This is a genomic window from Akkermansia sp. 54_46 (assembly GCF_001917295.1).
In the GTDB taxonomy this organism is placed as follows: Bacteria; Verrucomicrobiota; Verrucomicrobiia; order Verrucomicrobiales; family Akkermansiaceae; genus Akkermansia; species Akkermansia muciniphila.
In genome coordinates this window covers 1-57,334 of record NZ_MNUD01000032.1, presented here as the reverse complement: position 1 = coordinate 57,334, position 57,334 = coordinate 1, and the positions used below count along the sequence as shown (strand labels likewise).

General features: G+C 57.7%; 48 protein-coding genes and 1 pseudogene (1 of these 49 cut by a window edge). 27 read left to right on the top strand and 22 right to left on the bottom strand.

Annotated features, from left to right (window positions below):
• From secY to ppk1, 6 genes are all read left to right on the top strand, one after another.
• On the top strand, positions 1–62 hold the end of the coding sequence (gene secY, locus BHW66_RS06655; protein ID WP_102732923.1) for a preprotein translocase subunit SecY. The gene continues 1,441 nt to the left of window position 1, outside the view; only the last 62 of its 1,503 coding nucleotides appear in the window; its start codon lies off the left edge, out of view; the stop codon is at positions 60–62.
• A 28-nt stretch (positions 63–90) separates the two neighbouring features.
• Entirely contained in the window at positions 91–741 is a 651-nt protein-coding gene (locus tag BHW66_RS06650) for a nucleoside monophosphate kinase (protein ID WP_286688973.1), read from the top strand.
• Positions 742–754: 13 nt separating this feature from the next.
• On the top strand, positions 755–1,552 hold the full coding sequence (gene map / locus BHW66_RS06645; protein ID WP_094137219.1) for a type I methionyl aminopeptidase: 798 nt from the start codon (positions 755–757) through the stop codon (positions 1,550–1,552).
• Between the two features lie 19 nt (positions 1,553–1,571).
• Positions 1,572–2,639 (top strand): acyltransferase, encoded by a 1,068-nt coding sequence (locus BHW66_RS06640; RefSeq protein ID WP_046434440.1) that lies wholly within the window; start codon positions 1,572–1,574, stop codon positions 2,637–2,639.
• 159 nt (positions 2,640–2,798) lie between these two features.
• Positions 2,799–4,361, top strand: coding sequence for an HD domain-containing protein (locus tag BHW66_RS06635; RefSeq protein ID WP_102739795.1), 1,563 nt, complete (start codon positions 2,799–2,801; stop codon positions 4,359–4,361).
• A gap of 35 nt (positions 4,362–4,396) precedes the next feature.
• Positions 4,397–6,484: a polyphosphate kinase 1 gene (gene ppk1, locus BHW66_RS06630; protein WP_102739796.1), complete on the top strand. Its 2,088-nt coding sequence runs from the start codon at positions 4,397–4,399 to the stop codon at positions 6,482–6,484.
• Positions 6,485–6,769: 285 nt separating this feature from the next.
• Here ppk1 and BHW66_RS06625 read toward each other — a convergent pair whose 3' ends face one another.
• The 6 genes and pseudogenes from BHW66_RS06625 to BHW66_RS06600 form a co-directional block, all read right to left on the bottom strand.
• Positions 6,770–7,684, bottom strand: a complete 915-nt coding sequence (locus tag BHW66_RS06625) for a glycosyltransferase family 8 protein (RefSeq protein ID WP_286688972.1) — start codon at positions 7,682–7,684, stop codon at positions 6,770–6,772.
• 209 nt (positions 7,685–7,893) lie between these two features.
• Positions 7,894–9,243, bottom strand: a complete 1,350-nt coding sequence (locus BHW66_RS06620; protein WP_253821769.1) for an SGNH/GDSL hydrolase family protein — start codon at positions 9,241–9,243, stop codon at positions 7,894–7,896.
• 14 nt (positions 9,244–9,257) lie between these two features.
• Positions 9,258–10,382, bottom strand: a complete 1,125-nt coding sequence (locus BHW66_RS06615; protein WP_286688971.1) for a glycosyltransferase — start codon at positions 10,380–10,382, stop codon at positions 9,258–9,260.
• 23 nt (positions 10,383–10,405) lie between these two features.
• Positions 10,406–11,278, bottom strand: coding sequence for an alpha-1,2-fucosyltransferase (locus BHW66_RS06610; RefSeq protein ID WP_286688970.1), 873 nt, complete (start codon positions 11,276–11,278; stop codon positions 10,406–10,408).
• Positions 11,279–11,321: 43 nt separating this feature from the next.
• Positions 11,322–12,341 (bottom strand): annotated as a pseudogene (locus tag BHW66_RS06605) (glycosyltransferase family A protein); the annotation flags it as partial.
• A 33-nt stretch (positions 12,342–12,374) separates the two neighbouring features.
• The gene (locus BHW66_RS06600) at positions 12,375–13,583 is read right to left on the bottom strand and encodes a glycosyltransferase (RefSeq protein WP_146021569.1); all 1,209 of its coding nucleotides are present in this window, start codon (positions 13,581–13,583) and stop codon (positions 12,375–12,377) included.
• Between the two features lie 397 nt (positions 13,584–13,980).
• Between BHW66_RS06600 and BHW66_RS06595 the strand changes: the two genes are divergently transcribed.
• The gene (locus tag BHW66_RS06595; RefSeq protein ID WP_286688969.1) at positions 13,981–15,153 is read left to right on the top strand and encodes a glycosyltransferase; all 1,173 of its coding nucleotides are present in this window, start codon (positions 13,981–13,983) and stop codon (positions 15,151–15,153) included.
• Here BHW66_RS06595 and BHW66_RS06590 read toward each other — a convergent pair.
• The 6 genes from BHW66_RS06590 to BHW66_RS06565 form a co-directional block, all read right to left on the bottom strand.
• Positions 15,138–15,701, bottom strand: coding sequence for a DJ-1 family glyoxalase III (locus BHW66_RS06590; RefSeq protein WP_094137230.1), 564 nt, complete (start codon positions 15,699–15,701; stop codon positions 15,138–15,140). The two genes, BHW66_RS06595 and BHW66_RS06590, sit on opposite strands and share 16 nt — an antisense overlap.
• Before the next feature lie 63 nt (positions 15,702–15,764).
• Complete coding sequence (locus BHW66_RS06585; RefSeq protein ID WP_286688968.1) at positions 15,765–16,805, bottom strand: biotin/lipoyl-containing protein; 1,041 nt, start codon at positions 16,803–16,805, stop codon at positions 15,765–15,767.
• Between the two features lie 84 nt (positions 16,806–16,889).
• Positions 16,890–18,038: an N-acetylglucosamine-6-phosphate deacetylase gene (nagA, locus tag BHW66_RS06580; protein WP_102758629.1), complete on the bottom strand. Its 1,149-nt coding sequence runs from the start codon at positions 18,036–18,038 to the stop codon at positions 16,890–16,892.
• 144 nt (positions 18,039–18,182) lie between these two features.
• Positions 18,183–18,776 (bottom strand): peptidylprolyl isomerase, encoded by a 594-nt coding sequence (locus BHW66_RS06575; protein ID WP_123051989.1) that lies wholly within the window; start codon positions 18,774–18,776, stop codon positions 18,183–18,185.
• Between the two features lie 156 nt (positions 18,777–18,932).
• Complete coding sequence (locus BHW66_RS06570; protein ID WP_215833241.1) at positions 18,933–20,276, bottom strand: MFS transporter; 1,344 nt, start codon at positions 20,274–20,276, stop codon at positions 18,933–18,935.
• A gap of 4 nt (positions 20,277–20,280) precedes the next feature.
• Positions 20,281–21,798 carry a carbon starvation CstA family protein gene (locus tag BHW66_RS06565; protein ID WP_233465525.1) on the bottom strand — a complete coding sequence of 506 codons (1,518 nt, stop codon included), beginning with the start codon at positions 21,796–21,798 and terminating at the stop codon, positions 20,281–20,283.
• Here BHW66_RS06565 and BHW66_RS06560 point away from each other — a divergent pair.
• The 3 genes from BHW66_RS06560 to BHW66_RS06550 all read left to right on the top strand — a co-directional run bounded on the left by BHW66_RS06560 (position 21,797) and on the right by BHW66_RS06550 (position 27,223).
• A complete protein-coding gene (locus BHW66_RS06560) occupies positions 21,797–21,925 on the top strand; it encodes a hypothetical protein (RefSeq protein WP_257228722.1) in 129 nt (42 codons plus the stop codon). The two genes, BHW66_RS06565 and BHW66_RS06560, sit on opposite strands and share 2 nt — an antisense overlap.
• Before the next feature lie 160 nt (positions 21,926–22,085).
• Positions 22,086–22,796, top strand: a complete 711-nt coding sequence (locus BHW66_RS06555) for a PEP-CTERM sorting domain-containing protein (protein ID WP_128153820.1) — start codon at positions 22,086–22,088, stop codon at positions 22,794–22,796.
• A 182-nt stretch (positions 22,797–22,978) separates the two neighbouring features.
• On the top strand, positions 22,979–27,223 hold the full coding sequence (locus tag BHW66_RS06550) for a sulfatase-like hydrolase/transferase (RefSeq protein WP_286688967.1): 4,245 nt from the start codon (positions 22,979–22,981) through the stop codon (positions 27,221–27,223).
• 193 nt (positions 27,224–27,416) lie between these two features.
• On the opposite strand, the gene rbfA is transcribed toward BHW66_RS06550, so the two are convergent.
• The 3 genes from rbfA to nusA all read right to left on the bottom strand — a co-directional run bounded on the left by rbfA (position 27,417) and on the right by nusA (position 31,325).
• Complete coding sequence (gene rbfA / locus BHW66_RS06545) at positions 27,417–27,794, bottom strand: 30S ribosome-binding factor RbfA (protein WP_012420002.1); 378 nt, start codon at positions 27,792–27,794, stop codon at positions 27,417–27,419.
• Between the two features lie 141 nt (positions 27,795–27,935).
• Positions 27,936–29,987 carry a translation initiation factor IF-2 gene (gene infB, locus BHW66_RS06540; protein WP_065528627.1) on the bottom strand — a complete coding sequence of 684 codons (2,052 nt, stop codon included), beginning with the start codon at positions 29,985–29,987 and terminating at the stop codon, positions 27,936–27,938.
• 42 nt (positions 29,988–30,029) lie between these two features.
• Positions 30,030–31,325, bottom strand: coding sequence for a transcription termination factor NusA (gene nusA, locus BHW66_RS06535; protein WP_012420004.1), 1,296 nt, complete (start codon positions 31,323–31,325; stop codon positions 30,030–30,032).
• Between the two features lie 254 nt (positions 31,326–31,579).
• Between nusA and BHW66_RS06530 the strand changes: the two genes are divergently transcribed.
• The gene (locus tag BHW66_RS06530) at positions 31,580–32,341 is read left to right on the top strand and encodes an exodeoxyribonuclease III (protein ID WP_012420005.1); all 762 of its coding nucleotides are present in this window, start codon (positions 31,580–31,582) and stop codon (positions 32,339–32,341) included.
• Positions 32,342–32,379: 38 nt separating this feature from the next.
• Entirely contained in the window at positions 32,380–33,000 is a 621-nt protein-coding gene (locus tag BHW66_RS06525) for a non-canonical purine NTP pyrophosphatase (RefSeq protein ID WP_206627329.1), read from the top strand.
• A gap of 33 nt (positions 33,001–33,033) precedes the next feature.
• Here the strand turns inward: BHW66_RS06525 and BHW66_RS06520 are convergent, their stop codons facing one another.
• Positions 33,034–33,609, bottom strand: coding sequence for a class I SAM-dependent methyltransferase (locus BHW66_RS06520; RefSeq protein WP_046437783.1), 576 nt, complete (start codon positions 33,607–33,609; stop codon positions 33,034–33,036).
• A 163-nt stretch (positions 33,610–33,772) separates the two neighbouring features.
• Between BHW66_RS06520 and BHW66_RS06515 the strand changes: the two genes are divergently transcribed.
• The 6 genes from BHW66_RS06515 (at position 33,773) to BHW66_RS06490 (ending at position 41,813) form a co-directional block, all read left to right on the top strand.
• Positions 33,773–34,687, top strand: a complete 915-nt coding sequence (locus BHW66_RS06515; RefSeq protein WP_046437782.1) for a DUF362 domain-containing protein — start codon at positions 33,773–33,775, stop codon at positions 34,685–34,687.
• Positions 34,688–34,764: 77 nt separating this feature from the next.
• Complete coding sequence (locus BHW66_RS06510) at positions 34,765–36,522, top strand: 4Fe-4S dicluster domain-containing protein (protein WP_179219148.1); 1,758 nt, start codon at positions 34,765–34,767, stop codon at positions 36,520–36,522.
• Between the two features lie 306 nt (positions 36,523–36,828).
• Positions 36,829–38,601, top strand: coding sequence for an ATP-binding cassette domain-containing protein (locus BHW66_RS06505; RefSeq protein ID WP_022196908.1), 1,773 nt, complete (start codon positions 36,829–36,831; stop codon positions 38,599–38,601).
• A 53-nt stretch (positions 38,602–38,654) separates the two neighbouring features.
• Positions 38,655–39,086, top strand: coding sequence for a hypothetical protein (locus BHW66_RS06500; RefSeq protein ID WP_022196909.1), 432 nt, complete (start codon positions 38,655–38,657; stop codon positions 39,084–39,086).
• A 17-nt stretch (positions 39,087–39,103) separates the two neighbouring features.
• Positions 39,104–40,990, top strand: coding sequence for a hypothetical protein (locus BHW66_RS06495; RefSeq protein ID WP_022196910.1), 1,887 nt, complete (start codon positions 39,104–39,106; stop codon positions 40,988–40,990).
• A gap of 88 nt (positions 40,991–41,078) precedes the next feature.
• A complete protein-coding gene (locus tag BHW66_RS06490) occupies positions 41,079–41,813 on the top strand; it encodes a L,D-transpeptidase family protein (protein WP_022196911.1) in 735 nt (244 codons plus the stop codon).
• Positions 41,814–42,019: 206 nt separating this feature from the next.
• Here the strand turns inward: BHW66_RS06490 and BHW66_RS06485 are convergent, their stop codons facing one another.
• The gene (locus BHW66_RS06485; RefSeq protein WP_094139450.1) at positions 42,020–42,685 is read right to left on the bottom strand and encodes a hypothetical protein; all 666 of its coding nucleotides are present in this window, start codon (positions 42,683–42,685) and stop codon (positions 42,020–42,022) included.
• Between the two features lie 401 nt (positions 42,686–43,086).
• On the opposite strand from BHW66_RS06485, the gene BHW66_RS06480 reads away from it, so the two are divergent.
• The 3 genes from BHW66_RS06480 to BHW66_RS06470 all read left to right on the top strand — a co-directional run bounded on the left by BHW66_RS06480 (position 43,087) and on the right by BHW66_RS06470 (position 48,158).
• Complete coding sequence (locus tag BHW66_RS06480; protein WP_179219146.1) at positions 43,087–44,463, top strand: sugar transferase; 1,377 nt, start codon at positions 43,087–43,089, stop codon at positions 44,461–44,463.
• A 197-nt stretch (positions 44,464–44,660) separates the two neighbouring features.
• Positions 44,661–45,860: a galactokinase gene (galK, locus tag BHW66_RS06475; protein ID WP_102734397.1), complete on the top strand. Its 1,200-nt coding sequence runs from the start codon at positions 44,661–44,663 to the stop codon at positions 45,858–45,860.
• 9 nt (positions 45,861–45,869) lie between these two features.
• On the top strand, positions 45,870–48,158 hold the full coding sequence (locus tag BHW66_RS06470; RefSeq protein WP_046437680.1) for a sodium/solute symporter: 2,289 nt from the start codon (positions 45,870–45,872) through the stop codon (positions 48,156–48,158).
• A 220-nt stretch (positions 48,159–48,378) separates the two neighbouring features.
• On the opposite strand, the gene BHW66_RS06465 is transcribed toward BHW66_RS06470, so the two are convergent.
• Both BHW66_RS06465 and fmt read right to left on the bottom strand, forming a co-directional pair.
• Positions 48,379–50,385 (bottom strand): UvrD-helicase domain-containing protein, encoded by a 2,007-nt coding sequence (locus BHW66_RS06465; RefSeq protein WP_022196918.1) that lies wholly within the window; start codon positions 50,383–50,385, stop codon positions 48,379–48,381.
• A complete protein-coding gene (gene fmt, locus BHW66_RS06460; protein WP_232051379.1) occupies positions 50,386–51,396 on the bottom strand; it encodes a methionyl-tRNA formyltransferase in 1,011 nt (336 codons plus the stop codon).
• A gap of 143 nt (positions 51,397–51,539) precedes the next feature.
• On the opposite strand from fmt, the gene BHW66_RS06455 reads away from it, so the two are divergent.
• From BHW66_RS06455 to dtd, 6 genes are all read left to right on the top strand, one after another.
• The gene (locus BHW66_RS06455; protein WP_179219145.1) at positions 51,540–52,667 is read left to right on the top strand and encodes a hypothetical protein; all 1,128 of its coding nucleotides are present in this window, start codon (positions 51,540–51,542) and stop codon (positions 52,665–52,667) included.
• A gap of 5 nt (positions 52,668–52,672) precedes the next feature.
• On the top strand, positions 52,673–53,401 hold the full coding sequence (locus tag BHW66_RS06450; RefSeq protein WP_046437677.1) for a type III pantothenate kinase: 729 nt from the start codon (positions 52,673–52,675) through the stop codon (positions 53,399–53,401).
• A 131-nt stretch (positions 53,402–53,532) separates the two neighbouring features.
• Entirely contained in the window at positions 53,533–53,775 is a 243-nt protein-coding gene (locus BHW66_RS06445; RefSeq protein ID WP_012420022.1) for an acyl carrier protein, read from the top strand.
• A gap of 68 nt (positions 53,776–53,843) precedes the next feature.
• The gene (locus BHW66_RS06440) at positions 53,844–54,413 is read left to right on the top strand and encodes a hypothetical protein (protein ID WP_046437675.1); all 570 of its coding nucleotides are present in this window, start codon (positions 53,844–53,846) and stop codon (positions 54,411–54,413) included.
• Positions 54,370–55,146 (top strand): LysM domain-containing protein, encoded by a 777-nt coding sequence (locus BHW66_RS06435; protein WP_180975816.1) that lies wholly within the window; start codon positions 54,370–54,372, stop codon positions 55,144–55,146. The genes BHW66_RS06440 and BHW66_RS06435 overlap by 44 nt, the downstream gene beginning before the upstream one ends.
• Entirely contained in the window at positions 55,143–55,595 is a 453-nt protein-coding gene (gene dtd, locus BHW66_RS06430; RefSeq protein ID WP_012420025.1) for a D-aminoacyl-tRNA deacylase, read from the top strand. Before BHW66_RS06435 ends, dtd begins: the two co-directional genes overlap by 4 nt.
• Positions 55,596–55,763: 168 nt before the next feature.
• On the opposite strand, the gene BHW66_RS06425 is transcribed toward dtd, so the two are convergent.
• The 3 genes from BHW66_RS06425 to BHW66_RS06415 all read right to left on the bottom strand — a co-directional run.
• Positions 55,764–56,003 carry a hypothetical protein gene (locus BHW66_RS06425; protein WP_046437671.1) on the bottom strand — a complete coding sequence of 80 codons (240 nt, stop codon included), beginning with the start codon at positions 56,001–56,003 and terminating at the stop codon, positions 55,764–55,766.
• Positions 56,004–56,605: 602 nt separating this feature from the next.
• Positions 56,606–56,914, bottom strand: a complete 309-nt coding sequence (locus tag BHW66_RS06420; RefSeq protein ID WP_215833630.1) for a hypothetical protein — start codon at positions 56,912–56,914, stop codon at positions 56,606–56,608.
• 122 nt (positions 56,915–57,036) lie between these two features.
• The coding region (locus tag BHW66_RS06415) for an RHS repeat-associated core domain-containing protein (protein ID WP_286688966.1) at positions 57,037–57,334 on the bottom strand (298 nt) is incomplete at its 5' end.

Below are 57,334 nucleotides of genomic sequence, written 5' to 3'. Positions count from 1 at the left end.
TGTGGATTGTTATCGCCCTGCTTGTGCTGGCCGGAGCCATCGCCTACAACGCCATGCAGTAAGCCCCCCTTTTTTACTGAAAGTAAAGATATGAAGGAACTCAAGCATTTCATTCTGGTTGGGGCTCCCGCATCCGGCAAAGGGACCCAGGGCCGGTTTCTGGCTGATACCTTCGGCCTTCACTCCCTGAGCACCGGCTCCCTGTTGCGGAGGGAAGTGGAATCCTGCACGGAACTGGGCCGGAAAGCCTTGAGCTATATGGACAGGGCCATGCTGGTTCCGGACGAAATTGTCAATGACATGGTGCGCGGCTGGTTGTCAGAGATGGACCATGGCGCGTGGTTGCTGGACGGCTATCCCCGCACGGTTGCGCAGGCGGAAACGCTGGACCATTTTCTGAACCAGCGGGGAACCTCTGTGGACGTGGTCGTCTGGATGGATGTGTCCAGGGAGCTCATTGAACAGCGCATCATGCGCCGCCGGGAATGTTCCACATGCGGTTACGTGGTGCAGACGCCGGAAGAGAAATGCTCCAAGTGCGGCGGGAAAATGGTTTCCCGCAAGGATGACAATATGGAAGCTTTCGCCCGCCGCTGGAAAGATTTTGAAGCCATGACGCTGCCCGTAGCCAGGTACTACGAGGCCCACGGCCTGGTCGTTAAAATGACGGTGTCCGAAGAACGGGAACCTGCCGAGGTTTCCCGGGATCTGGCCCGCAAGCTGGAAGAGTACCGGCAATAGAAAGAATAATCCCATGGCAGAACGAATCCATATCAAGTCTCCCGGCGAGGTAGCCAAGATGCAGAAGGCCGGGGCTGTAACGGCGGAAATCTTGATGGAGATCGGGGCCGAAGTCCAGGTGGGACGCACTACGCGGGAAATAGATGATATCGCGCGTGAAATCTTTAAAAAGCACAAGGTAGGCAATTCCTTTTACCAATACCGCGGGTTTCCCGGCCAGCTCTGCATTTCCATCAATGAGGAAGTGGTGCACGGCAGCGCTGGTCCCCGCCGCATTCAGAACGGGGATATTGTGAGCCTGGACGTGGGCGCTGTTGTGGACGGCTGGCATGGAGACAACGCCATGACCGTTCCGGTGGGTATGGTGGATCCGGAAAAACTGCGGCTGCTGGCCGTGACGGAGGAATCCCTGTTCCGCGCCATTGAACTGGTAAGGCCGGGCGCTTTGCTGGCGGACGTCTGCGCGGCGGTGGAAGGTTTCGTGCGTCCCCGCGGTTTTACCGTGGTTCGGGATTTTGTGGGGCACGGCATAGGCCGCCACCTGCATGAAGAACCCCAGATTCCCAATTACCGCCCCCATTACAAGCTTCCGCGCCTGAAAAAGGGGATGGCCCTGGCTATTGAGCCGATGGTGAACGCGGGCAGGCCTTCCGTTAAAATTCTGGATGACGGCTGGACGGTCGTCACGGCGGACGGCAAGCCTTCCGCCCACTTTGAGCACACGGTTATCGTAACGGACGGCGCGCCCCTGATTGTGACGGACCGCCCCCGCATCGCGTTGCCGGAACAGCTCGGCATTGCTCCTTTGTAACTTCAGCCCCCTCCAGGGAATGACGCCGCCGGTATCTTCCGTTCCCGTGATTCTGGAGAAGACCGCCGCCCGCCGGATGGTGTGGGTGGATGTGGCCCGCGTGGTCGCCTGCATCCTGATTATTGCGAATCACATGGCCTTTTATTCGGCGGAGCTGTACCGGTGGATATGGGCGGAGTTCCTGGCGGCGCGAACGCCCTTTTTTCTGCTGGCGGCGGGCTACTTTGTGGGGAGAGGCTCGTTCGGCCCTCTGGATGGAGGAAGCCTTTTCCTCTGGAGGCGGAGCTGGTTTCTTCTCCGTCCGTATCTGGTGTGGGGGCTGGTTGCGGCCGTCCTGATCGGCTGGTCTCCCCTGCATGAATATTACGCGTCCTACCGGCCTATGTATGAATGGCTGGAAGGAGAGGAGGGCGCCGGGTTCTGGCCCGCTCTCGCGGCGTTCGGACGCTGCCTGGGCATTGCCGGGCATCCCGTGGACGCGCCTATGTGGTTCCTGCGCGATATTATTATTTATACTGCTGCGGCTCCCCTTCTTTACCGCTTGGGAGACTATCTGCTCTGGGCGGGCATGGTCATGCTGTCCCTGAACTATTTTGCGCTGGATCTGGCGGATCATGATTATCCCATCGCCAACAGCCTGGGATTTTTCCTGTTGGGAATGTATGTTTCCCGGTATTCCCTCCCGTTCCTGACGGAGGCCGTGCGCCGGTACGCTGTGCCCTTTCTGGCTGCCACGCTTGCGCTTACCTGGTGGCTGGCAGGCCACCGGGACCAGCACAACTCGATGCTCATCGCCCTGGGCATGCTGGGGCTGATGTCCCTGGCCATTCTGTTCACGGAATGGTTTCCGCGCACGGCCAGATGGGTGGCGGGGTTGGCTCCGGCGTGTTTTTTCATTTTCGGGACGCATTACATCGTCATCATCCTGTTGCGTGAAAGCGGCTGGATTACATGGAAGGGGGAAGCGTGGGACATGCTCTGGCTTTGTCTGGTTCCGGTCATTTTCGCCGTGCTGGCGGGGCTTTTTTTCTGCATGAAAAGATTTGCCCCGCGGCTGGTTCCCCTGCTGGGGGCCTATGGGAAATAGCCGTCTTGAAGAGCCGTTCCGCCGGGACGGGAAGGGAGCCGCGCTTATCTCTTGCCGTCAAAAGGCAAATCCCTTATTCTTTCCTTTGCTGGAAGGGGTGGAAGCGGCTTTTTTGTCACGTTGCCGTTCTTGCTCCACGGCCGGGAAACAATACATGGTATGGCAATGATTCAAGGCGAGCAGGTTCAGGATTCGGAATTATCAACTCAGGCGGTGATCTATCTGGGCCCGAGCTCCATGAGCCTGATGGTGGCTGAGGCTGTCCGGGACAGGATTCGCCTGCTGGATTTCCTTCAGCAGCCCGTCCCGATGGCGCGTGATATTTTCCGGTTCCACCGCATTTCCCGGCATACCATGGACCGCTGCGTGCAAATTATCGGCGACTATCTGGAAATTCTCAAGGAATACGGAGCCGGCAGCAAGCTTTCCGTCCGGTTCATGATTTCCAACATCATTTCCGAGGCGGATAATGTGGACGTGTTCGTGAACCGCATGCACGTGGCACACGGCCTGCGGGGGCGCCGCATTGACGACGGCAAGATGACGCGCCTCATCTACGTGAAGGTGCAGGAGGCTCTGGCCCAGTATCCGGGATTCAGCAAGAAAAAGGTGCTTGTGGTCCATACGGGGCCGGGCAATACCCGCGTGCTTCTGTTCCAGAAGGGGCGCATCGTGCGTTATTCCTGCTACAGGCTGGGAACGCACCGCACGGGGGAGGCCGTCGGGGAAATCGAGTACGGAGACGATGTGGCGGAGCTTTCCATTCTGCGGGAGCACATGCGCGGACAGGTGGACCAGATTTGCCTGGATTACGGGGGCGTGAAGGGCCTGGCGGGCCTGATCGTCATCGGCCAGGAAATGCAGCAGCTCCGGGACCGCCTTTCCCCTACGCCGGAAGGCAAGGTGGCGTGCTCCTCCCTGGCGGCGGAGGCGGAGCGGATGTCCCGCACCACTCTGGAACAGCGCATGAACGTTTACGGGGCGGATTTCGCCGGGGTGGATTCCCTGCTGCCCGCCGTCTTGATGACGGAAATGATTGCCCGCAGCCTGAACCTGGATGACGTCATTATTCCCGCGAGCGGTTATGACGAGGAGTTTTCAAGCAGCCTGATACGCGCGGAACAGCATCCGGGGGATCTGGAGGCGGAGGTTCTCCATTTCGCCGGGATTCTGGCGGACAGGTACAAGGCGGACAAAGGGCACCGCGAGCATGTGGCGCGCCTGTGCATGGAAATGTTTGACCAGCTTCAGGACCTGCACCGCCTTTCCGAGCATGACCGGCTGCTGCTGGAAGTGGCCTCCATCCTGCATGAGGTTGGGTCTTTCATCAACCAGCAGAACCACCAGCTCCATTCCCAGTATATCATTCTCAACAGTGAAATTTTCGGCCTTTCCCGGGATGATGTGGAAACGATCGCCCTGCTGGCCCGCTACCACCGGCATGAGGTTCCCGCCAATTCCGATCCCATGTACGGGGAGCTGGAGCTGAGGGACCGCATGCGCGTAGCCAAGATGGCCGCCATCCTGCGCGTGGCGGACGCCCTGGAACGCGGCCATGCCCAGCGCGTGAACGGCGTCCGGGCGCATATCCGCGGGCGCATGCTGGAGCTGGAGCTTCAGGGCGTGCGGGAAACCGCCGTGGAAGACTTGGCCCTGCGGCTGAAGGGCGACCTGTTTGCGGATATTTTCGGGTATGACGTCGTGCTGGCGCCCCAGCGGTAGGCTGATTTAAAAAACTTCCATTTTCCATTTTTCCCATGTCTGACGAATATATCAACAGAGAACTTTCCTGGCTGGAATTCAACCAGCGTGTGCTGGACCAGGCCGTAAGGACGGATCTTCCCCTTCTGGAACGCCTGAAGTTTCTGGCTATTACCGCCTCCAACCTGGATGAGTTTTTCATGGTGCGCGTGGGCGGCCTTCAGATGCTGCGGCATTCCGGTTCCCGCGTGAAGGACATTTCCGGGCTGACGCCCACCCGCCAGCTGAAAGCCATCCGCTCCCGCGTGGGCCGCATGATTGAGGACCAATACCGCCTGTTCCATGAGGAAATTCTTCCGTGGATGGAAATCAACGGGATCAACCCCCTGGCGATGGAGGATCTCAGCACTTCCCAGAAACTGACGCTGGAGCAGTATTTCAACAACCAGATATTCCCGCTTCTGACGCCGCTGGACATGGATGCTCCGGAGGCTCCCGCGCTGCCGTCCCTCAAGCTGCTGATGGGCGTGGAACTGCGCGACAATGAGACCGGGGAGGTGCGCTCCGCCGTGGTGGCCCTTCCGGACGGCCTGCCGCGGCGCGTTCCCGTCCCTTCCGCGGAGGCGGAACGCTACGTGATGCTGGAGGACCTGGTCCGTGAGTGCATCGGCACCGTTTTTCCCGGTGAAACCGTTCTTTCCGCAGCGGTGTTCCGCGTCACGCGCAATGGGGATATTGCCGTGCAGGAGGAAGACGCCCTGGACCTGGCGGATGAGATGGAGGAAGTGCTCGTAGCCCGGAAATTTTCCGAATGCGTGAGGCTGGAAGTAGAGTCCTCCGCGCCCGCTCCCCTGCATGACAAAATCATGCGGATCGTAGGCGCCGGGAAGGAAGAGACTTATGACCTCAAGGGGCCCCTGATGCTTTCCGATTTTATGGAAATGGCCTTTGCACCCGGCAATGACCAGTTGAAGGTGGAGCAGTGGTCCCCGCAGCCGTCCCCTTCCGTGGACCCGGCCGTCAGCATTTTTGAAAACATTGCCGGCGGGGACATTCTGCTCAACCATCCCTATGAAAGTTTTGAACCCGTCCTGCGCCTGGTGGAGGAAGCCGCGGAAGATCCGGACGTCATCGCCATCAAGCAGGTGCTGTACCGCACCGCCAGGAACTCCCGCATCGTGGCCGCCCTGAAAAAGGCGGCGGAGAGCGGCAAGCAGGTGACGGCGTTGGTGGAGCTGAAAGCCCGTTTTGACGAAGCCCGCAATCTGGAGAAGGCGGAAGAGCTTCAGCGTTCCGGCGTGCAGGTTGTTTACGGCGTCAAGGGGTTGAAGACCCATGCCAAGATTTGCCTGGTGGTGCGCCGGGAACAGGGCATGCTGCGGCGTTACTGCCATTTCGGCACGGGCAATTACAATGAGACCACCGCCAAGATTTACACGGATATTTCCTACCTTACGTGCGACGACCAGCTGGGAGCGGACGCTTCCCAGTTCTTCAATTCCGTGACGGGGCGCACCAAGCTCATGCGCTTCCGCAAGCTGTATCCCTCCCCGGTGTTGATGAAGGCGCGCCTTATTGAACTTATTGAGGGGGAGGCGGAACGCGCGCGGCAGGGGGAACCCGCCCGCATTTCCGCCAAGATGAACAGCCTTCAGGACGTGGAAATTATTGACGCCCTGTACAGGGCCGCGGACGCCGGGGTGGACATTGAACTGAACGTGCGCGGCATTTGCTGCCTGAAAACGGGCCCCCGGCCCAACGGCAAGGTAATCCGCGTGGTCAGTATTGTGGACAGGTATCTGGAGCACGCGCGCATTTTCTTTTTCCACCACGGCGGCAACCACCAGCTTTTCATCGCCAGCGCGGACTGGATGACCCGGAATCTGGATAAAAGGGTGGAGCTTATGGTGCCCGTCACCAACGGAAAGCTGGCGCGCCGCCTGAAATCCATTCTGGACGCCTGCTTCAGGGACAATGTCCAGGCCTGCAATATTCTGCCGGACGGCACTTCCGAACATGTCGTCCGGAAAAAAGGCCAGAAAGCCTTCCGTTTGCAGCAGTACCTGACCAAGGAGGCGCGCCGCCTGGCCAAGGACAAGGAACGGGAACGCCAGCAGATGCTGGAACCGCACACACCGCATTAAAGGCGCTCGTCATGGGCGTCTGAAGGTCAGCCGGGAACAGTCTCCGGAGTACGCCGGTTTTCCGGAGAGGGAGGAGGAAGCCGGTTACGGTTTTCTGCCGTCAAGAATGGACAGCAATTTTTTCAGCCACCTGATTTTGTCCCGGCGTTTCCGGAAAATATGGCCCCGGGAGAAGAACAGTTTCCATTGCTGGCCGCGGATATGGCGCCGGAGTAGCGGGGCCAGCCCCTGGGAAATCGCATCCAGTTCCTTCCGGAACGCGGGAAGTTTCTTTGCTTCCGGCCACTAGAAAAAGGAGTACAGGATCCAGTGGAACTGCCCCATGGTTCCGGGGGTGTCAGGGAGCCGCCATGGTTTTTCCGGGCCTACCATGTGCAGCAGTTTCCATGAACGCCCGCAGGATATGGACGGAACGTTTTCAAATTCGGTTCCGCGCAGGAGCCGTGTTTTTTCTTCATCCCAGGTCCAGGACAGGAATTGGAAGTTCCATTCCGGAGGCAGCGTCGTCATGTCTCCGTGCAGGGCGATATTTAAGATGTCCTGGTCCGGATAGGGGAAGGGTTCCGGGCGGTTCCGAAGCTGTTGGAGCAGCCGGTGTTCCAGGTTGCGGCGGCGCATCTGGTCCAGATCCAGCACCAGGACGCCGGAATTGCAGTAGGAAAGGGGGGAGGAAAGGTAGTTGCCCATATATTCCAGATGGGGATGCATCGTTCCTTTTTCAATGCTCCAGAGGGCCAGGCCGTCTCCGGCCGCCGCTACGGAAGCTCCCCGCAAATCGGAAAAATACAGTTCGGCTACGTCTCCGGCCAGCAGGACATCTGCGTCCAGATAAACGATCCTGCCGTACTGCGGGAACAGGCTGCCGGCCATCAGGCGGGCATACGCAAGGGGGGAGTAGCGGTCCTTGTTGCCGTTTTGAAAGAGATGGCGGAATTCTTCCGGAAGTTGCAGGAAAGAAAGGGAAACCTGCGGAAAGGGGGCGGCAACCTGGTTCAGCTCCTGTATTATTCGCGCGTCCATTCCGTCGTGAACGATGTGAATGTCATAAAAGCGTCCGGAACTGGCGTGAAGGCAAAGGGTGTGAATGGCTACGCCCAGGGGCAGGCCCCAGCCGCCGGTGGCGGAAAACATGACGGGGATGCGTGATTTCTCCGGGGATGCGGGAACGGGCGGGGTTGTCATGGAATCGGGGAATTTCATGGGAAGGGTCTTGAAGAAGGGGCTGCGGGAAGGAATAGGCCGGGGAGGGAAAGAGCATGGAGGCTCCGTTCAGGCCGGAAAAGGGATGTCTGTTATTTGAAGAAGGGGGCGTCTGAAGTCTTTAAATGCCGGGGCCGGGATTTTTGCGGGGGGTAACCGTTTTTCCCCGCATGGAAAATAATTTGGCGGTTTTCGTTCATTTGTCCGTTTCATGGTTCGGGGAGGCTTTTCGGGCATTCCTGTTCCTTTGGCGGTTCCTGCCGGGCGGAGAGAAGGGGCAGGAGCAGTCCGGCTGTTTTCCCTGCCTGGTACGCGCGGTCCGGAGGGGAGAAATGGAAGGGATCTATATATCTGCGCCCCTGCATGAAGTCATGGTGGTCTGAAAGAACCGCACCGGGCAGGGAAGATGCCGCCTCACGGACAATGGAATTAAAGGCGGTGATGATTTTCTCTTTTTCTTCATTCAGCGTGCCGTCCGGCCCATCCATGATGGACGTACTGGTTGCCAGGATGAGGAAACGGCAGCGCTTGCTGAGCTGGGAGACGAATGCCATGTAATTTTTGCGGAAGTCATCCACGGAAATGGCGGAGACCTTATTGGTGACGTGGGAACCGAAGGAAACAATGACGGCTTCGTATCCGGCGGAGGGAAAATATCCTGCAAGGGTGGGGAGATAGTCCGGATCTCCGGGAATCAGCGTGGAGGAGAACAAGTCAATGTCTTCCTGAAGTTCTGAGGCAAGGGGCCGCCACAAATGCCGCATGACGGAACCGCCAATGAGCAGTATGCGCGCCTGCCCTTTTTCTGAATGAATGGCCGTAATCCAGTCGGTTTCCTCACGGTAATGGGGAGGGGCCGCCAATGTCCTCCAGCGGGCAAGCATGCGTTCCTTCCGGCGTTTTCTTCTTTTCTCCAGCAGGCGGTGTATTTTCCCGGAACGCCTTCTCACCCACGTTTGGCCGAAAGGCAGCCGGTGGAGGACCTGTTTTCCCAGATTCCGGTAAGCTTCCGGGAAATCTTCTTCCCCGGAGTCGGGCAGGGGGCGGTATTGCAGCATATCGCCGCAAAAGTCAATGAATGGAAGGTTCAGCTTGCCTGCCAGCGTGCGAAGAAGGGCGTTCCAGGCTTCAAGGACGCCCGGTTCTTCCGCGTAGGGGTGCCGGGCGCTGCCGTAGTCGGAGGGCGGGGATGACAGGAGGATCAGGCGGCGCGTCTGTTTCCGCAGAAAGGCGAAAAGCCTGCAAAGCATATCTTCGGCGCTTTCCATGGGCCCGCCCCCTTCCGGGGGCTTTTCCATGAGCCTGCCGTTGGCCGGGGAAAGATGCAGGGGCGGCCACATGAAAAGAATGATGCTGTAGCGGGCGCCGGAAAGGCTGTGCTCCATTTGCCGCCACAGGCGGGGATGGTTGAGCGGGAAATTGAAGATGAGCGTGTCGGCGGCCAGTCGGGACGATTTCAGATGGCCATGGTTTTTTGCCAGAGCGGAACTGCCGATCACCAGCATTCTGTCATTGCCGGGCAGGAGGTGGTCGTGTTGCTGGTAGGAATAGATGAACACGGGAAAAACAGCAGTTACAGGGATGATCGGGGGAACTTCTTTGCAGAATAAAGAGTGTATCCGAGGATTTGGCACGTGTCTATTCCGTTTTTGGAAAACCTCAGCCGGAACATTTTCCTTCTGGCGGTCTTGAACTTCCAGAAGCATTGAAGGAGGCGCAGGTAAATCCACCGTCCGGCCAGGGCGGCCTCAAGATAAGCCCTCTGTTCCCTGGGCATCCCGCAAACGTGTTCGGAAGTGATGTCCGCCTCCCGCCAGAGTTCCGCCCAATGCCTGAGCCGCCCGGCCGGCATTTCATTGTCCGGAAAAAGCAGGGGGACAATATAATTCATGTAGGCCGTGCGGTTGCTGCCCAGAACCCCTTCCCGGAGTTTTTCCCTGGTGAGCATCTCGAATACGGCGTAATAACTTGCGGGCCGGGTTTCCGCTTTCCGGTTGCGAGAAGAAACGGATTGGGGACCGCCCAGCCCGTAGTGGTAGAGTTTTTCAGAGGTGAGGGCGACGCTGCGGCAGCGGGCGATGGCCCGGGAAACGTAAAGGGTGTCTTCTCCGCTGGTGAAGGAAGAAGGCAGGCGGACTTCCAGGGGGGCGGAACAGCCGGGGAGTATCCGCCTGAACAATTTGCTCCAGACGACGCCGGTGATCCTGTCTTCCAGAAAGAGCCTGAATATTTCTCCTTTCTCCGTAAAGACGCCGTCGCAGGCGGTGTTTTCAATATGAAGGAGTTTTTCCTCAGCCATTCCGCGCGATTCTCCGCTTTCAGCCGGAAGGAAGGGGGAATAGGAACATTGGACCATGTCCGCCCCGCTTTCTTCCGCGAGCCGGTAGAGCCGTTCGTACATGTCCGGCTCAACGTAGTCATCCGGATCCGCAAAACCCAGGTAAGGCGCCGCGGCTGCCCTGATTCCCGCGTTACGGGCTTCCGCCCTGCCGGAATTTTCCTGTGTAATCAGGCGGAAACGACTGTCTCCGGAAGCATATTTCCGGACGATGCCTCCGGACCCGTCGGTTGAACCGTCGTCCACGCAGATGATTTCCAGGTCGCGGAGGGTTTGTGCCGCCAGGCTGTCCAGACAGCGCGGCAGAAGGGACTCCATGTTGTAGATGGGGACGATGACGGAAATGAGGGGAGAGGGCATGGTCTGCTGTATAGGAAACGGGGTTATATCCGGAGCCATGAGCCGGGGATGAGTGCGTCATCCGTATGGTACCGGTCGCCTTCCTCCCTGTTGAACCAGATGCGCAGCGCGATGACGATTTTCTCCGCGTGTTCGTTGAGCCAGGCCGCCCACCAGGAGAAAGTGCTGTTGGCGATGATGTGGTGGCGGCAGTTTCGCATCAGTTCCAGATCGAAGTAGCCGGTGCCGCCGTCATTGATATCCACATGGACATGGGGCAGGGCGGGCCTCAGGTTTTGCCGGGCCCATTCTATGTCGTCCGAGAAGATGAAGTAACGCAGGGATTCCTGCGGAGCGCCTGCCGCCCGCAGCCTTCCTTCCATTTCAGCCATACTCCGGAGGTAGTATTCCAGAGGCGGCGGAGAAAGGTAGGGGTTGGAAAGGTAATCCGTTCTGCGGATGTGCAGGGAAATGGAGCAGCATGAACGGATATCTTCAAGAATGCGGGCGTTTTCCGGAGTCAGGGGAGTTTTCAGACGGAATTCCCTGCAAAGCTGTTCCCGGCAGTGGAGGAAGTATTGTTCCGTCTGAAAATATCCCTTGAAATAGGTATGGCGGCGGGGAGGAGCCGCGAGACCGGGATTGAACCCGTGCCGTTTTTCCTCCCGGAAATGAGGATATTTGGGAGCGGCGAACAGGGAACGCAGGCAGGCGGGAATACGGGACTTGCGGAAAGCCCAGGGGGGAGGGCCTCCTTCAATGGGAAGGGAAACCCGGAAGTGATGGAGTTCGCAGACCCTCTTATCATCATGTTCATATGATGAGGCTTCCAGTCTTGCTTTTCCCCCTTGCCGGGAGAGCGCGAAGAGGAAGGCGTATTGGAACAGCTGGTTTCCCAGCCCTCCGAAAAGACGCATGACTATTATTTTTCCTTTTGCCATGTTCAAGCAGGGGAAGGGGTTAAAACGTGATATTCCTGCGTATTTCCTCCAGCTGTTCGCGTACTTGCCGCAGCTGTGCCCTGCCATTCCTCCTCCATGAGGGGACAGGGCAGAAATGGAGGAGCTTCCGGCGGATTCCGGTGTTTTTGCCGGCCCTCCGGAGCCTTCTTCCGAAGTCTGAAAAGCCGGAGGATTGCAACAACAGGCGGAAAGGAAGATGCAGGGAGGCCCTCCGGCACTCGGCGGCCGTGCAATGGGCGGTCAGGAAGTCCCGGATGATGCTGTAAAGTATTTCCTGCTCCGGCGGGGAGAAAGGCATGCCAAGCAGCCTCAGTTCAAATGGTTCATGCTCAATAAAGCGGACGAGATGGCCGGCTTTTCTTTTCCAGAGATGGCGTTGTTCATAAAACTCTTCAATCAGGGAAAGCCACCGGGGGATCATGGGCAGGATGTCGGCGGTTCTTTTCCGTATCTGGTGGTGGTTGCCCTGTTCATGCTGGCGGTAATGGTAAACGGCCTCCGGACAGAAGGAAATTTTTTCTGTCAGCGCGAGCACGAAATGCGAGAAGAGGCCGTCTTCACAGGGGTGAATGCCTTCCGGGAATTCCAGATTGTTTTTCAAGGGGAACTCCCGGCGCAGAAATATGCCGCAGGTGGGCAGGGCGGGGATTTTATCCGGCGGAAACCTGTCGCAGAACAGCTTTCCCGCTACGGTCAAATCGCTTGCTCCGCGGTCCGAGGCGTCCAGAAGATGTTTGAGAAAGGCCGCGTCGATGAAATCGTCGCCGTCAACGAAACACAAATAGCGCCCGGAAGCGCGCCGCATGCCCAGATTTCGGGCGGAGGAAACGCCTCTGTTTTTCTGTTCAAAATAACGGATTCTTGAGTCCGCCTCTGAAAAACGCCGGGCGATTTCCCCCGACGAGTCGGAGGAACCGTCGTTAATGATGAGGCATTCCCACTCCGCAAGGGTTTGCCGGCGTATGCTGCTGATGCACTCTTCAAGATATCGTTCCTGGTTGTAAACGGGAACAATGACGGAAACCTGGGGGCTGTGGCGGGCAGGATTGGGTCATTGGCGGGACTGTTGAGGTTCGGAGGGGGAGCATGCGGCAAGAGCCCGCTTCAGGTTGGAGCGGGATTCCCTGTCAATATCCCTGCCCAATTGGAGAAGCGCCTGCTGCATTTCCGCGTATTCCTCCTCCGTTTGCCTGATGGCGCGGAGCATGGCGCCGCCAAGCGTTTCTTCCCCGTAAAGAAGTGCGTTCCGGTCATTGAAGCCGTAGAAGGAAGCGAATTTTTCATGGATGACCGGAATCTTCGCGAATCCGTAAATGAGCAGGGCGGAGCCGGTGATGCCGGTGGTAATGTAGCGGTCGTGCGCCGGATTGCCGGGATCAAGGAGAGGCAGGAAATAGTCCGCCCGCCTCATGGCCTCGTACATGGCGGGGAAGTCGAGTTTTCCGGCCACATGCAGGAAGGGGCGCAGGTGGCCGGGAATTTCTCCCAGTTCTCCTTCCCCTACGATGATGACGGAAAAGTCCCTGTGGCCTTCATGGTAGATGGTTTGCAGCGCTTCAATCAGGAGGTTGTGGTTTTTCCGCTGTGCGGAAAGGGAACCTACGGTAATGAATACGGGTTCGCGGTTCCGGGGCGCAGGCGGGATTTCCCCGAAAAAGTGCGGATTAACCATCATGCCCCTGGGAAAGGAGCCCAGCGTCAGCAACCGTCCCTGGCGGTCAAGTTCTTCTTCCCCGAACCGGGGGATATCCTTTAATTCATGTTCGACGGCCAGAAGATTGGCGAATTTGTCAAACCCCGTCATGTGAAGGAAACTTGCCCAACCCGGAATGTCATAAAAGGCGGATGTTGATACCAGGATGGCTTCGTACCGGGTGAGGACGCGCGCTTTGGCCAGGCGCTTCCATGAAGTGCACATGGCCGTGAAAATATGGATATCGCCTTCCTTGAAACAACACAGGGGCGATTGTCTGGCCAGGCTGTGATGCATCAGGACATCAACGCGGTATCCCATGTCGAGCAGGTGGCGGCAGAAACCGGGGATGACTTCCCCGTGGCAATAGTTGGGTTCCAGAATAAGGATGGTACGGCCGGCCACTGGATGCCTGCGCCATGCGCGCATGCTTCGGCGGGCGTCCCGGTCATAGTCGGACAGGAAATCGCGCAGGAAAGTGCGCCATTTTTTACGCAGGTTCCGAAACGGAATACACATGGTCAGCAATCGGAGCATGACTGTCTGCGTATGTGTCATTGGTTTCATGGTGAAAAATTGCAGGAAATATAATGAATATCGCCTGACGCGGATGATGAATGGCCCTTGTTACCGTTCCGGGCGGTTTTTCCCCCGCCGGGTAAAAAAGAATACGTTGTGTGACGAGGGCTGAATACTTAATAAATTCATACTGAAAAGCAATATCAAAAAAACTCCTTGGCGCATGATGCCGGAGTATTCCTGACGGTTTGAATTTTCCGCCGTATTGCAGCCGTACCACAGCCCTCCGTTTCCGTTATTCCCGGGAACTTCCTTCGGGAGGCAGCCTTTGCATTTCTTTCTGGAAACAGTTTCCCTCTTCCGGTTGTTCCGTTTTTCAACAGATGGCGTTGCTGTTTTTTCTTGATGTGAATTTTCAATCCGGATAAAAAAGGATGCTTCCGCCATGAGCGTATCCGTTTCCATCATTGTTCCCTGTTATAATGTTGCCGCCTATTTGGACCAATGTATGGAAAGCCTGGCCGGTCAGAGCATGGAAGATATCGAAATCATTTGCGTCAATGACGGTTCTTCCGACTGTACGGCGGAGATATTGCGCGAATGGCGGAACAGGGATCGCCGCGTCCGGATAATTGACCAGAAAAACAGCGGCGTTTCCGCAGCGAGGAACAGCGGCATGGCAGCGGCTGCGGGAACGTATATCGGCTTTGTGGATCCGGACGACATGGTGGAACGGAATATGTTCCAGCGCCTGGTTACTGCGGCCGCGGAGAAAGAAGCGGACGTAGCGGTGTGCGGATACCATGAATTTTGCGACTGCGGGGACATGGATATGCCTGAAAGAGGCTGGTCGCCGTCAGCCGGATTTTTCCCGGAGGAAAAAGCGGAACGGTTCCGGCGGGGGACGCCGTGGAGCCGGTGCGCGGGAACGGTGTGGAACAAGTTGATCCGCAGGAAGCTGCTGGAAGAAAACGGTGTGCGTTTCGTTCCCGGATTGCGCCAGGGGGAGGATTTGTATTTCTGTTTGATGCTGTTGACTGTTGCTCCGCGGCTCCTGATCCTTCCCGACCGTTTGTACCATTACCGGAGGGAACGCCCCGGTTCCGCCTCCTGCGGGCGGGATCCCCGCCTGGGGGATTTCCGCATGGATTTGATGGGCATGGAATCTCTGGCGCGTTTCTGGGGGGAGCGGGGGCTCCTTGATTCACCCGCCGCCTTCGGTCTGGTGGACTACTGCATGGAGTTGATGCGCAGGCATTTCATCATGAAAGAGGGAGCTTTTTTCAAAGCGTCTCCGGAAGACCGGGAAGTTCTGCTTTCCGGCTGGAAAAAGTGGCTGGAACTGGTGGGCGCGGAGAACGTCCTTCCCAGTCTGGACCGGTGGGACCGGGCTTTTTGCCGCCTTCTGCTGGATTGCCCCCTCCGGAGCAATTTTTTCTCTGCCCTGCATTCCCCGCCTGATGTCGTCCCGCAAGGGGCGCCGGGGGGCTTACTATACCCTGAAAAGGCACCTGATGAAGTGAAAAGGGGAAGATTCCCCCCCCTTTCCCTGCTGTTCCGGCGCCGCATGGGGTTGCGGAAAGGCGGAATCCTGCCGGCATCCTACAGGCCCGTGTAGCACATCTGCTCTTTGAGCTGGGCCACCTGGAGGTCTTCCCCCAGATATTCCCCGATGGAGTAGCCGAAGAGCATGGCGGCGCCGGGGCCGTTGGCGGTGAGCATGTTGCCGTCCAGCACCACATTTTCATCTTTCACAATATGGGCGCCGGCTTCGTTGAGTTCCCGGTAAACGTCCTGGGCCGGGTAGGCCGTGACGTTCCTGTCCTTCACCAGGCCCGCTTTGGCCAGCACGATGGGGGCGGCGCAGATGGCGGCCACCAGCTTGCCCGCTTCATGCATTTTTTTGACCAGATGGATAACTTCCGGCGTGTCGCGGAGTACCCAGGAGCCAGCGCCGCCGGGCAGGATTAAAGCGTCCAGCTTGTCGGCATGGAGTTTATCCAGCATGGTGTCCGTGCTGACGGTTACTTCATGGGTGCTGACCACCTTGTCGGACTGGACGCCGGCAAGCACTACGTCCATGTTCAGGCGCCGCAGGATGTCCAGCGGAGCCATGAGTTCGATTTCTTCAAATCCGGGGGCGGCAAGTATGGCGACTTTTTTCATGGTTGGTAAGACAGGGGGAGGAAGCGGAACGTTCAAGGAAAAGAGCAATATGTTCCGGTAGCCCTACAGGAGGAGAAGAACCGGGTTTTCCAGCAGGGTTTTGAATTCGGCGGCAATGTTGGAAGCCTTGCATTCCGGCAGAATGCCGGCGTTCACGTACAGGGTGACGGGCAGGATGAGTTTGGACACGGGACGCCCCGCTTCAATGCCCGTTTTCGGCGTAGTGCCTCCTATGCTGATGATGCTGTGGGGCATTTCCGGAAGCACGGCGCGCTGGGCTGCCACGTTCACGCCGCTGTCGCAAAGAAGGATGTTGGGCGCGACGCTGCCCGCGGGGAACGGACCTGCCGCGGGGGCGGCCAGGCGTTCCATGGCGATGTTGTAAATCGTCTTGCCGGAGGCGTTTTCAATGAAGACGTATTTTTCTCCCTTGTCCAGCACCATGAGCAGTTCCGCGGCGGCGTCTCCGGCCAGCCATTCCGGCTCGCTGGCGCATGCTTTCACCGCCGCGCGCACCACGTAGTCAAAGAGGCTGTAGCGGCCGCCGATGAGTTTTTCGCACTGGACGGCGATGGGCGTGCTGATGGCGGCCAGGTAAGCCATGTTCGCCTCCAGGGAATACAGGTAAAAGTTGTCTACGCGCGTGGCGTGGCGCGTGTCCCGGGGCGCCAGCGGGGTCTGCACCCGGCGGGCGGGGCCGCCCGCGGGGCGCAGGGCGGCCCGTACATCCGCGGCCATGATTTTGCCCCGGGGTCCGGTGCCGCGCAGCGTGGCGGGGTTCAGGCCGGCTTCCGCCGCCAGCCTGGCGGCCAGCGGGCTAAATGTCGCGGGCGGGCGCGGGAGGCCGCCGCAGGCGGCTGCGCCGAGTTCCGACTGAAGCAGCGCAATAGGCGCTCCCGCCGCGGCGGAACCTCCCTCCGGCACCAGGATTTCCGTCAGGGTGCCGTCCTCGCAGGCCTGGAGCTCCACATGGGCCTTGTCCGTCTCAATGTCGGCCAGATGGTCGCCGACTTCTACGAAGTCCCCTGTTTTTTTGATCCATCTCAGGACGGTGCCTTCGTGCATGGAGTCGGACAGGCGGGGCATTTCAATGGTAATAGCCATGGAGGTGAATGTTGAAATATGGTAAAAGGGAGGAAGGCACGCCGGAAGGGGCGGGATGTCTCCTTCCGGCGCGCGGAAACGCGGTTACGCGCTGTATTTTTCCACGCCGTCGATGAATACCTTGCAGGTATTGAAGTCATCGTCCAGCAGAACCATGTCCGCCGTGAAGCCGGGGGCGATTTTGCCCAGGCCTTCCAGGCCCAGGGACTGCGCCTGGTTCCAGGAGGTGGCTTTCACCAGGTCGCTGAGGGGTTTCCCGGTCAGGCGGTGCACGTTTTTCAGGCCGTGGGCGTATTTGAGGGTGCTGCCGGCCAGGGCGCCGGATTCCTGCAGACGGGCCACGCCGTCCTTCACGATGATGGGCAGGCCGCCCAGGTCTCCGGGGCCGTCCGGCATCCAGGAGCAGGCCAGGGAGTCCGTAATCATCAGCATCTGGTCGGAATCCTTGTTCTTGAACACGGTTTTGAGCATGTCCGCGCAGAGGTGGATGGTGTCGCAGATGATTTCAATCTTGATTTCCCTGTCCAGCAGGCCGGACCCCACCAGGCCGATTTCACGGTGGTGCAGGGGGGACATCTGGTTGCAGTAGTGGGTCAGGTGCGCCAGCCCCGCAGACTTCGCCCTGTTGAAATCCTCATGGGTGGCGGCGCTGTGCCCGGCGGAGCAGCGGATGCCGTTGGCCGTGGCTTTCTCAATGAATTCAATGGCTCCGGGCATTTCCGGCGCCAGGGAGACCAGCAGCACCCTGGCAATGGAGTTCAGGTTGGCCACTTCATCATAGTCCGGCTGGCGGACAAAGGCGGGGTTCTGCGCGCCGCAGCATTTGGGGTTGATGAACGGCCCTTCCAGGTGGACGCCGGGCGTTTTGGCGAATTCCTGGTTCTTCATGTATTCCGCCACGGAGGCGCATACGTCTTCCAGTACCTTGGGGGACAGGGTGAGGGTGGTCGGCAGCCAGGAAGTGACGCCTTCCTTCATTTTGCATTCCGCAATGGTGCGGAGGCTTTCCAGCTTGGCGTCGCAGGTGTCGCAGCCGCCGGCGCCGTGGCTGTGGATGTCAATGAAGCCGGGAAGGAGCATGCGGCCTTCCGCATCCACGACCTTGTCTGCGGCGGGAAGTTCGCTCCCGGCGGGATAGACGGCGGTAATGGTTTTGCCTTCCATTTCCACGGCAGCCCCGGGCATATCGATGCCGGGGGAGATGATGCGTGCGTTTTTAATGAGTGTCTTCATAAAAATGAATGGTTGTTGGATGGATGTTGATCGTCGTTTTTCTCCGTTCGTCCGCGTCTTCCCGCCTGGCCTCCGCTTCCTGCGGAAAACCGGGAATGGGCGGCGGTGTGCCGGAGATCGTTCATGACGCTGGCAGATTCCCGGTTATCTGGCGGCGTCCAGGGCTTTGTTCCACCGGGCTACGCGGGCGGCTTCCGCTTTCAGCACGGCGGCCGCGGCGTTCTTGTCCAGAATGCGGATGTCCTTGATTTTGTCTCCCCGGACAATGGAGTTGACGACATCCTGTCCTTTCAGCACCTTCCCGAAGACCGTATGGCGGCCGTCCAGATGGGGCGTGGCCACATGGGTGATGAAGAATTGGGAACCGTTGGTGCCGGGGCCAGCGTTCGCCATGGAAAGCACGCCGGGGCCGTCATGCCTGAGGTCCGGGGAAAACTCGTCTTCAAAACTGTAGCCGGGGCCTCCCATGCCCGTGCCGGTGGGATCGCCGCCCTGAATCATGAAATTCGGAATCACGCGGTGGAAGGTGATGCCCCTGTAGTACCCTCTGCTGGCGAGGTTCAGGAAGTTGGCTACGGTGACGGGCGCCTTGGAGGGGTAAAGGGCCAGTTCAATGTCCCCCTTGGTAGTGGAGAGGACGACATGGACGTCCTTGAGGCCGGCGGCGGATTCCGCGGAGGCGCTGAAGCACGCCAGGGCGCACAGGGAACACAGCAGAAGGGTGAGATATTTTTTCATGGCTTCTTGTTTCCCCCCTATCTTGCCCGAATAGAAGCAGGGTTGCAAGTAAATCGCGCGCCCTGACGGGAGAATGGCGCGGGGCGCGCCAATGCGGGAAGGTTTTTCTCTGAAGAAGGGATTTTTAAGGATGGGCGCCCGGTTGCCGGCCCAGGACTACCTTGAGCCGGAAGCCGCGCGGGAAAAACGGAAGACCGCCCACGCCATGAAGAGGCTGAGGATTCCCATGACGACGAATTGCCAGGAGGGGGGGATGACCAGCATCATGGCGTATTGGAACCCGACGGCCAGCAACCCGAGCGCGCAGTCCACCAGGTTGCCGGCGGCAATCATGTCCCCGCGTTTGTCATTGTCCGCCCGGTCCTGGAAAAAGGCATTCAGAGGCACCAGGAACAGGGCGGCGGAAATGCCCGCCGCCATCAGCAGGGCATTAAAGACCGGGGAAGCCATGGAGACTGCGGCCAGGGCCGCGCAGCTAGCCGCCATCAGCACGCCTCCCGCCACGGAAACATTCATCCGGATGTGGCGGCGGCAAATCACGGAGGCGAGAATGCCCCCCAGCACCGTTCCCCCGCTCATCCAGGCCATCAGCACGGCTCCCACGGAGCTGAAGTCATCCCCGCCACCGGAGATTTCCTTGGCCATCTGGATAGTCATCAGCATGACCGTGCCGCCGAAGAACCAGAAATAGCCGATGCCCATCTCGCTGACGCGCAGATTGCGGTTTTTCCACAGCTTGCCCAGCTGATGGAAGTGCTCGTAAAACAGGGACCAGGAGAAGGGGCGGTCCCCCCCGGGAGCGTACCGGGGCAGGCAGAAGCTGGAGGCCGCCACCGGAACGGCCAGGAGCAGGAACACCAGGCATGGGAAAGAGGCGGCATACCATCCGTCATTGATGCCGGAGGGTTTCAGCCATGCGTCAAACCATTGGAAGAAGCCCTCCCCCAGCCAGCGGTGCCAGATGGTATCCGTGGAAGGTTCCAGCAGGTAGCGGAACCAGATGAAGACGCCGATCTGGCCGATGAGCAGGCTGAGGATGGAAGCCATTTCCACAATGCCGCTGGCGAACCCCATGCGGGAGGTCCCCACGATGTCCTTGACGATTCCCTTTTTGGCCGGGCTGAAGACGGTGGCCTGCACGGCAAAGACGCAGAACCACAGGATGGCCCCGTTCAGATTGTGGACGCGCAGGCTCCAGTACATGCCCGCCAGCACGCATATCTGGAGCAGGGCCATGAATTGGATGATGCGCGCCTTGCAGAAACGGTCCGAAAGCCAGCCGACGAATGGGGAGAACAGGATGAAGGGCAGCACGATGATGGCCCCCAGCGGATATTCCAGGTCCCCCTCTGCGCCGTACAGCCAGACGCCCAGGGGAATCAGCAGGAATTGAGCCCCTTTTTCATTAAAGGAGTTCTGCGCCTGAATCAGCACGAGCCGCCAGAAAGCTCCCCATGGAACTTTGCGGGCGTGTCCTGGCGTATGGGCGCTGGAATTCATGAAGTTACAGGCTGGGCTCCTCCGCTTTTTCCAGGCCGGAGCCGCGGAACAGGCACAGCACGCCGATGACGGCGGTCAGCAGGACGCTGGCAATCAGGGATGCTTCTTCACTGAAACCGCACATTTCCGAGCTGGAGAACAGATATTGGAATACTACCAGGCTCAGGAAGGCGGCGGGAGCCGCCGCCGGCCAGCAGCATCGGTTTTTGCTGCGCAGGTAAATGGAAACGGCCCAGAGCGTGGCGGCGGCCAGCAGCTGGTTGGCCCAGCCGAAGTACTGCCAGATGACGGCATAGTCCATGCTGCTGACGGCAATGGCCGCGGCGAAGAGAGGGATGGCGATCATCAGGCGGCGGCTCAGCTGCTCCTGGCTCAGCTTGAAGCAGTCCGCAATCATCAGGCGCGTGACCCGCAGGGCGCCGTCCCCCGTGCTGATGGGGAGGATGACCACGCCGATCATGACCAGGATGGAGCCGACGCTCCCCATCCAGGATTCGGAAATCGTCTGAATGGCCAGCGCCGGAGCCTTTCCGTTGGCGGTAGCCCCTCCCAGGGCTTCCGGAGAGCCGTAGAAGGTCAGCGCGGCGGCGGCCCATATGAAAGCGATGATGCCTTCCGTAATCATCGCCCCTCCAAAGACGGGCAGCCCTTCCCGCTCCGTTTTCAGACACCGCGCCATCAGCGGGGACTGTGTGGCATGGAAGCCGCTCACGGCTCCGCAGGCGATGGTGATGAACATCACGGGGAAAAGCGGGAAATCCGCCGGATGGCGGTTATGGAAAAAGTCCAGATCCGGAAGCACTTCCATGCGGGGCAGGTGCATCCAGGCCGGCATGAAATCCGCAAAGGGAGCCAGGAGCATTACGCCCAGAATGCCCATGACCATGATGATCAGGGCGACGGAAAAAAGAGGATAGACCTTTCCCATGATAGCCTGGATGGGAAGAATGGTCGCCAGAAAATAATAGCCGAAGATCATCCAAACCCATGCCGAAACGCTCCAGCCCGTCATGGGGGACAGGATGGCGGCGGGTCCCACGGCGAAGACGACGCCCACCAGCACGCTGAATACGATGCAGACGGCGCGGCTGATCCACTGGGCCTGGCTGCCCAGGTAGCGCCCCAGGATTTCCGGCAGGTTTTCCCCCTTGTGCCGCAGGGAAATCATGCCGGAGAAGTAGTCGTGCGCCATTCCGCCCAGAATGCAGCCGAAAACGATCCACAGAAGCGCGGCCGGCCCGTACAGCACGCCCATGACGGCGCCGAAAATGGGCCCCAGCCCTGCAATGTTCAGCAGCTGGATGAGAAAAACGCGCCAGCGCGGCATGACCACATAATCCACGCCGTCCGTACAGGCCACGGCGGGAGTTTGCCTGGAGGCGTCCGGACGGAAAATCCTTTCCAGCACCCGCCCGTAAGTGAAATAACCGGCCGCCAGGACCAATATCCCCAGAATGAAATAGCAGTAACCGTTCATGTTGGAAAAAGGGCCAGCCATCTCATGGACAGGCTGTCCGTTCATGGAACTTAACTTTTCTCCCGCCTTCTGGCAAGCCGTTATTGAAAGAGGGAAAAATATGGAACGGATTGCCAATCCGGAAGAGAAATCCAAAAAGCCTTTTTTATGTATAGGAATTTGGCATCATTAGTCTTACGGCAACTTGAAATCTTCAGGGAAGAAGCTCTTCATTTGAAAATATCCCTGCGCATTTATTCACCTAAACATCTTGTTTTTTATTATTTATTGTTGACTTCGGATTGGCAATCCGCTAAAGGGAAAAAGTTGTTTCCACTCAACATCATTCAGTTATGAAGAAAACATTTTCTGTCATTGTCTCTATCCTTGCTCTTGCCGGTTCCGCCCATGCGGCTATTGTATTTGATTATCAGGCAGATCCTCAAGTAACAGCTGATTTTTACCAGCCTGAAGTCACCGGAGCTTTCCTGACCGGTCAGACATTCACCGGCGTTTCAAACCAAAAAACGGGTTCCAACTACGTTGACTCCTTTTTGAGTCCCAATGTAAATGTCGGCAACGGGAATACGTGGAGCGTTTCCTTGTCCTTTACCGTAACGGAAGCTGTCACCGTTGATTCCATAGTTCTGAATCTTTTTACATTTAGTGGTGCCAATGCGGTTCAGAATAGTGACCGGAGAGGCGCTTATACCTTTAATTTGAAGCTGGATGGAGATGTTCTGGCCAGCTGCAGTAATTCCAGCCTGACTTATCTGGGTACGGGTGATGCCAGAGCCGGCAGTTCCCAACAGGCCAGCGTGGAGACGCTGGGTCAACGCGAAGGGTCTTCCGGCATCCATGAGGAAGGAATGCTGAACCAGGCAGTGACCCTGTCTGCCGGCAATACTTATACCCTTGAGCTTTCCCTGAACAGGGGACAGGAAACGCAGGGATACTTTGTCGGATTGGGCGCTATTGAATTGAATACGGTTCCTGAGCCGGCGACAGCCTCTCTCAGTATTCTGGGCTTGGCTGCACTGATGATGCGCCGCCGCAGACGTTGAAGTCCATGTCCCTGATGCATTTGTTCAAGCCGTCCGTTTTTTCTTTGAAACTGGCGGCTTGTTCATTTTCAGCCAGTAAAATTCAGCATTTTTTAACATTTAATATTAATACCCGGTATGATTCCCCAGGCAGTCCATTCTTCGGCGTGATGCCGTCCGGGTCATCGTTTTTCCAGTCAGCCATGTTCCCGCACCGTTTTTTTACTGTTTTCATTCTTTTCCTGCTGTTCTTTGCTCCAGCCGGATATGCCGATGTTGAATATGTCTGGAGAGGCGCTGATTACCAGTGGAGTTCCCTGTCCAACTGGAGTGTCGGAGGCGTTGCCGCCGCCTCCGCGCCAGGGGCCGCCGCTTCCGCTTATGAACATTGGATGGTAACCAATGGAACGGATTCCGTAGGGAGGGCGGATATCGGCGGATTGGGTGCGGGGGGGCGGTATTTAAAGGGCGTCAGGATTGCGGGGCTTAACAGCCGGGCGGAAAGCAGGATTCCATTGTTCATCAAAAACACGAATAAGAATGTATATTTGCGTGTGGAGGAGGGCGGCATTGCCGTGGAAAATGCCGACGGGGGCGGTTATTCTGCGGATTTCGGGATTGCCCAGCTGCGCGTTGCCGCAGACCAGGAGTGGCATGTGGCTGAAGGGCGCAGCCTTTATATAGGGCATGACGATGACGCTCCGTCCGGGGGATTGTATTCCCTGACTTCGGAGAACGATGTTCCGCGACGCGTGACAGTGACGGGCGGAGGCGCCGTGCGCATCGGGGAAGGGGTGCTGCTGAATAATATTTCCGGCCTCATCGGTTTTGCGGTGAACGCCGGAAAGGGAATACCCACGCTGGATCTGGCGGACCGGGGCATGAGCAATACGGTGACGGTGGAAGACGCTGCCCGCCTGGAAGGCATGTCTCTGTACCAGGGGGCTCTGATGACGCGGGAAAACGCGTCCGTGACTTTTTCCGGCACTGCGGTCAAGGCATCCGGACAATGGAACATTGGCGCGGACACGGAATTTGCGTTGGAGAATTCCACGCTGGATCTGACGGAAGCGGGTGTGGACGGCAACGTGATTCTTTCCGGATCTTCCGGCATTACCGGGGATAAGGGAACGCTGCGGCAGACGCTTCTGGATGATGCCCGGGTGACTTATACGAACCGGAATGTCAAGGCGGGGGAAATCCGGAGCGTAGGCAGCAATGTGACGATAACGCTGAATAACTCCTCCATGCATTTTGACGGAGAAATACCGGCGGTGGACCTGGTGGTGCAGGGCAGCTGCGCGCTGGGCGGCAGCGGCGCCTTTTCAGGAACGATTACTTATGCGCCGGGAGGCACCCTGACTGTGGATGGGGATATTTCCCTGCCCAGTTCATCCCTGACGCTGGGGCGTCTCCATGTGGCTACGCTGGACGGCGTGCCGCAAAACTCCGCCGTCCGGCCGGAAACCCCTGCCCAGCAGGCAAGGGAATATGTGGTTTTGTTTGATTCCTCCTTTGAGGATTTGATTTCCGAATGGCCGGGCAGGCATACGCTGGGCGTGCAGTTCCGGCCGGATATGGGCGTCCCCGTCACCGTAAAGGAACTGCCTGAAGGGGCGGTTTCATGGAATTATGATGCCGCATCCGGCTGGCTGACGCTGCAGACGGATGTAGCGGAAAAGCCGGACATGCCGGCGCATGTTTCCGGAGCCAGGCCCAACATTATTTTTGTCCTGGTGGATGACATGGGCTGGGGGGATATGAGCGTCAACTGGACGCAGCAGGATAAAAACGGCAGGCAGGTGACCCGCAGGAATGAATTCAAGACGCCTACGCTGGACACGATGGCGGCGGAGGGCATGCAGCTGAGGCGCCATTACAGTGCGGCTCCGGTATGCGCTCCGGCCCGCGCTTCCCTGCTGCTGGGCGTTCACCAGGGGCATTCCCGGGTGGTGCGCAACAATACGTTTGATTACCCTATCGAGAATTCCCATACGCTGGGAACGCTGCTGAAAAGCGCGGGTTACCATACGGCGGCCATCGGAAAATGGGGCGTGGGCGGAGGCGGACAGAGCGGCAAGGCTCTGACCGCGGCTCCCCACATGCGCGGGTTTGATTATTTTTACGGAATCATCAAGCATTTGGCGGGGCATTACCATTATTTGACGGCGGGTTCCCAGGATATTTACGAATATAATGACCAGGCCGCGGCTCCGGCGTGGGAGAGCGTCAGCGCGAAAGTTCCGGGCACCGCCTATGATACGGATTTGTTCGGGGCCCGCGCCAAACAGTGGATTGTGGACCACCATGAGAAAACTCCTTCCCGGCCTTTCTTCCTGTATCTGGCTTTCCCGGCTCCCCACGGCAGTCTGTCCGCTCCCGCCTGTGCCTATCCGGCGGGGCTGGGAAGGGACGGCGGCCTCCAGTGGGAGAAAAAAGACGGCTATGAAGCCTGCAATACCGCTGCGGACGGATGGTCGGGGGTGGAGGGGGATTTTTCTCCGGATACCTATATCTACCCGGAACATGAGGTTTTTGGAAGAACGGAATCCCGCCACGCCACGATGATTCGCCGGGTGGATGACGTCCTGAAGGACATGATCCAGTTGCTTAAGGATTTGGGCATTGATGACAATACGATGATTGTCTTCACGTCCGACAACGGCCCCCACAATGAACCCGGTTCCGGCAATTACGGCAACGGCGCGCAGGATCCCGCGTATTTCATGAGCTACGGGATGATGGACGGCATTAAGCGCGATTGCTGGGAAGGCGGCATGCGTGTTCCGGCCGTGGTACGCTGGCCCGGTGTGGTTCCCAGCGGAATCAGTTTGAATGCCAGCCAGTTCCAGGACTGGATGGCTACTTTTGCGGACGTGGCCGGAGTGCCCGTGCCGTCCCGTTGTGACGGCGTTTCCCTGCTGCCTACGCTGGCAGGGGTGCCGGAACGCCAGAAAACGGGCGTTATTTATGCGGAATATGCCTATAGCGGGAGCACTCCGAATTACAGCGATTTCCTCCAGCAACACAGGGGGAGAGGGCGGCAGCAGCAGCAGATTATATTTGTGGACGGCTTCAAGGGGATTCGGATGGGGAATGCCGCCCCCGCTACGGATTTTGAAATCTACGATACGGAAAAAGACCCGCAGGAAGCGGCGAATCTGGCGGCATCCCGTCCGGACCTGCAGGAGAAGATGAAGGCGCAGGCGCTGCGTTCCCGCCGTTCCTCCCCCATTGCCTCCACCAGTTTTGACGCCGGTTATATCGCGCCCGTTTCCGCCCCCGCTGGCCTGCGGGAGGGAAGGCTGCGCTGGCGCGCGTGGAACCGTTCTTTTGACTGGGTGCCGGATTTCCGGCAGCTGGAGGAGGGGCCCTGTTCTACGGGTGCGACGGATGTTTCCGACGTGCTCAGCGTCAAGGCGGGGCTTTCCGGTCAGAAGGGGGTGGAATTGACGGGCTATCTCAGGGTGCCTGTCACCGGGGAATATCAATTTTACCTTCAGACGGATTCCAATGAAGGCTCCAGGGCTTTTGTCCATTTGCACGATATGCAGCTCATTGATGCGGATTATGCCTATACTCCCGGAACGCAGGCTGCCTCCAACGCGCGGGAAGGCGTTTCCGGCGATGTGCAGCCCAATGCCGTTCAGACGGTGAAGCTTACCGCGGGGCTGCATCCCATCCGCATCGGCTATGTGGGGAAGGCGGCTTCCTCCTCCCTTTCCCTGCAATGGGAGGGGCCGGAAACCAGCGGCAGGGAACCCGTTCCCGCCAGCGCGTTTTCCTATGAATACGTGAATCCCTTCAATCTGGAAAAGACGGAGGAAACGGTAGGATGCGCCGCCTCCGGTACGGGGCTGACCGTGCAGACGCATCTTCCCTGGACAGTTTCCTGCGACCAGCCATGGGTTACGGTTTCCCCCGTTTCCGGTTCCGGAACCTCAGTGCTGGATATTGCCGTGGAAGCAAACGGGCTGCAAACGGAGCGGGAAGCCGTTGTCACCGTCGTATGCGGCGGGGAGCAGAGGACATTCACGCTGCGCCAGGAAGCTGCTCCTGCCCCGGCAGGGTACGACAAGTGGAAGCAGGACCATTTTGCGGATGGGACGCCGGATGAGCAAATGGCCCCGGATGCCTGCCCCGCCGGAGACGGAATTTCCAATCTGATGAAATATGCTACGGGCATGGATCCCAACCAGCCCTGCGGGAGCGTGACGAAGCTGGCTGTCCGCGAGGAAGCGGGCGGGAAATACCTCGTGCTTTCCTGGCCTGTGAATCCGGAGGCGACGGATGTGACGTTCCATGTGGAAAGTTCTTCCGACCTGGAGGAATGGGCTGACGAAGGGGCCGTCACTCCGGACGGGGCCTGCGGGGAATTCCGCGATACGGTCGCGCTGGGAAAAGGCTCTCCGGAGCGCCGGTTTCTGAGATTAAAGGTGACGAGATAGGGAATCACCGGTTTCTCTTTCCGTTTCCCGATGATGATTCCTTACGGGAACAGGGACCTTCCGGCCCTGCTGCCTTGCCGCCCGTTACGGATTTTTTCCGGAAGCGTGATTCTGCGTGTTCCGGCCCTCCGCTGTCCCGGCGCATCCAGCGCGGTACGGCCGGGGACACCGTGCCTTAGCCAGGGGAAGAATATTACTCCCCGTCATTTTCCGCATCGGCAGGGGGGGCTTTGGGCAGGTTCTTGTCAATGTCTTCCAGAAGGTTGACCAGGTCAACGCCGCGCTGGGCGGAGTCGTCCAGACGGAAGGTCAGGCGCGGCGTATTGCGCAGCACCACGCGCCTGGCCACGGCGGACTGGATAAGGCCGTGACGGGAGTTCAGTTTTTCCAGCACCTGGGAGGGAGCCATTTTCCCTACGACGCCCACCCATACTTTCCCCTCTTTCAGATCGTCCGTCACTTCCACTTCAATCACGGTGACGATTGTTCCGGGAAATTCAAAATCCCGCTGAATGGTGGTGCCTATTTCCCGGCGCAGGAGTTCGTTTACCTTGTCAGTGCGTCTGCTCATATGAAGGGATAGAGTGATGAAGGGACCGATTGGTTCAATCGGAGAAGGAGGAATAAGGGAAAGGACAGGGACGGAGGTTTCCTGGACGCCCGGAGGAGCGTGCAAGGAGCTCCGTCCCTGTTGGATGATTTTTGTTGGGGGTTACAGCGTTTGCTGGATTTTTTCCAGCGTGTAGCATTCGATGATGTCGCCCGTTTCGTATTCGTTGAAGTCTCCGAGGCGGATGCCGCATTCCAGACCAGCCTTGACTTCTTCCACTTCATCCTGGAAGCGGCGGAGGGTGGACATTTTACCGTCAAAGACGGGCGTCTTGTCGCGGATGACGCGCGCCTCGCAGCTGCGGAGGATTTTCCCGTCCTCCACCATGCAGCCTGCCGCACGGCCCTTGTTGAGCTTGAAGACCTGGAGCACTTTGGCGTGGCCGATGATGGTTTCGCGCGTTTCCGGTTCCAGAAGGCCCAGCATGGCATCCCGCACCTGGTCAATGAGTTCGTAAACGATGGAATACAGTTTTACCTGCACGCCTTCCCGCTTGAGCAGTTTGACGGCGTTGGCTTCCACCTTGACGTTGAAGCCCAGGATGACGGCGTCCGAGGAGGAGGCCAGCAGAACGTCCGATTCCGAGATGGGGCCGGCGGAGGCGTTCAGGAAGACGCATTCCACTTTGTCCGACTGGATGTCCAGAACAGCTTTCCTGATGGCTTCCACGGAACCCTGCACATCCCCCTTCAGGAGTATTTTGAGCTGGGCTTTCTGGGTGCCGTCCCCCATCATGGCGAGCAGTTCTTCCATGCGTGCCTTGCGGGGTTGGGCCAGGCGCTGCTTGCGCAGTTCCTCCTGGCGTTCTTCCCCAAGCTTTTTGGCGGCGCGTTCGTTTTCCATTTCCACCAGTTCGTCCCCCACGTTCGGGGTTTCAGAGAAGCCGGTGATTTCCACGGGCATGCCGGGCCCTACCTTTTTGACGCGTTCGCCGTGGTCGTTGACCAGGGCGCGCACCTTGCCGGCGTAAGGGCCGCAGATGAAGGGCATCCCGACGCGGATGGTGCCGCTTTCCACGATGGCCGTGGCGGAGCTGCCCGTGCCGGGTTCCACGCGGGCCTCGATGATGGAGGCGCGGCAGTTGGCCTTGGGGTTGGCCTGGAGTTCCAGCACTTCTGACTGGAGGACGAGAAGGCCGAGAAGGTCGTCAATGCCGGCCCCGGTCAGGGCGGAGACTTCCACGCATTCCACATCGCCTCCGAAGTCCGTGGGAACCAGCCCTTCTTCCATCAGGCCGCTCTTGGTCTTGACGGGGTCTGCGGCCGGAAGGTCGCATTTGTTGATGGCGACGATGATGGTTTTGCCGGCCGCCTTGGAGTGGGCGATGGCTTCCCGTGTCTGGGGCATGATGCCGTCATTGGCGGCCACCACCAGAACCACGATGTCCGTGACGTCCGCGCCGCGGGCGCGCATTTCTGTGAAGATGGCATGGCCCGGCGTATCCAGGAAGGTGAGCGTGCTGCCGTTGTAGTCAACCGTATAGGCGCCGATGTGCTGGGTAATGCCTCCGGCTTCCCCCTTGGCCACGCGCGTTTTGCGGATGTAGTCCAGCAGGGATGTTTTGCCGTGGTCCACATGGCCCATGACGGTGATGATGGGCGTGCGCGTGATGAGGGTGGCTTTGGGTTCTTCCACCACCGGCACGGGTTCCGGTTCCTTGACGGGTTCCTGCTGGGCTTTCACGCCGCCGCCCTTTTCCCGTTTTTCACGGGCGAATGTGTAGCCGTGGAGGTCGCAGATGGAACTGACGGCGTCCGCATCCAGCGGCGTGTTCGGGTTGGCGAAGATGCCCATGCCCATCAGATCCTTGATGATTTGGAAGGGCTTGGCTTTCAGCATGCCCGCCAGCTCGGAAACGGAGACGGGCGGCTTGAGGTTGATGATTTTATCGTCTGCGGAGGGTTCTTCCTGGGGTGCGGGCGCGGCGGGTTCTGCGGCGGCCGGGGCAGCGGCGGGCGCCGGAGCGGCGTCAGCGGCGCGCGACGCTTTTTTCTTGTTGCCGGAAAGCAAGTCGAGAGCTTCTTTCTTGACTGGAGCAGGGCGGGAGGGAGCCGGTGCGGGGGCCGGCTGGGGTGCGCGTTTCTTTTTGGAAGATCCGCCGATCAGATCCAATACTTCCTTTTTGGGTTCTTTCTCTTCTTGTTTATTAGGCATCTTGATTTAAGGTTGTTAGATGTTGAGCGCCGCGCTCAACGGTTATTGGGAGATAAGGTCCCGGGCCTTGTCCAGAATTTGGGCGGCTTCCTCTGCGGGAATGCCCATGCTTTCCGCGATGTCGGAAGCTTCAAATCCGGTGAGGGCCACCAGGTCCGTTCCGCCCATGGTCACCAGGCCCATGGCGGTTTCTTCCGGGATTTCCAATTGTTCGCTGAGGGTTTTGGCCGCAGCCTGGCATTGGCGCATGACTTCTTCGGCCGCAGCCTGGCTCTGGCGTTTTTCCGCTTCCTGGACGTCAAAGACGCGCACCTGGACATCCCAGCCCATCAGGCGGGAGGTGAGGCGGGCATTCTGGCCCCTGCGGCCGATGGCCTTGGAGAGGTCTTTGTCGTCCTGGACGATAACGAAGATTTTTCTGGCTTCCTCGTCCACGGTGATTTCCCGCGGTTCCACGGGGCTGAGAGCTTCCCGGACGAAGGTAACGGGGTCTTCCGTCCATTCCAGGATGTCCACTTTTTCATTGTTGAGCTCCCGGACGATGTTTTTGACGCGGGCGCCGCGCATGCCTACGCATGCCCCTACCGGATCTACTTTGTCGTCATGGCTGATGACGGCCACTTTGGTGCGGTAGCCGGCTTCGCGGGCGATGCCGTGGATTTCCACGGTCTGGTCGCCTATTTCCACCACTTCCGATTCAAAGAGGCGGCGCACCAGGTTCGGATGGCTGCGGGAAAGGATGACTTCCGGGCCGCGTGCTTCCGTGCGCACTTCCACCACGTAGAAGCGCATGCGGTCGCCGACGCTGTAGTCTTCATTCGGCACGCGTTCGCGGGAGGTCATGACGCCTTCGAATTTGCCGAGGTCCACAAAAATATCCCCCTTTTCAAAACGGCGGATGGTGCCCGTTACCAGATCTCCGGCGCGGTCCTTGAACTCGTCGTAGAGCATTTCCTTTTCCGCATCCAGCAGTTTCTGGAGCATGGTCTGGCGGGCGGTCTGCACCGCGATGCGGCCGAAGCCCTTGGGCGTGATGTTGGTGGGGAGCAGGTCGTGAAGCACGGCGTTTTTGTCCAGCTTGACGGCCAGGGAAAGGGGGATCTGGTTGAATTTGTCGGAGTATTCTTCATCCGGCACCACTTCCAGGTCCGCAAAAATACGCACCTTGCCCTTGTCCACGTTGATTTCGGCCCTCAGGTAGTTGATGCTGCCGGAACCGGGAACCATTTTGCGGTAGGCGGAGAGAAAGGCGGACTCCAGAGCGAGGAGAATTTTTTCACGGGAGAGCCCTTTTTCCCTCTCGTAGTAGTCAATCAAAGCTTTAATATCGTTTGTCATGAGTGTGGAGGAGTGTGATGGATAGACAAAAAAGAGCGGGTCGACAGACCCACTCTCGAGTGCCTCTCGGGGTGTTTGCCTATCTAAGTAAGCACGAGGGGGAGGTTCTGGCAAGAAAAAACGCTTGTTCTATGCGGCATGCAAAAGACTGGGGATGATTCCGGAAGAAGAATTTTCCGGAGCCCTCCGGGAGGGGGCGGGACAACGGTGTTTGAGGGCTTGACGGACCCGTCAAAAACGGGAAGTATGCGCGCATGAAACTCGTCTCATGGAACGTGAACGGATTGCGGGCGGTTCTGGGCAAGGGAATGGCGGACGCCGTGGATGCCCTGGAGCCGGACGTCCTCTGCCTTCAGGAGATCAAGGCGCGTCCGGAACAGGTGAAAGACCTGTGGATTTCCTCCTGGCCGCACCAGCTCTGGAATCCGGCGGAGAAGGCCGGCTATTCCGGCGTGCTGATCCTCAGCCGGGTGCGGCCTCTTTCCACGTCCGTCGGAATCGGCTGGCCGGAGCATGACCGGGAAGGGCGCGTCTGCACGATGGAATTCGAGGGGTTTTACCTGGTCAACTGCTATACGCCCAATTCACAGAATGAACTGGTGCGCCTTCCGTACCGGGAGCAGTGGGACGCCGCGTTCCGCGAGTATGTGGCGGGACTGGCGGAAACCAAGCCGGTCGTTTTCTGCGGAGACTTGAACGTGGCCCATGAGGAGATTGACATTGCACGTCCCAAAGAGAACCGTTTTTCCGCCGGGTTCAGCGACCAGGAGCGCGCCGGGTTCACGCTGCTGCTTGAGGCCGGTTTTACGGATACGTTCCGCGCTCTGCATCCGGAGGAGCCGGGCTGGTACAGCTGGTGGTCCTACCGCGCGGGCGCCCGCGCCCGGAATATCGGATGGCGCATTGACTATTTCTGCGTTTCCAATCCGCTGGCTTCCAGGGTGAAGGATGCCGCCATCCATCCGGATGTGACGGGGTCCGACCATTGCCCCGTCAGCCTGGAGATTGACTGCTGAGCGCGGTCTTTCAGATGATTTTCAACTGTAAAAGATTGATGATTATGGAACAGGAATTGCCGCTGCTGGTGGTTGCCACGCGCAACGCCCACAAGACCGGGGAAATCCGCGCCATGCTGGCCGGGAAATGGGAAGTGAAGGATCTTTCCGACTATCCCCAGGCTCCGCCCGTGGATGAAACGGGAGTCACGTTTACGGAGAACGCCACGCTCAAGGCGCTTTCCGCTTCCAAATGCATCCCCGGCGTCCTGCTGGCGGATGATTCCGGGCTGGAGGTGGATGTGCTGGACGGGCGCCCCGGAGTCTGGTCCTCCTCCTTCGGCGGGGAGGAAGGGAACCATGCGCGGAATAACCTCCGCATGATGGAGGAACTGCGGCGCGCCGGCGTGAAGCCGGGGGACAGGCCTTCCGCGCGGTTCCGCTGCGTCATGGTGCTTGCCGGGAACGGCCGCGTGCTGGCGGAGTTTTCCGGTTCCGTGGAAGGCTACATGTTGACGGAGCCGGCCGGAGAAGGAGGGTTCGGCTATGATCCGCTGTTTGTCCCGGAAGGGTATGACCGGAGTTTCGCCCAGCTTCCCATGGAAGTGAAAAATTCCATGTCGCACCGCGCCCGCGCTCTGGCGCAGGTGGTGGAGTGGATGAAGGAACGCCGGGCCTGAGGTTTTTCCCGGGCGCCTGGCGGGGGGGGGAGGTCAGTCCAGCCTGAAGGCGCATATCTGGAAGGGTGCCGGTGTTCCGGTGTTCAGGAGCTGGTATTTGCCGGCGCGCCAGGAATGATGGGGCAGGCGGGACAGGAAGGCTTCCACGGCTTCCGCTTCTTCCTTTCCTCCTTCGTGGCCGGGATAGCACATGACGCTGAGAAGCCCGTTCGGGGCAATGAGGGCGGCGGCCTGTTCCAGCGCGGCCAGGGTGCATTCCGTCCTGGTGACCGTTTTTTTGTCCCCGCCCGGCAGATAGCCCAGGTTGAAGACGATGGCCTTCACGGGGCTTCTGACCAGTTCCGCCAGGCGGTCATGGCTGGCAAGATGGAGCCGGACGGAAGGGGTGAGCAGCCCTTCCTTCTCCAGACGCTCCCTGGTGGCGCGGATGGCTTCTTCCTGCACGTCAAAGGCGTGCACCTGGCCGGAAGGGCCAGCCAGCCGGGCCAGGAAAACCGTATCATGCCCGTTGCCCGCCGTGGCGTCCACGACTGCGTCCCCGGGGAAGACGACACGGCTGATCCAGTCATGAGCGCAGGTCATGGGGCGGCTGAGCAGGGAACATTTCATGACCGGGTTGTACAGAAGCTCTGCCTGTATGACAATTCGTTTATGAAATTCCGGTGCGGGAAGAATGACAGGTTGTTTTTTGGCAGGGCATGTGTTAGGAAGAGGCATAAAACCTTCTGCGTGTTCCCGCATGCGGGGATAAACCACAGACGTTGGCATGAAGATGACTGACAGACGCACTTTTTTGAAAAGGACTGCCGCCGCAGGGGCGCTGGCGGCCATATCGGACATGGATTCCCTGTTCGCCCAGGAGGCCGGAGCTCCGGCGGCTTCCGGCATTCCGGATCTGGTGGCCGTCCGCAACGGCACCCGTGCGGAGATGGTCAGGAAGGCCGTGGAGACGCTGGGCGGCATGCAGGCCTTCGTCAAGCCGGGCCAGACCGTCGTAATCAAGCCGAACATCGGCTGGAACAAGGCTCCGGAATTCGGCGCCAACACACATCCTGAAACCGTCGCCACGCTGGTGGAGCTGTGCAGGCAGGCCGGAGCGAAGGAAGTAAGGGTGTTTGACCACTGCTGCCACAACGGCGCCTATGAGGGCAGCGGCGTGAAAGAGGCCGTAGAGAAGGCCGGCGGCGTAATGGTGGACGGCGGCAATGAGAGCCAGTACGTGCAGACGGAAAACCCGAAAGCCCGGAAATTCACCTCCGCCAAGGTGCATAAGGCCGTGCTGGAGGCGGATGTTTACATCACCTGCCCGCCCCTCAAGCACCACAGCGGTTCCGAGATGACCGCCTGCATGAAGAATGTCATGGGCACCGTCTGGGACCGCGGGGCCATGCATAAGAACGACCTGCACCAGTGCATCGCGGATGCCGTGTATTTCCGCAAGCCGGACCTGTGCGTGCTGGACGCTTACATGCCCATGGTGCGCAATGGCCCCGTGGGGAAGGATACGAATGATCTGGTGGAGCGCAAAACCCTTCTGGCTTCCCGTGACATCGTGGCCATTGACGCTGCGGGCGCCGCCCTGCTGAACAAGACCGGAAAAATTCGCCATGTGCAGCTTGGGGAGGAAATGGGGCTGGGCGTCGCCGACCTTTCCAGGCTTCATATCCGCCGTATCAGCATGGCCTGACGCGGCGGCTCCTTCTCCCGTCTGCGGATGACGCGGTGGAGGGCCAACTTTCCGCCTCCGGCGGGTTTATGATAAATATGTCAGTCATCAAAGCCTTTCTCGTCAGTCCTCTGAAGTGGCTCCGCGTGACGGTGGCCGTCATTTTCTTTATTGGGATTGCATACGCTTTTCTGCACCACATTCCCGCGTGGAACGTGCCGAACATGACGGGGGGCGGAGAGGGGGTGGAAGATTCCTTTTCCCTGGCGCGGTGGCAATTGGTGCCGTCCGTGCTGGGGACCTTGAGCGGGGCCGCCGTTTCCGCCGTGATTCTGGGGGTTTTGCTGCTGCTTACGCTGCTGTTCGGCCGCGTATACTGTTCCTTCATCTGCCCGCTGGGGATTCTCCAGGATATTGTTTTCAGAATCCGCCGCTGGCTGGCGCCGAAGCGTTTCCTGAAATTCTCCCGGCCTGTGCCGTGGATGCGGTATGGGGTGCTGGCATTGCTGGCCGCCTGCTGCGTGACGGGGCTGGCCGGTCTGTCTCTGAATTGGCTGGACCCTTACAGCATTTTCGGGCGCATCATGTATGTGCTGGCATGGCCGGCCGCCATTTGGAGCAATAACCTGCTGGCGGCGGACAGTTCTTCTGCGGACCTGGTTCAAATGGATTATTTCCCCGCGGCTTTCCCGGTATTGCTGGCCTCCGCCGGCATGCTCGGCCTGGTGGCCGTCATGAGCGCCTGGAAGGGGCGCCTGTATTGCAATACGGTATGCCCCGTCGGCACGTTCCTTGGGTTGCTTTCCCGTATCTCCCTTTTCCGGCTGGGCTTTGATCCCGCCTCCTGCAAAAAATGCGGCAAATGCGTCAAATCCTGCAAGGCGCAATGCCTGAACCTGAAGGAATACAAAATAGACTCCTCACGTTGCGTGGCGTGCTACGATTGCGTGCGCTCCTGCAGTGAGGGAGGAATACGCTACCGCTGGTTTACCAGGGTCCGCCAACAGATTCCGGCCCAAAAAAAGAAGGTTCCCCCGGCTTCCGCTCCCTCTTCTTCCGCCGCGGTTCCCTCCATTGCCGGGAGTTCCCGCCGCCAGTTCCTGGAGGCTACTGCGGTCGGGCTGGCTGCGGCCGCCTTTTCCGGATGCCGGGGAGATGCCGCCCGGAAGCTGGACCCTACCCAGTGCGTTCTTCCTCCCGGAGCCGGTTCCCTGGAACGTTTTCTGGATATCTGCACCGGCTGCCAGATGTGCGTTGCCAACTGTCCCACCCATGTGCTTCAGCCCTCATACCTGCAGCTTGGCCTGAAGGGATTCATGAAACCCCGGATGGATTTTGCCACCAAATATTGCCTTTATGATTGCCACCGCTGTGCGGAAGTCTGCCCCACGGGGGCCATACGCAGGATGCCTGTTACCGCGGAAAGGGATACTGAGGGAATAACAAAAGATACTACGCGCATTGCCGTGGCCCGGTTTTACGTTTGCCGCTGCCTGGTTGCCCGGGAGGACATGGATTGCGGAGCCTGTACGGAGCATTGCCCCACCAAGGCCCTTTACACGGTGCCCTATATCGGGCGTGACGGCCAGGAGCACCGCCTGCCCAGGCTGGATCCTTCCCTGTGCATCGGCTGCGGCGCGTGCGAACACGCCTGTCCCGTTACCGCGGAACGGCCTGAGGAACGCGAACGCCGGAACTCCTGCGATCTGTGCGAGGAAAAATGCGAGTTCGGAAGGCGGCGGGAAATGCCCCCCCGGGCGCTGGTGGTCCGTGCCGTAAATCCCCAGCAGAAAGCTGTTAAAAAGTTTGAGGACAAAGCTGTGGATCCGGTGGGGGATGCGGATTTTCCGTTTTAAAAACGGCTGGCGGTGTGGAAGATGATGAAATAAACGCTCCCGGAGGCTTCAAACTTCCCTTTCGGGAGGGCTGTGTCTGTCCATCCGGTTTTTCGGGGGAATTCCGTGCAGCCCGGCTTGCGGCACGGATACGGCCGCGGGGGATGCCGAAATGAGCGGGGGCAGGAGGAGCCTGACCGCGGGAGCGTTCCCGCGGCTGGCGGGGAAGGTTCCCGGAGAGCATGTTCTCCGTTTCCGGCGGGATAGAGTGCAAATGCCCGATTTTCCTTGATGATGCGGAAGTTGATACGTTAAAGTAAAAGAACCATGTTGCAGGCGAACGGCATTACGTATGAGATAGAAACACCGGATGGTCCTTTGAAATTATTGGACAATGTCAGTTTTAATGTCCCTCGCGGTCATTTTATGGCGGTCGTTGGTCCTTCCGGCTGCGGAAAGACGACCTTATTGAAGGCGATTGCGGGCATGATTGCGGAAACGGGCGGGCGTTTTTTCTGGAATGGCCATGATTTGGCTGAAGAAGACTTTGAACCTTCGGAAATCGGGTTCGTTCCCCAGTTCAGCATTGCCTATGACCAGCTGAGCGTGGATGAGAATGTGGAGAGCGCCGCCAGGCTCCGTTGCCGGTTCAATTCCGTGGACGATTTGGACGACAGCATTGACAATGCCCTGGAGGTAACGGGAATGGAGGGGATTACGGACCGGGATGTGAAAATTCTTTCCGGCGGCCAGAAAAGGCGACTGGCGCTGGCCATGGAACTGGTATCCAATCCCCGGCTGCTGATTTGCGATGAGGTGACGTCCGGACTGGATCCCAGGTCGGAACACGATATCGTGTTCCTCCTGCATGAAATCTCCCGTTCGGAAGGCCGCATCGTCATTTCCGTCACGCACAGCCTTTCCCATCTGGACAGGTATGATTCCATCCTGGTCATGCACCAGGGCTGCGTGGCTTACCACGGTTCGCCGAAAACCATGCTGCATTACTTCGGCGTTTCCTCGCTGGAGGAGATTTACCCGAAGCTCCAGGATCGTGAAGGCCCTTCCTGGAGCCGGTCCTGGAGCAAGCACCGGGATTCCTATTATTCCCGTCTGGAACAGGAAAGGGAAAAGAAAATTCTTTCCGGGGAACTGCCGGATCCGGATGCCGTCCGTCTTGCGGAGGCGGAGAAGGAGGGGGCCTCCGGAGAATCCGGAACGGAACGGGAAAAGGCCGTGGAGGAAAACATTCCGGAAGTTCCCGGATTTTTCACCCAGTTCTTTTGCCTGCTGGGGCGGCGCTGGCGCATCTTTTTCCGCGACCGTTCCCAGTTGGTTCTTCAATTGGTCATGGTGCTGCTGTTTCCCGTGCTGGTAGCCATGTTTACGGACAAGGGCTCCGGGCAAATCGTGGGGCTTTCCGCCACGCAGGATGTCCAGACTGTCCAGAAGGATATGGAAGCCCAGCAGCTGAACATGAAGACGGGATCCGCCGTCTCCGGCATCATCATGTTTGAGGTGATTCTGCTGGGGCTGATGGGGTCCAACAATGCCGCCCGCGAGGTGGCCGGCGAACGCGCCGTCATGGAAAAGGAAAAGTATGCGGGCATGAGGCCTTCCGCCTACCTGGCGAGCAAGCTGTCCTATCTGAGCGTCCTGGTGCTGGTGCAATCCGTCTGGATGTTTGCCTTTGTGGATTTTTTCTGGGACCGTGGCGGCGGCCTGACGCATCTGCTGTTCCTGATTTTGGCGAACGCCGCCATGACTTTTGTATGCCTGGGCATTTCCGCCCTGGCCCGGAGTGCGGACCAGGCTTCCCTGCTGAGCATTTATCTGGTGGGTTTCCAGCTTCCTCTCTCCGGAGCGGTGCTGGCGCTTCCGGAATATGTGGAGGATTTCATACGGCCCTTCATTTCCGCGTATTGGGCGTGGTCCGGCAGCATCTCCGCCCTGAAGGACGACGTATATCACGCCGTCAAGAATGTGCTGGATACGGACCTGACGCCCTCCCTGGTTTGTTATATTGTTCTGGGCGTGCATGTTGCGTGCGGCATTGCGGCCGCCTACGCGGGAATCCGCCGTTCGCGCTGGGAGCTTTAATTTAATGCGTGCATTTGCGGGAAGTCCGTTATATACTTCTTCCATCAAAAATTATGTCGAGACGGCGTGCAGCAAAAAAGAAAAATTCCTCATCATCCGCACTGGTTTTGACGGTCGGGGCGGCGGTTTTTGTGCTGGCCGTTATTGTGGGGATTGTCATGTTCCGAGCCGGGGAGAAGCCTCAGGCCGGGTCGGATATACCTCTGGATATTCTGGCGGCGAACGCCTCCCAGCTTTCCAATAACAACTATGCACTGGACGGAACGGTGATTGACCGTTTTCCGCGCGGCGAGTCCGAGCTTATTGCCTTCTTGTACAAAGACGCCTCCGGGCGTGAGTGCATCATTCCCGTCTGTGTTTCTGCTGAGGCCAGGAACGGACTGAACATCAACCGGGACCAGCAATACAGGATAGAGTTCCGGGTGGAAGACGTCAATCCGAAGGTGCGCGGCGTGTGCGTAGCTACATCCATTCAGCCTAAATAAACAATCTCCCTCGTCCTATGAAATGCTGTTTTTTGATGACCCTGGCCTGCGCGGTTCCCGCCCTGGGGCAGATGATGTACAACCCTCCTGCAGCCGGCGGTGCGCCTGCCGCGCCTCCTGCCTCCCCTCCCGCCGTTCAGCCGAATGCCTACCAGCCTTCCAGGCAGGGAGATGCCAAGTCCCTGTACGGCAATGAGCTTCCTTTCCTGAACCCTCAGGACGGCACGGTGACCATCAACGGAACGACGTTGAATATGGGCAGTTTCCGGGAGATTGAAGCGCGTTTCAACAAATACCTGAGCCAGCCGGAGGAGAGCACGGAAGATGCGAAGGAATATCAGAAAATTTTTGAAAAGCTCCACGAAACGCTCTCCATGCGCAAGGAAAAACTGGCGGCGGATAATGTGGTGCGGCAGGTAGTGGACCTGTTGACCGCCGCTTCCAGCAATCCGCTGGACGGAGGCGTTTCCGACGCTCTCTGCCAAGCCATTTACACCGCGTGGCAGGCCAGGAGCAATGGGAAAAACAAGGGGAAGATGCTTGAGGCGGTGGAGAGGGAAATCCGCAGCAACGCCCAGAAGATGAGCCTGATGGAAAGCGGCGTGACGGCGATTTCCGGTGCACCCTCCGGCCAGAAGGGCGGGAAAAAGGGGACTCCCTCCAATCATCCGGCGAAAAATAATCCCCGTTACAAATACCTGGAAAAGCGTGTGGTGGAGATGGAAGCCCGCAAGCTGAAGCTGGAGAGTGAACAGGTGCTGACGGTGACGGAAGCGAAAGTTGTTTTCCAGTCTACGCTGGTTCAATTGTTTGCCCAGCGGCGTTTTGACCATGTTTCCATAGGCTGCGGCGTTTACAGCCGCCTGTTCAATGACGGGGATACCAAGCTGCGGCTGGATAAAAATTCCGATGCCGCCAAGATGTTCAGCGGCACGCTGGGCGCTCCGCCCACCGTCGCTATTCTGGACAATCTTTCCCGGGAGCTGGCCCGTGACTCCGACCGGCACATGAAGGCCGTGAACAATCTGGTGGATTCCCGTCATTATGTGGATGCGCTGGAACGGCTGAACGAAGCCCTTCTGATCGGGGAATTCATGCCTGCCGTAAATACGTTTCCGTATGAGAAGAAGCAAAAGCTGTATGCCTTCAAGCGGGACGTGGAAAAGTTGTTCGAGCTGATGAACGGCAAAGATTATGAAGAAGCCCTTTCCCTGGTGGAGGCTCTTAAGAAGACTTCCAGGGATTTCAGCACGGGCCGTGCGGAATCCGCAATCAGCGCCGCCGTATTCGCCAGTGACGCCTATATTTCCCAGGGTCAGGAAGCCCTGGCCAGGGGTGACCGCGCCAAACTGGAGGAATGCCTGAAAAGCGCCATTGAAATCTGGCCGAAAAACCCCCGCCTTCTTCCGCTGCGGAACGCCATGATGGCCGCGGGTCAGCAATCCCATGCGCTGGAGGATTTCAAACGTTTCCACAAGAGTAAGAATTATCGCCGCATCTTTGACAACCAGCATGAATTTGCCGTTCTGGTGAAGGATGATCCGGAGCTCCAGAAGCAGTTTGTGGAAGATTTGGGCAAAATGGCCGTTATTGAGCGTGCCCTGGGCGCGGCGCGTCAGCGTGAAGCCATGCAGGACGTATACGGCGCCTGGGAGGAGCTTCAGCAGCTGCGTTCCAAAGACCAGGAGCTGTTCATCAATGACCAGGAGCTGAATGCCCGGTATCTGGACCTGACGACAAAGGCAAGCACGCTGGTGAATTTGCTGAATGATGCGGAAAAATGCAGGAATGAGGGAGAAGTGGGGTCCGCCCTGGGCAAGTACATGGAAGCTAAAAGGCTGTATCTGTATTCCCGGTTTGCCAAGGAGGGAATTGAGTCCCTGCTTGATGAAATTTTCCGTTGAACTGGACGGATAAATTCCGCCGCATGGCGTGCCTGTGGAGACGGAGTAATTGCTTTTCTTCCGGAACGGTGCCGTTATGCTACGGCTCATGAAGGCAGTATACCTGTGTTTGTGCATGCTGGCGGCGTTCTGTTTTCCGGCCGCGGCGCTTCCGGCGGATTGCAGCCAGGTGATTGTAGGTTCCGCGGACGGGTGGAATAGTTCCCATGTGCAGTTGAGCCTTTTGGAGAAAGGGCCGCGGGGCTGGGTGATGGTGAAAGGGCCGTTTCCGGCGCGTCTGGGAAAATCCGGTCTGGTCTGGGGCAGGGGCGTCAGCTTCCCTCCCGCCGGAGGGCCGGTGAAGAAGGAGGGGGACTTGCGTTCTCCCGCAGGAATTTTTGAACTGGGGGGCGTATATGGAACTGTTCCCGCGCCGCAGAAAAAGCGTTCCATGCCGTACCGCCGCATCACGCCGCGGGACATGTGGGTGGATGACCCTGCCTCTCCCCTGTATAACCAGCACTTTGTGCTGAAGCATGATCCCGTCACGCCTTGGGAGTTCAAGCAGCAGATGAAGCTGAATGATTACGCCCACAGTCTGAAACTGTTTATCCGGCATAATGCCGCAGACGGACGGCAGAAACCCGTGCCGGGTGCGGGTTCCTCCATTTTTTTCCATATCTGGCGCCGGGACGGAGGAGCCCCTACGGCCGGATGCACCGCAATGAGCGAGGAAAATTTGAGGGCCATGATTGCATGGCTGGATCCTTCCAGACATCCCCTTTATATTCTGCTCCCCGCCAGGGAATATTTGCGCCTGCGCAGAGCCTGGGGGCTGCCGTGATATTTTCAGAATCCGCCTTTGCAGGCACGCCTGTTCCGCCGCCCCGGGACGGACAGGGGTGTGGTTGAAACACTACGGATGGAAGGGCTGGTGGATGGTGCGGCTCCCGTGCCGTGCTGCACGTTCGTTGCTGCCTGGAGTTCCCTTTCCCGTAAATGCAGGAAGCCGGCCTTTCTTCAAAGGCCGGCTTCCGCATGGTAAAATGGTTATTGTTCCTGGGACTGGGGAGCGGGAGCTTCCGGCTGGAGCAGGGGAGTGGAGGTTTCCTTCACTTCCGCCATGGAACCCTGTTCTTCCCTGGGTGCGCGGTCTTCGCGGGGCTGACGGGGTTGTTCCTGGCGTTCATTGGCTCCGCTGACCAGCAGATTGCGGCCCATGAAAGGCTGGTTGTGGAGAATGTCCACGGAACGGATGGCGTCTTCCATCTTCTTCATTTCCACAAAAGCATACCCCTTGGACTTGTGGGTGCGGGGGTTGTAAATGATTTCCACGGAATTGACTTCCCCGATGCCCTTGAACACGTCCTCCAGATCGCTTTCCGTAGCTTCATAGGAAAGATTGCCCACATAAAGCCGGCGGTTGGAGACGGGCTGTTTGGGTGCGGAAACGCGATCCTGCCTGTTGCGGGCTACGCGGGTGTTGGTTTTGGCGGCGGCTTTATCCCTGGCCGCATACTTGTTATTCTTGGACGGACGAATGCCGAAGAGGCCCAGGAAACGCTGCCACAAGGAGAGTTTGGCGGGCGCTTCTTTTCTGTACTTGGGACGGTAACCGCTGGAATCGCGGCGGTCATTGCCATAGGAGCGTCCGCCTTTGTTGTAGCGGCGGCGAGCTCCCTGGCCCTGTCTTCCCTGTGTGTTGTGTTGTGACATACTTATATGCTAAGTTGGTGATTATGTTGGTGTCATGCCGGATTTATCGCTGTGTGCAGTAAATTCCATCCGGAGGATCGCCGGGACGTTCCGCTGCCATGAGAAAAGCCAGGAGTAAGGGGGCCCCATGCCCCGATCAACGGTCCATGCATGGTCTGATAGGGGGGCGATCAGGCTAGGCGCGTGACCAGTCCGGTCGATTGACGCGTATACCAATGCACAGGGAGCCGGATTCTTGCAAGCCGGTATCTCGTCATTTTAGGCTTTCTGCTCGCCCGGAGGCGGGAAGGCTGTCCGGGAGGCAGGCTTCCGTGCCGGGCATGGCTCAGAGTGAGCAAACAATTTGACAAAAAGACAAGGACGGAGCATTTTAAATGCCGGCTAATCTACATATTCTCTCGATGCTGATTCAAAATGCAGACCGTACTACCTACGGGATTAATAAGATTGTTGTTTTCGTCCTTGCATTCGTCGTCTTCTTCGTTGTCGGATTTGTGTCCTGGCAATGGGATGGGGTCGCTCCGGAACCGTGGCGTCTGCGGACGCTGGTGCTGACGCCGCTGACGATGTCTCTGCTGCTGTATGTGTGCTGTGACCAGTTCGGCGTTTACTACCGCTGCCAGACGCTTTGGGAAAGCATCCGGCGGTTTGTGGTGGCATATGCCTGTTTTGTGGTGTTAAGCGTGATGATATGGAAGTTCTTTGTTCCCTTCTCCGCGGATGTCGGTGTCCAGACCCTGGCGTATTTGCTTACCTTCCTGGGTTCCCTCTGGCTGCGTATCAGCTGGTTCCGGGCGGAAAAAAGGCTGGTGGAGGAAGCCCCTACGCTGGTGGTGGGAACTCCGGATCATGTGAAAGAATTCCGCAGGACGCTGGAGAACAATCATGTGGACTTCAGGAATGGGCTGCTGGTCATGGCGCCTGAAGAGGTGGACAGTGCGGTAGTCAGGAATTTGTTGATTAAGAATTGCGTCAGCAAGGTGGTGTTTCTGCCGGAGGAGGTGGATTCTTCCGTGGCGCGGTGCCTGGTGGAACTGTGCGGCAAGATGGGAGTCGATTTTTACGCGAGCATGGTGGTAAGCATGCCCGCTGTGCATAAAACCTATTTCGGCGTGATTGGAGGAACAAGAATGCTGGTGTACAAATCCACCCCCATTCCCTATACCACCTCCTGGCAGTTGAAGAAAATGCTGGACTGGACGGGAGCGCTGGCGCTTCTGGTGGGAACGTCACCCCTGTGGGTGCTGGCGGCTGTGGGAATCAAGCTGTCGGATCGTGGCCCGGTCTTTTACCGCCAGAAACGTTCCGGGCTGTATGGTCGGGAGTTTGGCATGTGGAAGTTCCGCACCATGTACCGGGACGCGGATAAGAGGCTGGATGAAGTGAAAGCCAAGTACGGCAATGACATGGACGGCCCCATCTTTAAGCTGGAGCACGACCCTCGCATCTTCTCCTTTGGGCGCTTCCTGCGCAAATTCAGCATCGACGAGCTTCCCCAGCTCATTAATGTGCTGAAGGGGGAAATGAGCCTGGTTGGCCCGCGCCCGCTGCCCGTTTATGAGACGGAAGCCTTTACCAGCGACGCCCACCGCCGCAGGTTGAGCGTGCTGCCCGGTGTGACGGGGTACTGGCAGATTGCCGGACGCAGCAACATCCGGGAATTTGAAAAGCTGGTGGAATTGGATATGAAGTATATTGACAACTGGTCCCTGTGGCTGGATATCAAACTGCTTCTGAAAACCGTCCCGGCAGTGCTTTTCGCCCGTGGGGCAAAGTAGCTTCCAGGTCTCCCTGGATTGCAGGCCGTCAGCCGTTATTGCCGGGAATTTGGAATCTGGCTGGGGTTCTCTGTCCGGTGGAACAGGCCCGTTTTAAGAATACTGCAATTCGGGAGGGGGATGAAATTGGTGTATTTTGTGGAAAATGAAGAAAATTATTGCCGGGCAGAGACTTTAATCTTGAGGTGCGGAAAGGGATGGGGCAGAATCAATCTATTATGGATTTAGTTCAGCGAGAAATCTCTAAAGAAACGGTGACTCCGTATTTCATCGAGTATTTCGGTCAGGCGCCTACTCATGTGGCAGCGGCACCGGGACGTGTGAACCTTATTGGTGAGCACACGGATTATAATAACGGTTTTGTGATGCCTATGGCGCTTGATAACCATTGTGTTGTGGCTGTGGCTCCCTCCCCCGTGGGCAAACACCGCTTTTGCGGTTCCCTGGGTGACCAGATCCATGAAATTGCGGTGGAAGATGCCTTGGTTCCCGGCGAACCGTTCTGGTCCAATTATGTCCGCGGCGTTTTGGCCAACCTGCACAGGCGCGGCATAGAAATCGGGCCTGTGGATATGCTGATTGACAGCAATGTGCCCCGCGGCGGCGGCCTCTCCTCCAGTGCCGCTCTTGAAGTTGCCGTCTGTACGGCGCTCGCCGCTTTTGCCGGCGTTGAAATAGATCCCAAGGAAGTAGCCCTGATCGGGCAGGCCGTGGAACATGAATTCGTGAACGTTCCCTGCGGCATCATGGACCAGTTTATTTCTGCCAACGGCAAGAAGGGCATGGCTCTCAAGCTGGATTGCGCCACGCTGGAATATGAGCTGGTTCCGATGAACAATGAGTCCGTCTCCGTGCTGGTTCTGGACAGCGCTGTGAAGCATTCCCTGGCGGACGGAGCTTATGGACAGCGCCGCAAGCAGTGTGAGGAAGCTTCTTCCATCATGGGCGTGCCCTCCCTGCGGGAAGCTACGCTGGAGCTGTTGGAATCCTTCAGGGAACAGCTTGGCGATGTGCGCTATCGCCGCGCCCGCCACGTCATTGGAGAAAATGCGCGCGTGAACGCTTTTGCGAATGCCCTTGCCCGCGGCGATTGGGATGAGGCCGGTGTAGCCATGCGCGGCAGCCATGCTTCCCTGCGTGACGACTATGAAGTTTCCTGTGCTGAGGTGGATACCCTTGTTTCCCTTTGTGACCGCATTCCCTCCGCATCCTCCATTTACGGCGCGCGCATGACGGGCGGCGGGTTTGGCGGATGCATTGTGGCCCTGGTGAAGACGGAGGACGTGGAAAAGGTGGCCCAGGAGCTTCTGGACAGCTACTGCCAGGAAACGGGCATTGAAACTACGTATCTTGTAACCCGTGCCGGAGAAGGCGCCCGTATTCTGTACCAAGCTTAATCCATACTGATGATGAAAACACTAGCAACTATATTCGGGGCGCTCGCCCTGATGACGTGGGGCGCATCCGCCCAGGAGGGGCCCGTGCCTGCAACGGCAGCTGATGCGCAGCCCGCCCTGGCCGCTCCGGCCGCGACTCCCGCTGTTGAAGTCCAGCCGGCAGCGGAAATTCAGCCGGCGGCTCCCGCTGCAGAGGCTGTACAGACCGCCTCTGCGGAGCCTAAAACGGCCCCTCTTTCCATGGTGGAAGTCATTCTCTTCTGCGTGGTCGTGGTGGGCGTAATCGCCCTGGGCATCTGGAAAAGCCGTGACCCCGAAGAAACGGAAGAGGAAAAGAAGGCCAAGGGCGCTTCAGACTATTTCTTGGCCGGCCGCGGTCTGACCTGGTGGCTGGTGGGTTTTTCCCTGATTGCCGCCAACATTTCCACGGAACAGTTTGTGGGGATGTCCGGCAAATCGGCCAACTGGGTGGGCATGGCCATCGCCGGGTATGAATGGCTGGCCGCAATCACGCTGGTGGTTGTAGCCTTCTGTTTCCTTCCCAAGCTGCTGAAAGGCGGCGTATATACGATTCCCGAATTCCTGGAATACCGGTATAACACGCTGGCCCGTTCCCTGATGGCCATTGCCACGCTGCTGATTCTGGTAGGCGTGCCGACTGCGGGCGTGATTTACGCCGGCGCCAAGGTGATCTCCGTGTTCTTCACGGGATACTCTGCCATGGGCATTGACTTCGGCAACATCACCGTCGGCTGCGTTATCATTGCCTTCTGCGCCACGGTATACGTGTTCGTGGGCGGGTTGAAAGCCTGCGCCTGGACGGACCTGTTCTGGGGCGCCGCCCTGATTGTGGGCGGCGGCGTGGTAGCCTATTTTGCCCTGACGGAGCTCAGCGGCGCAGACCCGAACCATTTGATTCAATCCGCCGCCGCCAATTCCGGCGCGACGGTTGCCTCCCTGGGGAATCCTTCGGACAGCCTCTGGCATGGGGTGACGCGCTTTTTTGAGCTGAACTCCGGTGACGCGGCCAGCGGTGTAAATACCGTGGGCGGCAAGCTGCACATGATCCGTCCTGCGGATGATGCGGAAATCCCGTGGACGGCTCTTTGCCTGGGCCTGTGGATTCCCAACTTCTTTTACTGGGGCCTCAACCAGTACATCATGCAGCGTACGCTGGCTTCCAAATCCCTGGCGGAAGGTCAGATGGGCATTGTGTTCGCCGCGTTCCTCAAGCTCATCATCCCATTCGTGGTGGTGGTCCCCGGCATCCTGGCCTATAACCTGTACCGCAATGACCTGAAGGAACAGGCGGAAGTAAAATATGCGGCGGAAATCCGTAAGACGGAAGATCCCGCCGCAGTCAAGGGCCGCCCCGTCATCTACAAGCTTACGGACAGCTTCCTGGTGGAAAACGTGGAGGAAGGCTGTGCCCATGCCATTCATAACGCGGAAGTAATGAAGGTGGGCGAAGATGTTATGGCCAATTTGAAACAGGCCTGCGCCGATTTGAAAGCGGATGCCGCCAACGACCAGACCACGTTAGCGGAACGTGCCCCGTTCGTGGAAAAAATCGCTTCCCTTAACAATAAAATCATCAAGCCGGCCGTGGACAACTCGGACAACTACTATCTGACGGATACGCTGGTAGGCTTTGACTATGACTCCGCCTTCGGCACGCTGATCAGGAAGTTGCTTCCCGGCACGGGATGGACATGGTTTGTGCTTGCGGCTCTCTTTGGCGCGGTGGTGTCTTCCCTGGCATCCATGCTGAATTCCGCGTCCACCATCTTTACGATGGATATTTACAACAAGCTGCGCAAAAATGCGGGGCCCACGGAGCTGGTTACCGTCGGCAAGATTGGTTTGCTGGTGTGCGCCGTGATCGCCCTGACCATTGCTCCGTTCCTGGACAGCCCGGCCTTTGGCGGCATCTTCAATTTCATTCAGGAATTCCAGGGCTTCCTGAGCCCGGGCGCCCTGTGCGTGTTCCTCTTCGGCTTCTTTGTGCCCAAGTGCCCGCGCATCTTCGGTTGGCTGGGTATCGTCATTAATGCCCTCCTGTACGGAATCCTGAAGGTGTGGCAGCCGGAAATGGCCTTCCTGAACCGCATGGCCGTGTGTTTCATCACGGTAGTGGTCATCGGCTTCATCTTCACGGCGGTGAACGCCGCCCGCGGCGGACAGCCTATCGTGCTGCCCGACAGGGGCGTGGTTGCCCTTCAGTCCTCTTCTCGGGCTAAAATCTTCGGATGGCTCGTGGTTGCCGCGACGGTCGCCCTGTACATCATCTTCTGGTAATCCAGGGAAGACCTCCAGTCCCGTATTTTCAATCCTCCCGGTTCAGGCCGGGAGGATTTTTCACGTCCGGAACAGACCATGCAGCTGGCGCGGCTGAATATTCTGGAGGCGGAAAGTCGGCAGACTGGCGTTTCCGGGCGGCAACGGCGCCTTGTCCTCTGAATAAAGTTAAAGTAAAAGACATGGTTGAAAAGAGGCTGGCAAAACGCCATGCCGCCTCTTATTCCTCTTCCAGAAGCATGCTGCGCAGGGAATCGAAAAAGTTTCCGGATTCCTCTTCCGTCGCTTCCGCGTTCATGAGATCCTCCCATTTGGAATATTCCATCAGGTGGGGAGGAATTTCACTGAGGAAGGAGGAGCGCTGGCAAGGCATGCGGTCCCCGTAACGCAGGCGCGTGGCGCAATAAGTAAGCATGAGTTTCTCCTGGGCGCGCGTGATGCCTACGTAGAGCAGGCGGCGTTCTTCATCGCAATTGCCGTCTTCCAGGGAACGCTTGTGGGGAAGGATGCCTTCCTCCAGCCCCACGAGGTACACTACCGGAAATTCCAGTCCCTTGGCGGCGTGCATGGTAATCAGGCATACGCCTGGCTTGTTTTCCACGTCGTCATCGTTATCTTCCTTGTCCAGGGTGACCTGGGCCAGGTAGTCCCGGAGAGTTTTTCCGGGTTGCCAGAAGTTGCGGAGGGAGGCTTTCACGTCCCCGATGGACACCAGCCGTTTCTGGATTTCAGCTTCCGTTTTGCACAGGCGCGTGACGTATTCGCTGAATCCGGTTTCCTCAATAAGCTGCTCCAGGATGTCTCCGAAGTCGGTTTCCTTATCCTGGAAAAGGTCGATGTATTTTGCAATCAGTTCATTGAATGCCTGCACGCTGTTGCGGGCGCGGGTGGAAAGGGCCGCCAGGAATTCTTCGTCCTGGAGGGCTGCCCAGACGCTGTTGCCGTGCTCCCGGCTCCAGTCGATGGCCAGATGGCTGGTCAGCTCGCTGATGCCGCGCGGCGGCGTGTTGAGGATGCGCAGCAGATATTCGTCAGCCTGCGGGTTTTCGATAGTCGCCAGATAGGAAATGAGGTCCTTTACCTCCTTGCGGTCGAAAAAACTTTGCGCGCCCACCATGCGGTAGGGAATTTTATGTTCCCGGAGCGTTTGTTCAATGATGCGGCTCTGGGTATTGGCCCGGAACAGAATGGCGAAATCCTCCCAGGGCCGGCCTTCCTGCCTGCGGACGTTTTCAATGTCCGTGATGATGAATTCCGCTTCTTCCGCGTCTCCGGGCATGGAAATGAGCCGGACGGCTTCTCCTCCGCCTTTATGGGCGCGCAGCGTCTTGTCCCTCCGGCCCAGGTTATGGCGGATCAGGGCATTGGCCGTGTCCAGGATGGGGGCGGTGCAGCGGTAATTTTCTTCCAGTTTGATGATGGAGGGATTTGGAAAAAAACGTTCGAATTCCAGGATATTGCTGATCTGGGCCCCGCGCCAGCCGTAGATGGACTGGTCGTCGTCCCCCACTACGCAGACATTGTGTTCCGGCCCCACCAGATGGCCCAGCAGGCTCATTTGGAGGCTGTTGGTATCCTGGAATTCATCCACTGTGATATAGCGGAAGCGCTGTTGCCACGCCTCCCTGACGTCCCGGTGCTCCTTCAGCAATTTGTCCGCCAGAATCAGCAGGTCGTCAAAATCCACGGAATTCTGCGCCTGAAGTTCCCGCTGGTAGGAGGCGGCGATGTTGGCCGTCAGGTTGTCTTCAATGGAGTCAAGTCCCAGACCGCTGTTTTTCATCCGGCTCATGGAGGAAAGCACATCCTTGGGCGTGATTTTCTCCGTAATGCCGCCGTGGCGCACAATCAGTCGCCGGATCAGGCCGCTTTGTTCGGAACCGCTGTAAATGGTGAAATTGGTCTTGTACCCCAGGCGCCCTATATCCTCTCTCAGGATGCGCACGCAGAGGGAATGGAAAGTGCTCACCATTATTTGGCGCGCCGCCTTGCGTTCCACCATCTGGCCTACGCGTTCCCGCATTTCCAGAGCGGCCTTGTTTGTGAACGTCACGGCCAGGATGCTTTTGGGGCTGATACCCCGGTCCACCATATGGGCGATGCGGCAGGTGACGGTGCGCGTTTTACCCGTTCCGGCCCCGGCCAGGATCAGCACGGGCCCCTGCAGGGTCTGCACGGCCTTCCTCTGGGCCGCGTTCAGGCTCTCCATGGAAAAGGACTTGGCCATTTATACGTCAAAATGGATATCTTTCAAATTCGGGTGGCCGGCAATGAGCTGGGAGATATTCATGCGCGTGCTGCCTTCAAGCTGGACGTCTGTCACCAGCAATCCTCCGCTTCCGCAGGCGATCAAAAGCCCCTGTTCTCCGGCGGAGAGCACCTGGCCCGGTTTTCCCTCCGCTTCCGGGAGGATGGAAAAGCCGGGGAAAATTTTCATGTTGCGGATGCGTTTCTTGCGGTTCCAGTAGTTGGTGAAGGTCCCGGGCCACGGGTCGTACGCCCGGATCATGCGGCCGATTTCTTCTGCGGGGCGCGTCCAGTCGATTTTTCCGTCCGCCCGCAGGAGCTTGGGGGCGTATGTTGCCAGGATTTCCTGCTGGCGGATGCGTGTAGCCGTTCCTTTTTCAATGGAATGGATGACGGGCAGCAGCACATCCGGCGTCATCCTGGCCAGCTTGTCATGCAGGGAACCTCCGGTTTCCGTGCCTTCCAGGGGGGTGCTGATCTGGGCGATGATGTCTCCGGCATCCAGCTTCCTGACAATGTGCATGATGGTGATGCCCGTTTCTGCATCGCCGGATTTGATGGCGGACTGGATGCAGGCCGCTCCGCGATGGCGCGGCAGGAGGGAGGCATGGGCGTTGATGCAGCCCATGGGGGCCATATCAATCACTTCCTGGCTCAGAATCTGCCCGTACGCCATGACGACGATTAGATCCGGATTCAGTCTCCTGAGGTTGCTCAGCGCATCCGGGCTGCGCAGGGAATGCGGCTGGAGCACGGGAATGCCCGCTTCCCTGGCAATATTTTTGATGGCCGGGGCTGTAAGCACCTGGTGCCTGCCGACAGGGCGGTCGGGTTGCGTGACCAGGCCTGCCAGATCCGAATGACGGATCAGGCTGCGGAAGGCGGGAATGGCAATGTCGCCTGTGCCCATGAAGACGATGCGCATGGCTGGAAGCTTGCCCTGACGGCCTGCGCAGGTCAATGTTAAATCCGGTTTTGAGAAGGGAATCATAGGGAAGAAAGGCCGTTTTTTCCCGTTCCTTTCCGTCCGGAGGGAATACCGGAGGATAATGTTTTTCCGGCCGCTTCCCCTCATGTCTGCCCTCCTGCAAGAAGTTCTTTTCGATGGAGCGGAATATTGGTATACCCTGTTCTATGCAGAAAGGACGGCTGCCGCGCATTCTGATTGTGACCGCAGGATACGGGGAAGGGCACAATTCCGCCGCCAGGGGCGTGAGGGATGCTCTCGCAGGGCGCGCGGAAGTCCTCGTTACGGACCTGTGCGCGGAGGCGATGCCCCGGATGTTTGGCCTGACGCGCGCCGCCTACCTGTGGATGATTTCCCGCATGCCCCGCCTCTGGAAACTGATGTATGAGGTGAGCGACAGGCGCAATATGGCGGAAAAGCCCGTCAGGGGAATCGCCCCCGTGGAGCGCCTGCTGGAACGTTTGCTGCGGGAATGGAAGCCGGATGCCGTGGTCTGCACCTACATGGTATATCCCTACATGCTGGATTCCCTGGCCTCCTGCACGGGCAGGGCGGTTCCCTACCTGACCGTCGTGACGGATTCCTTCGTCATCAATAAATCATGGCTGTGTTCCAAGTCCCCTCTCTGGGCCGTAACGGATCCCTGGACGAGGGCCATCATGGAGGAAAAGGGGCTGCCGCAGGACAGGCTGCGCGTTACGGGATTTCCCGTCAATCCCGTGCTGGGGGCGTTGGCGAAGGAGCATCCTCTTTCCTGGAAGGAAGGGGAGCCGTTCCGGGTGCTTTACTTTGCCCAGCGTTCCGCACGGCATGCGCGGGCGGAGCTGGCGGGTATGCTGGATGCGAATCCCGCCCTGCATGTAACCTGTATTCTGGGGCGCCGGTTCCGGCGCATTTATCCCCGCATCCGGGATTTGCGAGCCAGATACGGACGCAGGCTGACGGTGCGCGGCTGGACGCGCCGCGTGCCTTCCTATCTTGCCGCCAGCCATGTAGTGGTCGGGAAAGCGGGAGGCGCCACCGTGCACGAAGTGCTTGCGGCCGCACGGCCCATGCTGGTGAACTTTCTTCTTCCGGGCCAGGAGGAGGGCAATACCCGCCTTCTGGAAAAACTGGGCGGCGGCGGCCATGTGCCGGATGTCCGCGCCCTGGCTTCCGCTCTTCAGGAAATGATGGCGGACGGCGGCGCGCAGTGGAGGCGCATGCATGAAAACCTGCTGCGGGCGGGGATGACCGGAGGAAGCGGCAGAATAGCGGATTTGGCCTTGAAACTGGCGGAGGAACATACTAACTGATTCCCGTGACCTATCTTCTGATTGACAATTCCAACACGCGCACCAAGTTCGTGCTTTCTTCGCCGGAAGCCCTGTTGCCGGAGCGGTATATGATTCCCACCCGGGAGGTGAGCGGGGAGCGGCTGGACGAGGTGCTGGCCGGCGTCCGTTATGATGCCGCCGTGGTGTGTTCCGTTGTGCCGCGCGTGGCGGAAGAGCTGAAAAACTGGATCGTCAAACCGTGCCATTTCCTTTCCTGCGATTCCCGGCTGGGCGTGGGCATCGACTATCCCCACCCGCGCCAGATAGGGGCCGACAGGCTGGCGAACGCCGTAGGCGCCGCGGCTTATTACGGGTATCCGTGCGTTGTGGTGGACTTCGGCACCGCCGTGACTTTTGACGTGATCGGTCCCCAATGCACCTATGTGGGCGGCGTCATTGCCCCGGGGCTTGCCAGCATGGGGGATTACCTGGAGCGCAATACGGCGCTTCTTCCCGCCATTGACCCCCAGGAGCCGTCCCGCGTCATTGGAACCAGCACAGTAGAGGCCATGCAATCCGGCGCCGTGTACGGTTACCGGGGGCTGGTGAAGGAAATTCTGGCCCGGCTGGAAGGTGAGCTGGGCGTGCGTCCGGCCGTGGTTGCTACGGGAGGGGATGCAGCGCTGATCGCCAGGGGCGTGGAGCGCATTGACCATGTGGACCCTGACATTACGTTGAACGGCTTGCGCATAGCCGCCGGGCTGAATCTTTAAAGAACGGCCAAAATCGGCTGGAAACCTGCTGCTTCCGGCGCCGTGGCCGGATGACGCGTAAAAACTCATAAATAGGTGTTGCAAATGGCGCATACCCCATGTAATATCAATGAACCTTAACAATAAATATCATGTCTGACAACAGCATCGAAGAAAAAGTAAGAAGTATCATCGTCGACCAACTTGGCGTTGAATCCGATAAAGTGACTGCTGATGCGAAATTCATCGAGGATCTCGGTGCTGATTCGCTGGATACCGTTGAACTCGTGATGGCTTTCGAAGAAAACTTTGACATTGAAGTGCCCGATGAAGAAGCTGAAAAGCTTCAGTCTGTGGCCGACGTCGTTGCTTACATCGAAAAGGTTCAGGGTTAAGTTAAACTGCTAAAAATCCTTTATTACAAAAGCGGCTTCCCTGTCCAAGGCAAGGAAGCCGCTTTTTCATGGAAAGCCCCTCTGCCTTTTCTTCCATGAGCGACCTGCCTTCCTTTTCCCGTGACGATATCCGCTATGCGGCGGAGATGACGCGGGTGGTGTATGAACCGGACCGCCGCATTGATACTTTTGGCGATACCAGGTTTAATTTTCTTCTCCTCAGTGAACTGATGGATGAGGTGAACGTGGTGCGCGTGCGCAGCGGCTGGGTGGAAGCGGAGAAACCGAAAATCATACGGCCTTCCATTTACAATGAAATCAGTACGGAGGGATTTTCCGGAGAAGCCAAGCGCTTTTTTGACTGGCTCTCCAAAAACGGCCCGGGCTTTCTGACGCTGCTGGAATACGGGTTCAGGTTTAAACGGTCGGAGGTGAGCGAGGAAATTCTGCATGAACCGCTTGATTCCGTGCGCGGTCGGCTGCTGGACCAGGTGCGCAATGGAGAAGATACATTCATGTCTCTCATTGAGGGAGTGGATGACGCATGGGAGGTCTCCCTCTTGAAATTCATGGTGGAAATGATACAAAAATCCCATGAAATCAATATCTTTGACTTCAAGCGCAAAGGTCTTCTTTAGCCTTTTGGCGGCGGCTTTCTGTGCCCAGGGAGTTTTGGCGGACGGAGAAAATTATTCCCTCTGGCCGCGCCGTCCGGAGGCCCTTGCTGAAGCCCGCCGCCTGATGGACCGCGGCAGTCTGCCAAAAGCTCTGGAACTGCTGCAGCCTCTGGCGGAACAGGGAGGCGTGGTGGGGAAAGAGGCGAAGGAACTCATCGGAAGGCTGCGCATCCGCCAGTTGCTGGATCCCAACGGACCGGACGTGAAAAAATATACCGTACGGAAGGGAGATTCCTGGATACGCATGGTCAGAAAACTGGGTTGCTCTCAGGCCATGGTGGTTCACCTGAACGGTTTGATGGATATTCCCGCTCTTCGTGCGGGAGATGTATTCAAGTATCGGCCTCTGGATTTCCATGTGGTGGTGAACGTGCCGGAAAAGGAAATCTGCCTTTACGACGGGACGGATTTTGTCAAGGGATACCCCATCCTCTCCATGAAGGACGGGGGGAAAAAGAATGTGGAAACGACCGTAAAGGATGAGCAGGCCCCCGTGTCCATCTACAGCAGGCAGTTTCCTTCTGCGGATAAGACGCTGGTGCTGGCGGCGGGAGGCTATGTCATTGACGCTGCTCGCGGTACGCCCCGCTCGCCTGGGTTTTATCTGAGCCGGCAGGACTGCAATGAACTGGCCATGCTGACCAGGCCGGGAACGAAGGTGACTATCCTGAGGGGGAAAGGAGAGGAACCGTGAGGCTGGTTATTCAGCGTGTCAGTAAGGCCGCCGTTCATATCGGCGGTGTTTGTGCGGGGGCCGTGGGGCCCGGTCTGCTGATTCTGGCGGGCATTGAAGAGGCGGATACGGAGGAAGATGTGCGCTGGCTCGCCAACAAGGCGGCGGCCATGCGCATTTTTTCCGACGCGGACGGAAAGATGAATCTTTCCGTAAGGGAAGTGAGTGGAAGCGTGTTGGTGGTGAGCCAGTTTACGCTGCATGCCTCCACCCGGAAAGGGAACAGGCCCTCTTTCATCCGCGCCGCGAGGCCTGAGCGGGCCATTCCCCTGTATGAGCTGTTTAAGAAGGAACTGGCGTCTTTGCTGGAAGGAAGGGTGGAAAGCGGCGAATTCGGCGCGGATATGCAGGTTTCCCTGATTAACGACGGCCCGGTGACTATTTTCATGGATTCCAGGAAAAGAGAATGAGAGAAAGGATCTTATATATTTAACTTTGCCCCGGTTTCCTGCTTTCTCTCTATCTCCATATAAACATAGAAAAATATTGCCGATAGATCTGTTGCTCCTCCTGAAAATCTGTCCTTGAGAAAGAAGGAATATTACGTCTGCACAGATCCGAACTTGGCCCTGAAATAGCTAAGGCCGGAGTTCTACTGGCTGGACGAAATTTTCCGTAGCAGCCGCCTGTCCATAGGGGGAGTAATCGTAAGCCGCCGCGATCGTTCCCTGTGCGTCGAAGACCTCTGTGACATTCTTGTTGAAGTCCACGCCGTAGCAGTACAGGGAAGCGCCCTGCACGAGGGCCAGGGGGCGCGTGGCCATCTCTTCCAGAGAATCCCACAGCAGGGTGCCAAGCACGTTACGGTTGTTGATCATATCCTGCGACGCTAGTTACAAGTAGCTACGGTCATTCTATTTAAGGATTTTTAGGGAATTCACATTTTTTATGATTTTTTGTCATCTTTGATACAATTGTTCTGATACTATTATATCATTGGAAAATCTTCCGATTCAATTCTCTTCCTGTATTCTTTATAATACACTAGCTTCTTATAAAACAAGTCTGAAAAGATTTTTTTTCATGATTATTTCAATTAGAATCAGATTTATTTTTTATTTTCTTCAAGACATATGTTATTCTGAAACATTCAATGACTATAATGAGATAACCAAGAATTAATACTGTATATGATATTAAAAGTTCATTCGAAAAGTTTTCCCATAATAGATTTATACCATGATACATTGTTGACAAAATTCCAATTATTCCAGAGATCAGAAATAAATAAATTGTGAGTTTGATAATTGGAAAAGGGAAGTTATTAAATGAAAAATTAAGAGTATTTTTTTTAACCAAACAAGAATTCTTAAAAATAGGATTACAAAAACACATCCATAAACTAATTCAAAATATTCATATACAGTTAAAGGAGACTCAGGGTAAATCATAATACAGGCAACTAATTATATTTCGTTCATTATTTAGACCATATTTTTATATTTTCATTAAAAGATTTGTTAACAAGTTCTTCGTTTTGATCTATGATAAATGGGATTTTTAAAGTAGCGTTAATCTTAATATATCCCGTTGCATCTAAAGTTAAATATATTGGTTTTGCGTTCAAAGTTAATCCAGAACTTATCTTAAAATCGATAGAATAAGATGCTTGTATATAAGATGATAGTGTAATACCTGCATCCATTCTGTGAGAAAATCCTAATAATTCTTCCCGATAGGATGTTAAAGTTTTGCCATTACAATTGTCAATTTTAAGTATTTTTTTCATTACTTAATCCAGAAATCATAGTTTTTAAAGAATATTCAATATCAGGAAGAATAGGCCACCATTTTTGTTTAATTTTAAGCCCTATACCTACACCTATACCAACATCTGTTCGTAATTTTGCTTCAATGCATACACAATTTTTCTTTTTTTTCTATTGATATACTTCCCTCAATAATAAGAAGAATGGGTATGTAACCCGCAGGAATAGTCATTGTGTAGCCAAATTCGTTAGTTTCTTTTCCGAGATAATCAATAGAAAATACCACTCCATTATCAACAAACCCGTACAAATTCCACCCGCCCTGTTCAGCAATGGGGTCGCGGTTGATCCACCTGCCGTCTTTGGGGTTGTAATAGCGGTAGTTGTAATAGACCAGGGCGAGTTCTTCGTCGTGCATCTCGCCGGACCACTGGACGGGC

What these genes read in the sequence shown, in the direction of transcription:
- BHW66_RS06650 (WP_286688973.1), top strand. Translation starts at nt 91, where the DNA reads ATGAAGGAACTCAAGCATTTCATTCTGGTTGGGGCTCCCGCATCCGGC.
- map (WP_094137219.1), top strand. Translation starts at nt 755, where the DNA reads ATGGCAGAACGAATCCATATCAAGTCTCCCGGCGAGGTAGCCAAGATG.
- BHW66_RS06640 (WP_046434440.1), top strand. Translation starts at nt 1,572, where the DNA reads ATGACGCCGCCGGTATCTTCCGTTCCCGTGATTCTGGAGAAGACCGCC.
- BHW66_RS06635 (WP_102739795.1), top strand. Translation starts at nt 2,799, where the DNA reads ATGGCAATGATTCAAGGCGAGCAGGTTCAGGATTCGGAATTATCAACT.
- ppk1 (WP_102739796.1), top strand. Translation starts at nt 4,397, where the DNA reads ATGTCTGACGAATATATCAACAGAGAACTTTCCTGGCTGGAATTCAAC.
- BHW66_RS06625 (WP_286688972.1), bottom strand. Translation starts at nt 7,684, where the DNA reads ATGAAATTCCCCGATTCCATGACAACCCCGCCCGTTCCCGCATCCCCG.
- BHW66_RS06615 (WP_286688971.1), bottom strand. Translation starts at nt 10,382, where the DNA reads ATGCCCTCTCCCCTCATTTCCGTCATCGTCCCCATCTACAACATGGAG.
- BHW66_RS06610 (WP_286688970.1), bottom strand. Translation starts at nt 11,278, where the DNA reads ATGCGTCTTTTCGGAGGGCTGGGAAACCAGCTGTTCCAATACGCCTTC.
- BHW66_RS06600 (WP_146021569.1), bottom strand. Translation starts at nt 13,583, where the DNA reads ATGAAACCAATGACACATACGCAGACAGTCATGCTCCGATTGCTGACC.
- BHW66_RS06595 (WP_286688969.1), top strand. Translation starts at nt 13,981, where the DNA reads ATGAGCGTATCCGTTTCCATCATTGTTCCCTGTTATAATGTTGCCGCC.
- BHW66_RS06590 (WP_094137230.1), bottom strand. Translation starts at nt 15,701, where the DNA reads ATGAAAAAAGTCGCCATACTTGCCGCCCCCGGATTTGAAGAAATCGAA.
- BHW66_RS06585 (WP_286688968.1), bottom strand. Translation starts at nt 16,805, where the DNA reads ATGGCTATTACCATTGAAATGCCCCGCCTGTCCGACTCCATGCACGAA.
- nagA (WP_102758629.1), bottom strand. Translation starts at nt 18,038, where the DNA reads ATGAAGACACTCATTAAAAACGCACGCATCATCTCCCCCGGCATCGAT.
- BHW66_RS06575 (WP_123051989.1), bottom strand. Translation starts at nt 18,776, where the DNA reads ATGAAAAAATATCTCACCCTTCTGCTGTGTTCCCTGTGCGCCCTGGCG.
- BHW66_RS06570 (WP_215833241.1), bottom strand. Translation starts at nt 20,276, where the DNA reads ATGAATTCCAGCGCCCATACGCCAGGACACGCCCGCAAAGTTCCATGG.
- BHW66_RS06560 (WP_257228722.1), top strand. Translation starts at nt 21,797, where the DNA reads ATGGAACTTAACTTTTCTCCCGCCTTCTGGCAAGCCGTTATTGAAAGA.
- BHW66_RS06565 (WP_233465525.1), bottom strand. Translation starts at nt 21,798, where the DNA reads ATGAACGGACAGCCTGTCCATGAGATGGCTGGCCCTTTTTCCAACATG.
- BHW66_RS06555 (WP_128153820.1), top strand. Translation starts at nt 22,086, where the DNA reads ATGAAGAAAACATTTTCTGTCATTGTCTCTATCCTTGCTCTTGCCGGT.
- BHW66_RS06550 (WP_286688967.1), top strand. Translation starts at nt 22,979, where the DNA reads ATGTTCCCGCACCGTTTTTTTACTGTTTTCATTCTTTTCCTGCTGTTC.
- rbfA (WP_012420002.1), bottom strand. Translation starts at nt 27,794, where the DNA reads ATGAGCAGACGCACTGACAAGGTAAACGAACTCCTGCGCCGGGAAATA.
- infB (WP_065528627.1), bottom strand. Translation starts at nt 29,987, where the DNA reads ATGCCTAATAAACAAGAAGAGAAAGAACCCAAAAAGGAAGTATTGGAT.
- nusA (WP_012420004.1), bottom strand. Translation starts at nt 31,325, where the DNA reads ATGACAAACGATATTAAAGCTTTGATTGACTACTACGAGAGGGAAAAA.
- BHW66_RS06530 (WP_012420005.1), top strand. Translation starts at nt 31,580, where the DNA reads ATGAAACTCGTCTCATGGAACGTGAACGGATTGCGGGCGGTTCTGGGC.
- BHW66_RS06525 (WP_206627329.1), top strand. Translation starts at nt 32,380, where the DNA reads ATGATTATGGAACAGGAATTGCCGCTGCTGGTGGTTGCCACGCGCAAC.
- BHW66_RS06520 (WP_046437783.1), bottom strand. Translation starts at nt 33,609, where the DNA reads ATGAAATGTTCCCTGCTCAGCCGCCCCATGACCTGCGCTCATGACTGG.
- BHW66_RS06515 (WP_046437782.1), top strand. Translation starts at nt 33,773, where the DNA reads ATGACTGACAGACGCACTTTTTTGAAAAGGACTGCCGCCGCAGGGGCG.
- BHW66_RS06510 (WP_179219148.1), top strand. Translation starts at nt 34,765, where the DNA reads ATGTCAGTCATCAAAGCCTTTCTCGTCAGTCCTCTGAAGTGGCTCCGC.
- BHW66_RS06505 (WP_022196908.1), top strand. Translation starts at nt 36,829, where the DNA reads ATGTTGCAGGCGAACGGCATTACGTATGAGATAGAAACACCGGATGGT.
- BHW66_RS06500 (WP_022196909.1), top strand. Translation starts at nt 38,655, where the DNA reads ATGTCGAGACGGCGTGCAGCAAAAAAGAAAAATTCCTCATCATCCGCA.
- BHW66_RS06495 (WP_022196910.1), top strand. Translation starts at nt 39,104, where the DNA reads ATGAAATGCTGTTTTTTGATGACCCTGGCCTGCGCGGTTCCCGCCCTG.
- BHW66_RS06490 (WP_022196911.1), top strand. Translation starts at nt 41,079, where the DNA reads ATGAAGGCAGTATACCTGTGTTTGTGCATGCTGGCGGCGTTCTGTTTT.
- BHW66_RS06485 (WP_094139450.1), bottom strand. Translation starts at nt 42,685, where the DNA reads ATGTCACAACACAACACACAGGGAAGACAGGGCCAGGGAGCTCGCCGC.
- BHW66_RS06480 (WP_179219146.1), top strand. Translation starts at nt 43,087, where the DNA reads ATGCTGATTCAAAATGCAGACCGTACTACCTACGGGATTAATAAGATT.
- galK (WP_102734397.1), top strand. Translation starts at nt 44,661, where the DNA reads ATGGGGCAGAATCAATCTATTATGGATTTAGTTCAGCGAGAAATCTCT.
- BHW66_RS06470 (WP_046437680.1), top strand. Translation starts at nt 45,870, where the DNA reads ATGATGAAAACACTAGCAACTATATTCGGGGCGCTCGCCCTGATGACG.
- BHW66_RS06465 (WP_022196918.1), bottom strand. Translation starts at nt 50,385, where the DNA reads ATGGCCAAGTCCTTTTCCATGGAGAGCCTGAACGCGGCCCAGAGGAAG.
- fmt (WP_232051379.1), bottom strand. Translation starts at nt 51,396, where the DNA reads ATGATTCCCTTCTCAAAACCGGATTTAACATTGACCTGCGCAGGCCGT.
- BHW66_RS06455 (WP_179219145.1), top strand. Translation starts at nt 51,540, where the DNA reads ATGCAGAAAGGACGGCTGCCGCGCATTCTGATTGTGACCGCAGGATAC.
- BHW66_RS06445 (WP_012420022.1), top strand. Translation starts at nt 53,533, where the DNA reads ATGTCTGACAACAGCATCGAAGAAAAAGTAAGAAGTATCATCGTCGAC.
- BHW66_RS06440 (WP_046437675.1), top strand. Translation starts at nt 53,844, where the DNA reads ATGGAAAGCCCCTCTGCCTTTTCTTCCATGAGCGACCTGCCTTCCTTT.
- BHW66_RS06435 (WP_180975816.1), top strand. Translation starts at nt 54,370, where the DNA reads ATGAAATCAATATCTTTGACTTCAAGCGCAAAGGTCTTCTTTAGCCTT.
- BHW66_RS06425 (WP_046437671.1), bottom strand. Translation starts at nt 56,003, where the DNA reads ATGATCAACAACCGTAACGTGCTTGGCACCCTGCTGTGGGATTCTCTG.
- BHW66_RS06420 (WP_215833630.1), bottom strand. Translation starts at nt 56,914, where the DNA reads ATGAAAAAAATACTTAAAATTGACAATTGTAATGGCAAAACTTTAACA.